The organism is Variovorax sp. LG9.2, assembly GCF_035018885.1.
Taxonomy (GTDB): domain Bacteria; phylum Pseudomonadota; class Gammaproteobacteria; order Burkholderiales; family Burkholderiaceae_C; genus Variovorax.
Genome location: NZ_JASJXB010000023.1, coordinates 1 through 55,514, shown reverse-complemented (window position 1 = coordinate 55,514; position 55,514 = coordinate 1). Strand labels below are relative to the sequence as shown.

Annotated in this window: 60 protein-coding genes and 2 pseudogenes (1 of these 62 running past the window's edge); 44 read left to right on the top strand and 18 right to left on the bottom strand. The window is 63.2% G+C overall.

Annotated features, from left to right (window positions below; translation table 11 throughout):
- The 5 genes from QN413_RS20040 to QN413_RS20020 all read left to right on the top strand — a co-directional run.
- Positions 1-461, top strand: the end of a protein-coding gene (locus QN413_RS20040; RefSeq protein ID WP_323498336.1) for a CoA transferase. Its footprint begins 793 nt before the window's first position; the window shows 461 of its 1,254 coding nt (coding positions 794-1,254); its start codon lies off the left edge, out of view; it ends in the stop codon at positions 459-461.
- Between the two features lie 30 nt (positions 462-491).
- On the top strand, positions 492-1,256 hold the full coding sequence (locus QN413_RS20035; protein ID WP_323498335.1) for a glycine zipper 2TM domain-containing protein: 765 nt from the start codon (positions 492-494) through the stop codon (positions 1,254-1,256).
- Positions 1,257-1,324: 68 nt separating this feature from the next.
- Positions 1,325-1,642, top strand: a complete 318-nt coding sequence (locus QN413_RS20030; RefSeq protein WP_323498333.1) for a YnfA family protein — start codon at positions 1,325-1,327, stop codon at positions 1,640-1,642.
- 7 nt (positions 1,643-1,649) lie between these two features.
- Positions 1,650-2,744 carry a DMT family transporter gene (locus QN413_RS20025; RefSeq protein ID WP_323498332.1) on the top strand — a complete coding sequence of 365 codons (1,095 nt, stop codon included), beginning with the start codon at positions 1,650-1,652 and terminating at the stop codon, positions 2,742-2,744.
- A gap of 11 nt (positions 2,745-2,755) precedes the next feature.
- The gene (locus QN413_RS20020; RefSeq protein WP_323498331.1) at positions 2,756-3,619 is read left to right on the top strand and encodes a DMT family transporter; all 864 of its coding nucleotides are present in this window, start codon (positions 2,756-2,758) and stop codon (positions 3,617-3,619) included.
- A gap of 21 nt (positions 3,620-3,640) precedes the next feature.
- Here the strand turns inward: QN413_RS20020 and QN413_RS20015 are convergent, their stop codons facing one another.
- On the bottom strand, positions 3,641-4,117 hold the full coding sequence (locus tag QN413_RS20015) for a peptidylprolyl isomerase (RefSeq protein ID WP_323498330.1): 477 nt from the start codon (positions 4,115-4,117) through the stop codon (positions 3,641-3,643).
- Between the two features lie 37 nt (positions 4,118-4,154).
- Positions 4,155-5,996 carry a DEAD/DEAH box helicase gene (locus QN413_RS20010; RefSeq protein WP_323498328.1) on the bottom strand — a complete coding sequence of 614 codons (1,842 nt, stop codon included), beginning with the start codon at positions 5,994-5,996 and terminating at the stop codon, positions 4,155-4,157.
- A 271-nt stretch (positions 5,997-6,267) separates the two neighbouring features.
- Here QN413_RS20010 and QN413_RS20005 point away from each other — a divergent pair, with 271 nt between their 5' ends.
- From QN413_RS20005 to QN413_RS19995, 3 genes are read left to right on the top strand one after another with little or no spacing between them, the layout of a single operon-like run.
- Positions 6,268-6,870, top strand: a complete 603-nt coding sequence (locus QN413_RS20005) for a GAF domain-containing protein (protein WP_323498326.1) — start codon at positions 6,268-6,270, stop codon at positions 6,868-6,870.
- A 17-nt stretch (positions 6,871-6,887) separates the two neighbouring features.
- Entirely contained in the window at positions 6,888-7,268 is a 381-nt protein-coding gene (locus tag QN413_RS20000; RefSeq protein ID WP_323498325.1) for a hypothetical protein, read from the top strand.
- A 19-nt stretch (positions 7,269-7,287) separates the two neighbouring features.
- Entirely contained in the window at positions 7,288-7,875 is a 588-nt protein-coding gene (locus tag QN413_RS19995; RefSeq protein ID WP_323498324.1) for a DNA-3-methyladenine glycosylase, read from the top strand.
- On the opposite strand, the gene QN413_RS19990 is transcribed toward QN413_RS19995, so the two are convergent.
- Positions 7,876-9,144, bottom strand: a complete 1,269-nt coding sequence (locus tag QN413_RS19990; protein ID WP_323498322.1) for an MFS transporter — start codon at positions 9,142-9,144, stop codon at positions 7,876-7,878. It abuts the gene before it with no gap.
- Between the two features lie 156 nt (positions 9,145-9,300).
- Between QN413_RS19990 and QN413_RS19985 the strand changes: the two genes are divergently transcribed.
- The 9 genes from QN413_RS19985 (at position 9,301) to QN413_RS19945 (ending at position 17,069) form a co-directional block, all read left to right on the top strand.
- Entirely contained in the window at positions 9,301-10,071 is a 771-nt protein-coding gene (locus tag QN413_RS19985) for a class II aldolase/adducin family protein (protein ID WP_323498321.1), read from the top strand.
- A gap of 39 nt (positions 10,072-10,110) precedes the next feature.
- The gene (locus QN413_RS19980; RefSeq protein WP_323498320.1) at positions 10,111-10,248 is read left to right on the top strand and encodes a hypothetical protein; all 138 of its coding nucleotides are present in this window, start codon (positions 10,111-10,113) and stop codon (positions 10,246-10,248) included.
- 2 nt (positions 10,249-10,250) lie between these two features.
- The gene (locus tag QN413_RS19975) at positions 10,251-10,448 is read left to right on the top strand and encodes a hypothetical protein (protein WP_323498319.1); all 198 of its coding nucleotides are present in this window, start codon (positions 10,251-10,253) and stop codon (positions 10,446-10,448) included.
- The gene (locus QN413_RS19970) at positions 10,448-11,386 is read left to right on the top strand and encodes a glyoxylate/hydroxypyruvate reductase A (protein WP_323498318.1); all 939 of its coding nucleotides are present in this window, start codon (positions 10,448-10,450) and stop codon (positions 11,384-11,386) included. The genes QN413_RS19975 and QN413_RS19970 overlap by 1 nt, the downstream gene beginning before the upstream one ends.
- Positions 11,387-11,395: 9 nt before the next feature.
- Positions 11,396-12,781: an aspartate aminotransferase family protein gene (locus QN413_RS19965; protein ID WP_323498317.1), complete on the top strand. Its 1,386-nt coding sequence runs from the start codon at positions 11,396-11,398 to the stop codon at positions 12,779-12,781.
- Positions 12,778-13,836, top strand: a complete 1,059-nt coding sequence (locus tag QN413_RS19960) for a histone deacetylase family protein (protein ID WP_323498316.1) — start codon at positions 12,778-12,780, stop codon at positions 13,834-13,836. Before QN413_RS19965 ends, QN413_RS19960 begins: the two co-directional genes overlap by 4 nt.
- Positions 13,833-14,750 carry a DMT family transporter gene (locus QN413_RS19955; protein ID WP_416352212.1) on the top strand — a complete coding sequence of 306 codons (918 nt, stop codon included), beginning with the start codon at positions 13,833-13,835 and terminating at the stop codon, positions 14,748-14,750. Before QN413_RS19960 ends, QN413_RS19955 begins: the two co-directional genes overlap by 4 nt.
- A 33-nt stretch (positions 14,751-14,783) precedes the next feature.
- A complete protein-coding gene (locus QN413_RS19950; RefSeq protein WP_323498314.1) occupies positions 14,784-15,500 on the top strand; it encodes a GntR family transcriptional regulator in 717 nt (238 codons plus the stop codon).
- A gap of 156 nt (positions 15,501-15,656) precedes the next feature.
- Positions 15,657-17,069: an amidase family protein gene (locus QN413_RS19945; protein WP_323498313.1), complete on the top strand. Its 1,413-nt coding sequence runs from the start codon at positions 15,657-15,659 to the stop codon at positions 17,067-17,069.
- Positions 17,070-17,117: 48 nt separating this feature from the next.
- Here the strand turns inward: QN413_RS19945 and QN413_RS19940 are convergent, their stop codons facing one another.
- From QN413_RS19940 to QN413_RS19925, 4 genes are all read right to left on the bottom strand, one after another.
- Complete coding sequence (locus QN413_RS19940; RefSeq protein ID WP_323498312.1) at positions 17,118-17,414, bottom strand: cupin domain-containing protein; 297 nt, start codon at positions 17,412-17,414, stop codon at positions 17,118-17,120.
- Between the two features lie 48 nt (positions 17,415-17,462).
- Positions 17,463-18,077, bottom strand: a complete 615-nt coding sequence (locus QN413_RS19935; protein WP_323498311.1) for a Dps family protein — start codon at positions 18,075-18,077, stop codon at positions 17,463-17,465.
- Between the two features lie 166 nt (positions 18,078-18,243).
- Positions 18,244-19,107: a transglutaminase family protein gene (locus tag QN413_RS19930; protein ID WP_323498310.1), complete on the bottom strand. Its 864-nt coding sequence runs from the start codon at positions 19,105-19,107 to the stop codon at positions 18,244-18,246.
- Positions 19,108-19,185: 78 nt separating this feature from the next.
- On the bottom strand, positions 19,186-19,503 hold the full coding sequence (locus QN413_RS19925) for a hypothetical protein (protein ID WP_323498309.1): 318 nt from the start codon (positions 19,501-19,503) through the stop codon (positions 19,186-19,188).
- A 117-nt stretch (positions 19,504-19,620) separates the two neighbouring features.
- Between QN413_RS19925 and QN413_RS19920 the strand changes: the two genes are divergently transcribed.
- Positions 19,621-19,872, top strand: a complete 252-nt coding sequence (locus QN413_RS19920) for a hypothetical protein (RefSeq protein WP_187053661.1) — start codon at positions 19,621-19,623, stop codon at positions 19,870-19,872.
- Between the two features lie 58 nt (positions 19,873-19,930).
- Here QN413_RS19920 and QN413_RS19915 read toward each other — a convergent pair whose 3' ends face one another.
- The 4 genes from QN413_RS19915 to QN413_RS19900 form a co-directional block, all read right to left on the bottom strand.
- Positions 19,931-20,101: a hypothetical protein gene (locus QN413_RS19915; RefSeq protein WP_187053660.1), complete on the bottom strand. Its 171-nt coding sequence runs from the start codon at positions 20,099-20,101 to the stop codon at positions 19,931-19,933.
- Positions 20,102-20,175: 74 nt separating this feature from the next.
- Positions 20,176-21,576, bottom strand: coding sequence for an ATP-dependent RNA helicase DbpA (dbpA, locus tag QN413_RS19910; protein ID WP_187053659.1), 1,401 nt, complete (start codon positions 21,574-21,576; stop codon positions 20,176-20,178).
- A 5-nt stretch (positions 21,577-21,581) separates the two neighbouring features.
- A complete protein-coding gene (gene infA, locus QN413_RS19905; protein ID WP_187053658.1) occupies positions 21,582-21,845 on the bottom strand; it encodes a translation initiation factor IF-1 in 264 nt (87 codons plus the stop codon).
- 63 nt (positions 21,846-21,908) lie between these two features.
- Positions 21,909-22,178, bottom strand: a complete 270-nt coding sequence (locus QN413_RS19900; RefSeq protein WP_187054809.1) for a hypothetical protein — start codon at positions 22,176-22,178, stop codon at positions 21,909-21,911.
- 454 nt (positions 22,179-22,632) lie between these two features.
- Here QN413_RS19900 and QN413_RS19895 point away from each other — a divergent pair, with 454 nt between their 5' ends.
- The gene (locus QN413_RS19895; protein WP_323498308.1) at positions 22,633-23,757 is read left to right on the top strand and encodes a catalase family protein; all 1,125 of its coding nucleotides are present in this window, start codon (positions 22,633-22,635) and stop codon (positions 23,755-23,757) included.
- Between the two features lie 16 nt (positions 23,758-23,773).
- Here QN413_RS19895 and xylB read toward each other — a convergent pair whose 3' ends face one another.
- Entirely contained in the window at positions 23,774-25,273 is a 1,500-nt protein-coding gene (gene xylB / locus QN413_RS19890) for a xylulokinase (RefSeq protein WP_323498307.1), read from the bottom strand.
- A gap of 115 nt (positions 25,274-25,388) precedes the next feature.
- Here xylB and QN413_RS19885 point away from each other — a divergent pair, with 115 nt between their 5' ends.
- The gene (locus tag QN413_RS19885) at positions 25,389-26,276 is read left to right on the top strand and encodes a type 1 glutamine amidotransferase (RefSeq protein WP_323498306.1); all 888 of its coding nucleotides are present in this window, start codon (positions 25,389-25,391) and stop codon (positions 26,274-26,276) included.
- Positions 26,277-26,296: 20 nt separating this feature from the next.
- Here QN413_RS19885 and QN413_RS19880 read toward each other — a convergent pair whose 3' ends face one another.
- The gene (locus QN413_RS19880; RefSeq protein WP_323498305.1) at positions 26,297-26,485 is read right to left on the bottom strand and encodes a hypothetical protein; all 189 of its coding nucleotides are present in this window, start codon (positions 26,483-26,485) and stop codon (positions 26,297-26,299) included.
- Positions 26,486-26,511: 26 nt separating this feature from the next.
- Positions 26,512-29,481 (bottom strand): DNA topoisomerase III, encoded by a 2,970-nt coding sequence (locus tag QN413_RS19875; protein WP_323498304.1) that lies wholly within the window; start codon positions 29,479-29,481, stop codon positions 26,512-26,514.
- A gap of 82 nt (positions 29,482-29,563) precedes the next feature.
- On the opposite strand from QN413_RS19875, the gene QN413_RS19870 reads away from it, so the two are divergent.
- The 3 genes from QN413_RS19870 to QN413_RS19860 are packed head-to-tail and all read left to right on the top strand — an operon-like array spanning position 29,564 to position 31,186.
- Positions 29,564-30,157 carry an SET domain-containing protein gene (locus tag QN413_RS19870; RefSeq protein WP_187053652.1) on the top strand — a complete coding sequence of 198 codons (594 nt, stop codon included), beginning with the start codon at positions 29,564-29,566 and terminating at the stop codon, positions 30,155-30,157.
- Positions 30,158-30,161: 4 nt separating this feature from the next.
- Entirely contained in the window at positions 30,162-30,974 is an 813-nt protein-coding gene (locus QN413_RS19865; protein WP_323498303.1) for a biotin--[acetyl-CoA-carboxylase] ligase, read from the top strand.
- 5 nt (positions 30,975-30,979) lie between these two features.
- Complete coding sequence (locus QN413_RS19860; RefSeq protein ID WP_323498302.1) at positions 30,980-31,186, top strand: sporulation protein; 207 nt, start codon at positions 30,980-30,982, stop codon at positions 31,184-31,186.
- Positions 31,187-31,191: 5 nt separating this feature from the next.
- Here the strand turns inward: QN413_RS19860 and QN413_RS19855 are convergent, their stop codons facing one another.
- From QN413_RS19855 to QN413_RS19845, 3 genes are read right to left on the bottom strand one after another with little or no spacing between them, the layout of a single operon-like run.
- Complete coding sequence (locus QN413_RS19855) at positions 31,192-32,631, bottom strand: sensor histidine kinase (protein WP_187053649.1); 1,440 nt, start codon at positions 32,629-32,631, stop codon at positions 31,192-31,194.
- Positions 32,628-33,302 (bottom strand): response regulator transcription factor, encoded by a 675-nt coding sequence (locus tag QN413_RS19850; protein WP_187053648.1) that lies wholly within the window; start codon positions 33,300-33,302, stop codon positions 32,628-32,630. Before QN413_RS19850 ends, QN413_RS19855 begins: the two co-directional genes overlap by 4 nt.
- Positions 33,303-33,329: 27 nt before the next feature.
- Positions 33,330-33,803: a MarR family winged helix-turn-helix transcriptional regulator gene (locus QN413_RS19845; protein ID WP_323498301.1), complete on the bottom strand. Its 474-nt coding sequence runs from the start codon at positions 33,801-33,803 to the stop codon at positions 33,330-33,332.
- 145 nt (positions 33,804-33,948) lie between these two features.
- Here QN413_RS19845 and recA point away from each other — a divergent pair, with 145 nt between their 5' ends.
- The 3 genes from recA to QN413_RS19830 are packed head-to-tail and all read left to right on the top strand — an operon-like array spanning position 33,949 to position 36,306.
- The gene (gene recA, locus QN413_RS19840; RefSeq protein ID WP_323498300.1) at positions 33,949-35,058 is read left to right on the top strand and encodes a recombinase RecA; all 1,110 of its coding nucleotides are present in this window, start codon (positions 33,949-33,951) and stop codon (positions 35,056-35,058) included.
- A gap of 29 nt (positions 35,059-35,087) precedes the next feature.
- A complete protein-coding gene (recX, locus tag QN413_RS19835; protein ID WP_323498299.1) occupies positions 35,088-35,537 on the top strand; it encodes a recombination regulator RecX in 450 nt (149 codons plus the stop codon).
- Between the two features lie 46 nt (positions 35,538-35,583).
- On the top strand, positions 35,584-36,306 hold the full coding sequence (locus tag QN413_RS19830) for a hypothetical protein (protein WP_323498298.1): 723 nt from the start codon (positions 35,584-35,586) through the stop codon (positions 36,304-36,306).
- 26 nt (positions 36,307-36,332) lie between these two features.
- Here the strand turns inward: QN413_RS19830 and argC are convergent, their stop codons facing one another.
- Positions 36,333-37,256, bottom strand: coding sequence for an N-acetyl-gamma-glutamyl-phosphate reductase (gene argC / locus QN413_RS19825; RefSeq protein WP_323498297.1), 924 nt, complete (start codon positions 37,254-37,256; stop codon positions 36,333-36,335).
- A 181-nt stretch (positions 37,257-37,437) separates the two neighbouring features.
- On the opposite strand from argC, the gene sucC reads away from it, so the two are divergent.
- The 18 genes and pseudogenes from sucC to QN413_RS19735 all read left to right on the top strand — a co-directional run.
- On the top strand, positions 37,438-38,604 hold the full coding sequence (gene sucC / locus QN413_RS19820) for an ADP-forming succinate--CoA ligase subunit beta (protein WP_323498296.1): 1,167 nt from the start codon (positions 37,438-37,440) through the stop codon (positions 38,602-38,604).
- A gap of 9 nt (positions 38,605-38,613) precedes the next feature.
- Positions 38,614-39,507, top strand: coding sequence for a succinate--CoA ligase subunit alpha (gene sucD / locus QN413_RS19815; protein WP_187053641.1), 894 nt, complete (start codon positions 38,614-38,616; stop codon positions 39,505-39,507).
- A 93-nt stretch (positions 39,508-39,600) separates the two neighbouring features.
- Positions 39,601-40,284 (top strand): TerC family protein, encoded by a 684-nt coding sequence (locus QN413_RS19810; protein WP_323498295.1) that lies wholly within the window; start codon positions 39,601-39,603, stop codon positions 40,282-40,284.
- Between the two features lie 22 nt (positions 40,285-40,306).
- Positions 40,307-41,116, top strand: coding sequence for a Stp1/IreP family PP2C-type Ser/Thr phosphatase (locus QN413_RS19805; protein ID WP_323498294.1), 810 nt, complete (start codon positions 40,307-40,309; stop codon positions 41,114-41,116).
- Between the two features lie 42 nt (positions 41,117-41,158).
- Positions 41,159-41,815, top strand: a complete 657-nt coding sequence (locus QN413_RS19800; protein ID WP_323498293.1) for an FHA domain-containing protein — start codon at positions 41,159-41,161, stop codon at positions 41,813-41,815.
- A gap of 18 nt (positions 41,816-41,833) precedes the next feature.
- Positions 41,834-43,006 (top strand): annotated as a pseudogene (locus QN413_RS19795) (CHASE2 domain-containing protein); the annotation flags it as partial.
- Positions 43,007-43,162: 156 nt separating this feature from the next.
- Positions 43,163-44,101, top strand: a complete 939-nt coding sequence (locus tag QN413_RS19790) for an adenylate/guanylate cyclase domain-containing protein (protein WP_323498358.1) — start codon at positions 43,163-43,165, stop codon at positions 44,099-44,101.
- Between the two features lie 27 nt (positions 44,102-44,128).
- The gene (locus QN413_RS19785; RefSeq protein ID WP_323498292.1) at positions 44,129-44,935 is read left to right on the top strand and encodes a 3',5'-cyclic-nucleotide phosphodiesterase; all 807 of its coding nucleotides are present in this window, start codon (positions 44,129-44,131) and stop codon (positions 44,933-44,935) included.
- 207 nt (positions 44,936-45,142) lie between these two features.
- Complete coding sequence (locus QN413_RS19780) at positions 45,143-45,595, top strand: pilin (RefSeq protein WP_323498291.1); 453 nt, start codon at positions 45,143-45,145, stop codon at positions 45,593-45,595.
- A gap of 68 nt (positions 45,596-45,663) precedes the next feature.
- A complete protein-coding gene (locus QN413_RS19775; RefSeq protein ID WP_323498290.1) occupies positions 45,664-47,730 on the top strand; it encodes a hypothetical protein in 2,067 nt (688 codons plus the stop codon).
- The gene (locus QN413_RS19770) at positions 47,708-48,955 is read left to right on the top strand and encodes a glycosyltransferase family 2 protein (protein ID WP_323498289.1); all 1,248 of its coding nucleotides are present in this window, start codon (positions 47,708-47,710) and stop codon (positions 48,953-48,955) included. The genes QN413_RS19775 and QN413_RS19770 overlap by 23 nt, the downstream gene beginning before the upstream one ends.
- Positions 48,945-49,961 (top strand): glycosyltransferase, encoded by a 1,017-nt coding sequence (locus QN413_RS19765; RefSeq protein ID WP_323498288.1) that lies wholly within the window; start codon positions 48,945-48,947, stop codon positions 49,959-49,961. Before QN413_RS19770 ends, QN413_RS19765 begins: the two co-directional genes overlap by 11 nt.
- Positions 49,962-50,004: 43 nt before the next feature.
- The gene (locus tag QN413_RS19760) at positions 50,005-50,748 is read left to right on the top strand and encodes an FkbM family methyltransferase (protein WP_323498287.1); all 744 of its coding nucleotides are present in this window, start codon (positions 50,005-50,007) and stop codon (positions 50,746-50,748) included.
- Positions 50,745-51,461 (top strand): glycosyltransferase, encoded by a 717-nt coding sequence (locus tag QN413_RS19755; RefSeq protein ID WP_323498286.1) that lies wholly within the window; start codon positions 50,745-50,747, stop codon positions 51,459-51,461. Before QN413_RS19760 ends, QN413_RS19755 begins: the two co-directional genes overlap by 4 nt.
- Positions 51,462-51,464: 3 nt before the next feature.
- Positions 51,465-52,865 carry a hypothetical protein gene (locus tag QN413_RS19750; protein WP_323498285.1) on the top strand — a complete coding sequence of 467 codons (1,401 nt, stop codon included), beginning with the start codon at positions 51,465-51,467 and terminating at the stop codon, positions 52,863-52,865.
- A complete protein-coding gene (locus tag QN413_RS19745; protein WP_323498284.1) occupies positions 52,862-53,761 on the top strand; it encodes an FkbM family methyltransferase in 900 nt (299 codons plus the stop codon). Before QN413_RS19750 ends, QN413_RS19745 begins: the two co-directional genes overlap by 4 nt.
- A complete protein-coding gene (locus QN413_RS19740; RefSeq protein WP_323498283.1) occupies positions 53,758-54,864 on the top strand; it encodes a glycosyltransferase family 1 protein in 1,107 nt (368 codons plus the stop codon). Before QN413_RS19745 ends, QN413_RS19740 begins: the two co-directional genes overlap by 4 nt.
- 133 nt (positions 54,865-54,997) lie before the next feature.
- Positions 54,998-55,318: pseudogene (locus QN413_RS19735) on the top strand (transposase); the annotation flags it as partial.
- Positions 55,319-55,514 lie beyond the last annotated feature (196 nt).

Here is a 55,514-nt window from a genome sequence, read left to right as displayed (position 1 = left end):
AGCTCGTCGCGGTGATCGGGCTCGAAGCGTTGTGCAGCGACGACCGGGCGTTGGACCTCGCATCGTTCAACGCGCCGGGCGGCGGCTTCGTGATCGCGCGTGACTTACCCTACGTTCAGCAGTGCTTTCAAGATGCCTTTGCCACCCGCTCGGCCGCCGACATGGAAGTACAGCTCAACGCGGTCGGAGTGCCGGCGGCGCGGGTGCGCAAGCTCGGCGAGTTCCTGGACGAAGTGCAGGCCGGCAACGGCATCGCCCTCCGCACTACGAGCTACCGGCAGCAAGGAGGCGCCAAGGTGCGCACGCCGGGGCTGGGCTTTTCGTACCGATTCGACGGCGCGCCAAGTACCACGGGTGCGCCGTCGCTCGGCCAGGACAATCCGGCGCTGCTGGCGGAACTCGGCTTCGGGCCTGATGCGATTCGATCGATGCGCGGGGAGATCGGCGCCGCCGCCTATTGACGCGGCTTTTCCGGGCACTAGATTGGAGGCATGAACTCCGAGACAAATGCCACGCCGTTCGACCCGACGATGTCGGGTTCGTCGACATCGCCGTTGACACCGGTGACGCGCCGTGGCCCGCGCGCACTGTGGGCGGCCATCGCGGTGCTGGCGGTCGCCGTGATCGCCATGGGCGGCGTCTTGCTGAAGCAGCAGAGCCCGGGCAGCGTTGCGAGCGTTGCGACGCCTGCAGCCTCGGCCGTATCGAATCTTGCGAGCCCGCTGCCGGCGCCGAACGACGGCGTTCCGCCTCCATTGCCGACCACGCCTCTGTCGGCGGTGACAGCACCTGCCCAGTCCGGGCCTTTGCAGTCGAACTCGCCCGCTCCGACGGTCGCGGGCGCTGCACCGCAATCCGCACCGTCGGCGCCGGCATCGCAAGCCATGGCACCGGCAGCAGCGCCGCCCGCTTCACTCTGCACTGTTTGCGGCCACGTCGAATCGGTCCGTACGGTTGAGCGTGAGCAGCCGACCAGTGGCGTTGGCGCGGTGGCAGGTGGCGTCGTCGGCGGTGTGGTCGGCAACCAGATCGGCCATGGCAACGGGCGCACTGCCGCCACCGTGCTGGGCGCGGTCGGCGGCGGCTTTCTGGGCAATCACATAGAGCGCCGCACGCACACCCTCACGCGCTACGAAGTGACGGTGCGGATGGACGATGGCTCGAGGCGCACGGTCGAGACGCGTACTCCGCCGCCCGTTGGCAAAGACGTCACGCTGGAGGGGCAGGTGCTGCGGCCTGCCAATCGGCACCTCTGACTTCCACGGTGTCGGTATCGGTGTCGGCGGCGAGACGCTGAAGCCTCGGCCCCGGGTTTAATGCGCTGATGCGCACTCTTCTGCTCTTCGTCGCGACGGCCTTGGCGGAAATCGTCGGTTGCTACCTGCCGTGGCTCTGGTTGAAGCACGATAGATCGGTGTGGCTGCTGGCGCCCGCCGCGCTGTCGTTGGCGCTTTTTGTCTGGCTTCTCACGCTGCATGGCGCCGCAGCTGGCCGCGTGTATGCGGCGTACGGCGGCGTATACATCGGCGTCGCGGTCATGTGGCTGTGGGCGGTCGATGGCGTCCGGCCGACGCCTTGGGACTGGGTTGGCAGCGCGGTCGCGCTGACCGGCATGGCGATCATCAGTTTTCAACCGAAGTAGGTGTCCCGTGAGCCACGATCCGCACGACACTCACCCAGACCATGCGCACCCGGAATGGGCGCGACCGGCGCTCGAAGGCGGCTTGCTGGCGTTGCTTGCCGCCGTGCTGTTCGGCATCAGCACGCCGCTGGTCCAGCGTGCCGGCGAGCACGCTGGTGCTTTCACGACCGCGGCGCTGTTGTATGGCGGCGCGGCGCTGATGGGTGCCTGGTTGCGCCGGCCGCCTGCACAAGAAGCCGCTCTGCGCCGCGCCGACTTCCAGCGGCTGGTCTGGATGGCGATCTTTGGTGCGGTCATCGGCCCCGTCGCGCTGGCTTGGGGGCTGCAGCACACGAGTGGCACCAGCGCATCGCTGATGCTCGCGCTCGAAGCGCTGTTCACCGCGGTGCTGGCACGCGCTCTGTACCGGGAGACGATGGACCGCCGCGTTGCGAGTGCCATGGGCTTGCTGCTGCTCGGTGGCATCGTGCTGGTGCTCGACCGCGGCTTGAATGGCGGCACGCAGTTGCTGGGGCTGCTCGCCGTGCTGGCTGCGACGGCGGCTTGGGGCATCGACAACACCTTGTCGCGCGCACTGGCCGAGCGCGATCCAGGCCAGGTGGTACTGGGCAAATCGCTGCTCGGTGTCGGGGCCACCGCGCTGATCGCGGTGGTGGCTGGCGAGTCATTGCCGGGCTGGAAGTCCGCGGCAGCGCTGATGGTGATCGGTGCTGGCGGGTATGGCCTGAGTCTCCGGTTGTATCTTCTGGCGCAGCGGGCTTTCGGCGCAGCACGCACCGGCTCGGTGTTCGCCTTCGCGCCCTTTATCGGCGCGTTGCTGGCGATGACACTGGGTGATCGGTCGCTGAGTTGGGGCATGGCTGCAGGCGGCGGGCTGATGCTCGCAGGTGTCGCGCTGCACCTGACCGAATCGCATGCGCATCCGCACGACCATGCGTTGCTCGATCACGAGCACGCGCACAGCCATGACGACGGGCATCACGATCATGCGCACGACGATGCGTCGATGCTGTACGGTGCACACAGCCATCCGCACCGGCATGCGCCGATGCGCCATGTGCATCCGCATGTGCCCGATGCGCATCACGCGCATCCGCACTGAGTCGATCGCCGATGCCCGCGCTAAAGACCATCGCACTCACCGCGATCGCGATGATCGCTTTCGCGGCCAACTCGCTGCTGTGCCGGCTCGCGCTGCAAAAGGGCAGCGTCGACCCGGCGAGCTTTGCCAGCATTCGGCTGGTGTCGGGCGCCATCGTGCTGGTCGCCATCGTGCGACTTCGCTCGGTGCCGTCGACGACGTTGCAAAGGGTGTCGACGCGTGCCGACTGGCTCGCCGTGACGATGCTGTTCGTCTATGTCGCGTTCTTTTCCTTCGCCTATGTGAGCCTGCCGGCCGGCACCGGCGCGCTGATCCTGTTCGGCGCGGTGCAGCTCACGATGCTCGGCGCGGGCTTGCGCTCGGGCGAGCGCTTCGCGCTCGTTGCCTGGGTCGGGCTGTTGCTGGCGGGTGCCGGGCTCGTGGTGTTGGTGTTGCCCGGCGTCGCCGCACCGCCGCCGCTGGGCGCCGCACTGATGGCCATTGCCGGCGTGGCGTGGGGCGTCTACTCGCTGCGTGGGCGCACGGCGGCGGCCGATCCATTGGCGGCGACGGCCAGAAACTTCGTGCGCGCCGCGCCGCTTGCGCTGGTGCTCAACCTTCTCTTCATCACGGGCGCGCACGCCGACGCGGCCGGTCTGGCGCTTGCCATGGCCTCGGGCGCGCTCACCTCCGGCGTCGGCTATGTGGTCTGGTATGCCGCGCTGCGCCATCTCACCGCCATGCGTGCGGCGACCGTGCAACTGTCGGTGCCGTTGATCGCGGCATTCGGCGGCGTGGCATGGCTGGCAGAGGCGATCACCCCGCGTTTGATGATGGCGTCGATTGCAATTCTTGGCGGCATCGCGCTGGTGTTGGCAGCGCGAACGCCGCGCTGAAAAGGCGGCGCGACCAGGCCATCAGTGATGGTGTCCGTGCGCCCCGTGCACATGCCTGTGCTCGATTTCCACCGGCAACGCCGCGCGCACTTCCATCACCTTCAGGTTGAACCGCACTTCCATGCCCGCCAATGGATGGTTGCCGTCGAGCAGCACCTTGTCGCCCTTCACCTTCATGACTGTGAAGACGTGCTCGGTGCCATCTTCGGTGCGGCCCGACAGCTTGCCGCCGACTTTCACGCCCGGCGGAAATTCGCTCTTGGGGATGGCTTGTGTCAGCGTCTCATCGCGCATACCGAAGGCGTCTTCGGGTTGCAGCTGCAGCACGACCTGGTAGCCGGGCTCCTTGCCATCGAGCGCTGCTTCGATCTTGGGCAGCGTGTTGTCGTAGCCGCCATGCAGATAGACCATCGGGTCTTTGCTTTCTTCGATGAGCTTGCCCTTGGCGTCGAAGACTTTGTAGAGGAGGGTGACGACGGTGTCTTTTTGGATTTGCATGACGCCATTTTCTCCATTACTGAAGTCGGCGTCCGCGTCAGGCGGCAACCGGTTGCGAGGCCATCGAGTTGCTCGCGGTGATCAGCAGCTTGCTCCTCGCCCGCGTCGCAGCTACATAAAAAAGTCGCGCCTCGTCTGGATCGGCGACCGCATTGCCGACGATTTCTCCCACGCCCATCAACGCCACGACGCCAAATTCCAGCCCCTTGCTCGCGTGCATCGACATCACCTTGATCGTGTCTGCCTCCGGGTCGAAGGTGCCGAGTCCTTTGCGCACCTGGTGCGGCAGCATCCGCTCTTCCAGCACCTTGGCGCATTCGTCCATCACCGTGTGATGGCGGCAGATCACGGCCATGTCGCCCCAGGCGTGGCCTTCGAAGTGGGCGGCACTCAACAGCTCGGCAATCTTCAAGGCCTCGGCCTGCAGGTTGGGCGTGCGGACGACGGTCGGCTCGTCGCCGACGCGGCCACTGCTCACCGGATGCAGCAACGGGATGCCGTCGTCTTCGTCACCGCTGCCGTTGTCTGATTTGTCTGCCATCAATAACGTGCCGGCGATGCGGCTCGCGGTGTCGAGAATCTGCTTCGTGTTGCGGTAGTTGACTTTGAGCATCGATGTGCGCCCTTGCGCATGGATGCCGACGCTCCTGAAGCTGAACTTGCGAGTGCGGTGCCGCTCGTAGATGCTCTGCGCGTCGTCGTACAGCAGCAGCAAACTGTTGGTGTCGGGGTCGACCATTTGCACCACCAGCTTCAACCACTCGTGCTTGAAGTCATGGCCTTCGTCGATGAGCACCGCCATGTACTGCCCCGACGGCACCTGCTTCTTGTCGACCGCGCGAATGAGTCGCTGCACGAAGGCTTCCATCAGCTTGGCGGTGCTCAGCTTTTCGGTTTCCGTCGACACCGGTAGCGCTTGCCCGTAGCTGACGAGCTGCTCCCGGCACCACTTGTGGAAGTGGCGCACATGCACCTTGCCGGCGAGGCCCTTGCCCGCGATGACCGATGCGAGCTGTACGGCCAGCGGCTCGTTGTAGCAAAGCACGAGCACCGGCTTGGTGGTGACGCGCTTGGCCAGTTGCACGGCGCGGCGCGCGAGGATCAGCGTTTTGCCGGAGCCCGCCACGCCATGGATCACACGGTGGCCGTCGCCGAGGCAACGGGACAGCCGCTCCTGCTGGATGTCGAGCACTGTCATCGTGTCGGGCAGGTCGAGCGGGATGTCCAGGCTGACCTGCATGTCGGCATCGGCGTCCACACGCACTTCAGGAAAAAGAATCCAGCGCACGCGATCGATGTTGGGGATCGACAGCATGCCGTGCATCAGCGCCGGGAACATGTTCCACAACCGGCTCTTGAGTGTTTGCGGGTCGACGTTCTCGGTCATTTCGTCGCTGCAGATGACGCGCTGCGAATCGATCACGCAGTCGAGCTCTGCCGTGACGAACTGGCGCCGCGTGATGTGCGTCAGCACCAGACCATAGCTCCACGGAAACCTCAGCATGCCCTGCCATTTGCCTTCGTCCTGAACCAGTTGCGGGTCTTGCGTGAGCGCCGCCACCATCTGGTGCGCGTACTGGCGCGCCTGCTCCAGCGGATTGATGACGCTGCGCGGCACGCCTTCGGGCGCCACCTCGAAGCTCAGCTTGCCGGCCTGGCGGATGTCGTCGAGCTTCCAGTCTTTGACCTCCAGCACCAGCAGGCCGCGGCGCGGATGCAGCACGATGAAGTCGGGGTGCAGCCGCTTGGGGCCGACCGGCACGTCGTACCAGACGAGGTAGTTGCTGCCGAGCTTTTGCTCGAGCCTTTCAGCAAGACGCCGCTCGCCCGTCGTCATGCGCGACACGCAGGTGTTCAGGGCAGGAATCAGAGTGGACATGAGAGGAGGTCTGCTGGTGGCGTCGGGGAAAAATGACATTTGTTTGCAAAGCATCATGCCCAGCGCCGCGGCGCTTGAACATGCCTCTGGCCCCGCGTTCGGGGCTGCTGTGACTTACTTGACAAGGCATGTCGGCATTTGTGCAAGCGGTGAATAAAAAAGGCTTACAGCGTGATGGTCGAATCGGGCGAATCTGTGAAATCGACATGCGATTCAGCCTCACATCGAGGGATTGCATGCGTTCAGGTTTGGCACCATCGAGCGCAAGCCTATGTACGCACTCCATCCATCCGACTACGCGCCCGATGCCTTCGAGGTGAGGGTTTCCGAATTGCTCGTTGCTACCTCCGAAGGTGGCGATCCGCTGGTGAGCAGCGCCGTGTCGGAGGTGCTCAAGTTGCTGCGAGAGAAGCTCGACATGGACGTCGTGTTCGTCTCGGAGTTCGTCGATGGCCGGCGTGTGTTCCGCCGCATCGAGGCCGATGCCGACAAGCGCATGTTCGAAGAAGGTCAGTCGCATCCGCTGGAGTCGACCTTCTGCCAGCGCGTGGTCGACGGCCGTATGCCCAACATGATCAAGGACTTTCCCAACTACGCCGGCGCAAAAGACTTGCCGAAGGTGCCGTTTCAGCTGGGAAGTTTTATGAGCGTGCCGGTGGTGCTGAGCGACGGACGCATTTACGGCACGCTGTGCTGCTTCAGCTTTGCGGTGAACGAAGAGTTGACGCAGCGCGACCTGAAAAAGCTCGAGATGTCGGCGCAGCTCACTGCGCGTCGAATCGACGAAGTGCGAGCGCGTGAGGCCGACATGGCGATGGCGAACTGGTCGCTGGAGCCCACCGACAACTTGGTGTTGTCGCGCCGAGCGCACTGAACGCCAGGGCCATGGTCATGGATCACCGCACGTTCGCCGGCTTCAGCAATGCATCGCTTCACGATGACGGGCTGAAGTTCAACCTCACCATCGACACGCTCGAAGGCCCCGTGCCGATCGAAGCGTCGGTCGCCGACATCGGCAAGATGATTCACCTGCTATCGAAGGTCTCTTGGGCCGCAGGTCACATCCAGCGATTGCCGCAGCACTTCGAGAGCGACGGCACGCTGAGCTTGCGACCGGTAGACGCCACCGCGTTGGCAGTGGCTGCCGGCGAACCCGGCAAGACGCTGGTGATGATGCTGGTCGGTGCCACGACGCTGGCCTACGCGTTGGACACGCCGAAGCTCAAAGGTTTTTCGCAGCAGCTGCAGGCGACGGTCGAAGGGCTGGTGTAGCCTGAGTCGAGCACCCACCATGTCATCCCGATCACCGTCCGTCATCGATTTCGACGCATCCCCCGAAGAGGTCGCGCAGCACCTCATCGGGGTCACTTTGCTGGTCGACGGCGTGGGCGGGCGAATCGTCGAAACCGAGGCCTACGGCCGGGACGACCCGGCCTCGCACAGCTTCAGCGGACCGACCTCGCGCAATGCCTCGATGTTCGGTTCGCCGGGTCGGGCCTACGTGTATCGCTCGTACGGCATTCACTGGTGCCTCAACATCGTGTGCCGCGAAAAAGGGCATGGCGCCGCTGTGCTGATTCGTGCGATCGAGCCGACGATAGGACTCGACCGAATGCGCGAGCGACGCGGGCTCGACGAGGCGCGACTGCTGTGTGCCGGGCCGGGGCGCGTTGCGCAGGCACTGGGCATCGACGTGGGCTTCAACGGCAAGCCGGTGGACCAGCCGCCGTTTCTGCTGATCGCGCCGGCTGATGGCGAGCCCGAAGTGGTCATCGACGTCGGGCCGCGCATCGGCATCTCGAAGGCGAAAGACGTGCCGTGGCGCTTCGGGGAAAAAGGCTCGCGCTTCTTGAGCAAGCCGTTCCGCCGCGCCCCCTGATCAGCGCGGCGCTGGGCCTGTCGCGTTTGGAGTGGGCGGTTGCGGCAGCCACTTAAACGCCGCCGCCCCGAGCAGCAGCATCATCGAGATGGTCATTAGCACCGCCAGAAAAGTGTCGATGCCGCGCGCGGCCGCCGCCGATGCGACGAGGCCCGTCAACCACTGCATCACCGCCACACCGAGGAACATCGCCATCGTGAAGACGGCCATCGCGCGGCCCGTCATGCTGGCCGGGTAGGCGGCCTTCACGTCCGGGTACTCCAGCACGATGTAGCCCGACACCACGCCGACCAGCACCGATGCACACACGTCGAACGTGACGCCGAGGTTGAAGGCCATGGCCGCGAAGATCGCCGCGGTCAGCAAGGTGAAGCCGATGATCCAGCGCCGCCGCTTGGCCGGGCCGGGGTCGATGCGGCCGAACAGCGGCGCGCCGAACATGCCGACCACCGACAGTGCCAGGGCGACGTTGCCGCTTTGCACCAGCGACAGCCCGTGGCGTTCGATCAGCAAAGGCCCGAGCCACAGCCCGCGCAACGAAAGGAAGGAGGCATACGTGACGCTCGCCAGTGCCACGATGCCGATCGTGTGCGGCAGCCTGAACAATTCACCGTAGCTCCTCAAGGCGGCCAGCACTGACAGCCGCGGCAGGGGCGGTGCGCCATCGGGCGATGTGGGGGCCTTGGGTTCATGCACGAGAAAGAAGATGGCGAGCCAGGCCAGTGCCGACATCGCACCCAATGCCAGAAAGCCGGCGCGCCACGACTGCTGCTCGATGAGCCAGGCCAGCGGCGTGCCGGTGAGCAGCAGGCCTGCCGAACCGATGCCGAGCGCCGTGCCCGATACCGACGCGAAGCGCTCGCCCGCAAACTGGCGCGCGATGAACACCGTGCACACCAGAAACGCCGGCGCGCAGCCGATGCCGATGAGTACCTGGCCCAGCACCAGCGGCAAAAAGCTGTGCGACATGGCCGCGACGAGCGCGCCGACCATCGCCAGCGGAAAGGCGGTGAGCACCGTACGCCGCACGCCGTACAGGTCGATGCCGATACCCATGAAGAGTTGCAGCGCTCCGAAGGCGAAATGAAACGAGCCGGCGAACAGGCCGAGCGCCTGCGCCGACAGCCCGAACTCCTTTTGCAGCGGCGGCGCCATGATCGCCGCGATCGTCCGAAACGACTGGCTCAGGCCAAAGGCCGTGGTCAGCGCCATCAGCATGATCCAGGGCGACGTTGTCTTGTTGTGCGAAAGCGCCGCAGAGGAGGTCATGCAGACGGTTTTAGACGAAAACACGCACCGTATTGGTCCGATATGCGACCGGCACGTTGGCCCATATTTTGCTAAAACGTGTTCAACGTTGACTGTCGACAGTTTGCACCAGCGACTTGGCAGCGATGCAACATCGACCCCGAAGGAGCAAAAGTCATGTCATCGAAAGATGTCTCCCACGCCGAACGCCAAGTCCGCGAAGACCTCGCCGCCGCCTACCGCCTGGTCGCGTACTACGGCATGGACGACAGCATCTACACCCACATCTCGGCGCGGGTGCCGGGCACCGAAGACCAGTTTCTGATCAACCCGTTCGGCATGCTTTTCAGGGACATCACGGCGTCGTCGCTCGTCAAGATCGACCTCGAAGGCCGCATCCTCGACGACTCGCCTTTCGATGTGAACCCGGCCGGCTTCACCATCCACAGCGCCGTGCATTCGGCGCGGCACGACGCGGCGTGCGTGCTGCATACGCACACCGTGGCGGGCGTGGCGGTGTCGTCGCTGGCGTGTGGGTTGCAGCCTTGCAACCAGTGGGCGCTGCAGTTCCACGAGCGCGTGGTCTATCACGACTTCGAGGGCATCGCGCTCGATGCGGACGAGTGCAGCCGGCTGGTCGCCGACCTGGGCCCGACCGCGCGCGCGCTCATATTGCGCAACCACGGGCTGGTCACGCTGGGACGCAACGTGCCCGAAGCGTTCATCCTGATGCTGAACCTGGAGCGGGCCTGCCGCGTGCAGGTTGCGATCCAGTCGACCGGCTTGCCGACCCATCCGGTGTCGCCCGAGGTCTGCGAGAAGACCGCGCGGCAATACGAAAGCGGCGACAGCGTGCGCGAGGCCGGCCAGCCCGACCCCAACGGCCGCGAATGGCGCGCGATGCTGCAGCGCATCGAGCCGGCAGCGCCGTCGTCGTTCCGCGATTGATGCACACGCCTTCGCTCTTTCCCTTGTGCCGGCGACGTGGTGTTCTCGGCCGACGTGCTTTTGCGCAAGACCCATGCGCGGCTGCGGGCCAACCTGGCATCGGTCGAAAGCATCAGGGCGATCGATCCACGCCGCGCTTCATTGTCGGGAATGGCGGCGATCAATTTCAGCGTGTAGGCATGCATCACGACAACGTGGTCCGTAATCTCCAACACCTCGCCGAAGTCGTGTGTGATGAAAAGCACTGCCACATCGCGGTGCTGCAACGCGACGTGGTGGTCGAGTACGGCGAAACGCATAAGGTGCTGCGCGAGCCGCAGCACGACTACACCCGCAAGCCGATCGATGCGGTGGTCAGTGCAATGGAGGCGATCTGATGACCTGCGTCGCGTTGTTGAGCGAAGTGCTCGACATGGAATACCTCGCTACGGCGTTTCGCGAAGTCAGCCCCGGCATCGACGTGCGGCAGGGTGCCGACCTCGGTGCGCTCGACGAGATCGACATCGCGGTCTGCTGGTTTCCGCCGCACGGACAGCTGGCGCAACTACCCAGGCTGCGGCTCGCGCAGTCGCTTGCCGCTGGCGTCGACCACATGCTGGCCGACGCGCAACTGCCGCGCGACGTGCCGCTGTGCCGCATCGTCGATTCGGGCATGGCCGCGGGTATGAATGCGTATGTCAGTTGGGCCGTCGTGCAGCAGCATCGCGGCATGCGCGCATACGTCGCCAGTTCGGCAAATGGGCTTTGGCAGGAGCAGCCGGTGGTGTCACCGCGCAAGCACCACGTCGGCATCGCGGGCATGGGCACGCTCGGCATGGCCTGCGCCGGGGCGCTCGCGACCATCGGCTACGCCGTGCGCGGCTGGAGTCGCAGTGCCAAGGCCAACTTGCCCGAGGGCGTGACCGGCTACCACGGCGCCGGTCAGCTCGACGCGTTCCTGTCGGGTTGTGACACGCTGGTCTGCCTGCTGCCGCTGACCCCGGAGACGCATGGCTTTCTCAGCGCAGACCTGTTCTCGAAGTTGCCGCACGGCGCACACTTGATCAATGTCGGGCGCGGTGATCACCTGGTCGAAGCCGACCTGTTGCGAGCCTTGGAGCGGGGACAGCTCTCTGCGGCGACGCTCGATGCGTTCTCGCAGGAACCGTTGCCCGCGTCGCACCCGTTCTGGAAAGACCCGCGCATTCTCGTCACGCCGCACATCGCGACACGCACCGACCGCCTGGTCATCGCGCAACAGACGCTGGCCAATCTGGCGGCGCTTGAACAAGGGATTCGTCCCGTCAATCAGGTCGATATCGACCGCGGCTACTGAGCACACACCATGAATGCATTCACATTGAACACCGCAACGCATGCTGAAAACGCAGCGCACGACATCGCCTCGGTGCTGCACCCCTTTACCAATCTGGCGACGCATCCGCAGGTCGGGCCTTTCATGATCGCGCGCGGCGATGGCGTGTATGTCGAGGACGACCAGGGTCACCGTTATCTCGAAGCCATGTCGGCGCTGTGGTGCGCCTCGCTCGGCTTCAGCAACGAGCGCCTGGCCAAGGCCGGCAGCGACGCGCTGCGCACCTTGCCGTACTACCACACGTTCAACGGCCGCTCGAATGCGGCCGCCATCGCGCTCGCCGAAAAGCTGCTGGCCATGGCCCCCGTGCCGATGTCGAAAGTGTTCTTCGCCAACTCCGGTTCGGAAGCCAACGACACTGCCGTCAAGCTGGTCTGGTACTACCACAATGCCATCGGAAAGCCGGCAAAGAAAAAGATCATCGCGCGCAAGAACGCGTACCACGGCGTCACGGTTGCGGCCGCCAGCCTGAGCGGCTTGATTTCCAACCATCGCGACTTCGACCTGCCGATCGATCGCATCCTGCACGTCGATTGCCCGCACCACTGGCGCTATGCCGAAGCCGGAGAAAGCGAAGAAGACTTCGCGACACGGCTGGCCGATTCGCTCGAAAAACGCATCCTCGAAGAAGGCCCTGAAACGGTCGGCGCCTTCATTGCCGAACCGGTGATGGGCGCGGGCGGCGTCATCGTGCCGCCAGCGACGTACTTCGAGAAAATCCAGAAGGTACTGGCGAAGTACGACGTGCTGCTGATCGCCGACGAAGTGATCTGCGGGTTTTGCCGCACCGGTGAAATGTTCGGCTCGACCACCTACGGCATGAAGCCGGACATACTCACTTCGGCCAAAGCGCTGTCGTCGGGCTACGTACCGATCTCGGCAGTGCTGGTCAATGACAGGGTGCATGCCGCGGTGGCGGCCAACAGCGGAAAGATCGGCACCTTCGGCCACGGGTTCACTTACTCGGGACATCCGGTCGCGTGCGCCATCGCACTCGAAACGCTGAAGGTCTACGAAGACGAAAAGATCCTCGCGCACGTGCAGTCGCTGGTGCCGCAGTTCCAGCAAGGCTTGCGGCGTTTTGCAGCACGGCCTTTCGTCGGCGAAGTGCGAGGCGTGGGGTTCATCGGCGCCATCGAACTGGTGCTCGATCCGGCAAAGCGCACGGCATTCGATCCCGCGAAGAAGGCGGGCGCCCGCCTGGCCCAGCTGGCGCTGGAGCAAGGACTCATCGTGCGCGCGCTGGCCGACGCGGTGGCGTTCTGCCCGCCGCTCATCATGACGCCGGTGCAGGTTGACGAGATGTTCGAGCGCTTCGATCGCGCGATGACACGCTTCGAAGCCGAGCAGGCATGAAGGCCTTCTTCACCGAAGACCAGCTGCTGCACGATCCGCAGCAGTTCATGCGGCTCGGCCGCATCATGAAGCCGACCGATCTGCCGAGCCGTGCGCATGCCTTGCGCGATGCCTTGCAGGCGCGCGGCGTCACTGTCGAAGAACCAGCCGACTACGGCCGAGCGCCGCTCGAAGGCGTGCACAGCGTCGACTATCTGGACTACCTGGAAAGCGCCTACGGCCTGTGGCGCGCGTTGAAGATGCCGGGCGTGGAGCCGGGCATCGAGGTGCTGCCGAATCTGTCGCCGTTCTACAGCGGCGTACCCGGCGTGGCGCGGCCGCCGTGCCCGTCGCCGTCGATCGTGGCGCGCACCGGTTATTACATCAGCGACCTGTCGTGCCCCATCGGCCCTGACACCTGGCGCTCGATCCTGCGCTCGGCGCACACCGCCGTCGCCGCCGCAGATTCGGTACGCACCACCGGCGATGCGGCCTACGCGCTGTGTCGGCCCTCGGGACATCACGCGCATCGCGACCGCGCCGGTGGCTTCTGCTATGTCAACAACAGCGCGACCGCAGCGCACCGGTTGTGGGAGCGCCATGGCCGGGTCGCAGTGCTCGATGTCGATGCGCACCACGGCGACGGTACGCAGAACATCTTCTATGCACGCAACGACGTACTGACCGTGTCGACCCACGCCGACCCGGCCGGCTACTACCCGTTCTATACCGGCTATGCGCACGAGCGCGGTGCCGGCGCGGGCGAAGGCTTCAACCTGAACCTGCCGCTGCCCCACGGCACTGGCAACGACGTGTTCATGCAGGCGGTGAGCGAAGGCGTGAAAGCGGTGAGTGACTTCGCGCCCGAAGCGCTGGTGCTCGCGCTCGGCTTCGACAGCTACAAGGACGATCCGATCAGCGTGCTCAGGCTCGACCTCGAAGGCTATCGCCTCATCGGCGAGAAAGTCGGCGCGCTGCGTCTGCCGACAGTGATCGTGCAGGAAGGCGGCTACCTGGTCGAAGCCATCGGGCCGGCGCTCGAGATGTTCCTCCGCGGTTTCGAGTCGGCGCGATGACGGCTTCGGTGCTGCCTTCTCGAGGTCGTGCCCCAGTAACAGGCGGCAGCAGGGCCGCGGGCATCGGCCTGTTCCTCTGCGCGCTGGTCGCCTTCGCCTCCTACGACGCGTTCTGCAAGTTCATGCTGCAGTTCTATTCGGCGCCGTTCGTCAACGTCATGCGCTATGTGTCCGTGTCGAGCATCGCGCTGGTTATGCTGCTGCGGCACGGCGACCTGCGACTGTGGCGCGCGCCACGCAAAGGCTTGCTGCTGTTGCGCGGCGCCATGCTCGCAACGGTCGCGACCTGCTTCATGACGGCGCTGATCTGGATGCCGCTGGCCGAGGCGACCGCCATCTATTTCACCGCGCCTCTGCTCATGGTCGCGCTGTCGCCCTGGCTGCTCGGCGAGCAGGTGCACCGCGCCAAGTGGATCGCAGTGATCGTCGGCTTTGGCGGCATGCTGCTCATCGTGCGGCCGGGCGGCGACTTGCCGGTGCTCGGCACCGTGCTGATGGCAGTGTCTGCCGTTTGCTACGCCATCTTCCAGTTGCTGACGCGGCGGCTTGCGGGCCTGGTGCCGAGCCCGGTGCAATACGCCTACACCGCGCTGGTCTGCTTCGTCGTGACGCTGATCCCCGCCCCGTTCTTTCTGCCGGCACAGTGGCCACCGCTTGGCGACGTGCTGTTGCTGCTGGCCGGCGGTGCCTGCAGCGGCGCGGCGCAATGGCTGCTGCTCGCGGCCTTCGAGCGCGTCGAAGCCTCGACACTCGCTCCGCTCAACTACTTCCAACTGCTGCTGGCGGTGGCGTTCAGCACCTTCTGGTTTCACCGCCCGCCGGACGGTCTGGCCTCCGTGGGCATCGCGCTGATCATGGCGGCGGGCATCTACATCGCGCGCACGCGGGCCGTCGCGGTCGCTCCTGCGGCGTAGCCGAGACGAAGCACCTACAACAAGAGACAAGACATGGCCCTCTCCACCTCCCCCGACACCGCGTTCTTCGAGTCGGTCGAAGCCACCGACCTGGTCGGCCTGGTCGAAGCGCAACTGACGCGTGCCATCGTCGAAGGAAAGCTTGCCCCGGGCAGCCGCATCGTCGAAGCCGAGATCGCGCGCCGCATGGGGGTGAGCCGCGCGCCGGTGCGCGAGGCGGCGCGCCGGCTCGAACGGCAAGGCGTGCTGGTCGCGCGACCACGCCACGGCTTCGCGGTTCGCAGCATCAGCGCGCAGGAAATCGACAACCTTTACGAAGTGCGGCTGAGCCTGGAACTCACCGCGATCGAGCTGGCCTGCCGCAAGGCCGACGATGCCGGGCTGGCCCGCGTCAAGGCGTTGGTCGACGCGATGGTGCGGCACGCGCCGACGCAGCCGCAGCACGAGCGCATCGCCAGCGACTTCGAGCTGCACACGCTCATCTGCGAGCTGTCCGGCAATGCGCACCTGCACCGCATCTTCCTGAACACGCAGACCGAGATGCGCATGGTGATGGCGCTGATCGATGCGGTCTACGACGATCCGGCCACCATCGCGGCCACGCACAACCCCATCGTCGATGCGCTGCTGCGTCGCGATGCCGATGCAGCCAAGGCCGCGATGCGCGTTCACCTCGAAGACGCGTGGACGCACGTGCGCGCGCTGTTCGTGCGAAAGCACGGCGACGTTCCGGCGCCCGCCATCGCCTGACAACGAAAGAGGCTCCGATGAAAGTCGTCTACACCGACACGCACAAGGATCACGATCCGCGGGTGTTCTCGGAGGCCAACGTCGACCTGTTGGTCGAGACGCTGGACGACGTGTTGAAGACGTTGTAAACACAAACCCACGTTAAGAGACAACCCCATGTCCAACACCGACTCATCCGAAATCTGGCGCCTCTCCGCGTCGCGCGTTGCCACGCTCGTGCGGCAACGCAAGCTCTCTGCCCTCGAAGCCGCGCAGTCGGCACTGGCCCGGCTCGATGCCGTCAATCCCAAGCTCAACGCGGTGGTCGACCATCGGCCCGACGAAGTGCTGGCCCATGCGCGCGCCGTCGATGCCGCGCTGGCGCGTGGTGAAGATCCCGGTCCTCTCGCGGGCGTGCCGGTCACCGTCAAGATCAACATCGACCAGCAGGGCTTCGCGACCAGCAACGGCGTGAACCTGCAGAAAGAGTGGATCGCCGCCAGCAACAGCCCGGTCGTCGACAACCTGCTGAAGGCCGGCGCCGTCATCGTCGGGCGCACCAACGCGCCGGCGTTCAGCTACCGCTGGTTTACCGACAACCGCTTGCACGGGCGTACCGTCAACCCGCGCGACGCAGCGTTGACGCCGGGTGGGTCGTCCGGCGGCGCTGCATCTTCGATCGCGGCCGGCATCGGTCACATCGCCCACGGCACCGACATCGCCGGCTCGATCCGCTATCCGGCGTATGCGTGCGGCATCCACGGCTTGCGGCCGTCGCTCGGTCGCGTCGCGGCCTACAACGCGGTGACGCCGGAGCGGGTCATCAGCGGACAGATCACGGCGGTGTCGGGGCCGCTGGCACGGACTGTCGACGACCTGCGGCTCGCGCTTGCCGCCATGTCGGCACCCGACCCGCGCGATCCGTGGTGGGTGCCCGCACCGCTTGTCGGGCCGGCCGCTCCGCGTTGCGTCGCGTTGTGCGTAGCGCCCGACGGCATGACGACGCAGCCCGAGGTGGTGGCCGCGTTGCGCGATGCAGCCGAGCGTTTGCGCGACGCCGGCTGGACCGTGGACGAGGTCGATGCGCTGCCGCCGATCCGCGATGCGGTGCAGGTGCAGATCGCCTTGTGGATGGGGGATGGCTACGCGGGCATGGTCGCTGCGGCGGAGCGCGAAGGCGATGCGGGCGCCATCGCTGCGCTCGCTGGGCAAGCGACCCTCGCGCAATCGATGACGCTCGAGAAGTTCTCCACCGCGCTGGTGCGCCGGGCCGCCATCACGCGGCAGTGGCAAGTATTCCTGGAGCGCTATCCGGTCGTGCTGCTGCCTGCCTGTGCAGAGTTGCCGTTCACCGACGATCTGGATTTGCAGGGGCCGGACGCATATGCCCGCGTGTGGGATGCCCAGATGACCATGGTCGGCCTGCCGCTGACCGGACTTCCGTCGCTGGTGGTGTCGACCGGCATGGTCGGGCGTACGCCGGTCGGCGTGCAACTCGTGGCCGGACGCTATCGCGAAGACCTGTGCCTGGCGGCTGGCGAAGCGATCGAGGCACGCGGTGTGCCGCCGATGCCGATCGACCCGCAATGAGCTGAGCCGAGCCGAGTTCGCCGAGCAACGTTCGGCCCGACCCGGCAGCTACTTCAATTCGATCTCGACGAAGACGAACTCATGCTCGTTCGGGTTGACCACGTTGTGCTCGACGCCGGTGAGCCGCGTGTAAGAAACGCCGGCCGTCAGCGGGCTGCGTAATTCTCCTTGCGGCGTCTCGAGCAGCAGCGACGCGGTGGTCATCGGCACCACCACGTAGTCCATGCCGTGGCGGTGCCAACCGGTTTCAGCGCCGGGCGCGAAGCGCCATTCGGTGACCTTGACGCGGTCGTTCTCGAGTTGAACCGTGGGGACCGCCTGAGGTCGTGAAGAGGTTGAAGTCATGTCGTCGATCGGCTGCAAGCTTCATGCCTCCCAGGCGAAGCTCACCCGTTACGCGGTGACGGGCGAAGCCGCGACCAGGTGCTCTGTCAGGAACCAGACCTGCAACTCATTGGTACGCAGCACGTTCGACACGAACACGTCGTTGCTGCCGTCATCGCCCGCATCGTCGACCTTCTTGGCCGCGTCACGTGCGCCGATGATGATCATCTCGTGCGCTTCGGCCAGACGGCGAATCTGCACTGCAGCCGGCTCGCGACCGCGTGGTGGACGCGCAATCTTCGTGCTCTCGGCGACGTCGGCGGCCATGGCCAGCGCAATGCCGCCGAGCAGCTGGATGCGCTCGGCCAGGATGTCGACCAGCAGCACCTGTGCTTCGAAATGCTGGTCGTACATCAGGTGCAGCTGGTTGAAGGTCGGGCCGACAACTTGCCAGTGATGTTTCTTGTACATGTCACGCAAGGTGATGGTGTCCGCCAGGCACTGGTTCAGAAGCGCAACACTTTCCTTGCAAACCTTTTCGCTCAAGCCGTTAGGCAGCTTGACGATCTCTCCATACTTTTGCGTCTCGTGCGATTGCTGATGCAGATTGGGTTGCACGGCGGTAGCGCGCGCGGTAACGGGTGCGGGAGGCAGGGATTTGGAAGTTGGACTTTTGCTGGCCATGAAAATCTCCGAAGGGCGGTTTGGAACGACTTCAGTTTTTAGACGGCCGCCTCGATGGCTGGCGTAGGCGGGCGGGCCGACCACGCGCACGATGAAACGCAAGCCTCGCGTCGTCAGCCCTTCACGCATGCCACGGCCGCCACTGCCACCGTGTCGTGGCCGCCCTTCAGGACGTTTGCTGATCTTGCAGTTGCAGTTGCAGTTGCGGTTGCTGGTGCTGGTGCTGGTGCTGCGTTCCGTCGCCCAGGTCGACCTGCTCGACAGTGACCACCATCTCACCCATCTCGAGCGGCCCGTAGTTGGAGATGAATGCCACGTCGGCCGCATCGCGTCCGTAGGCCACCACGATGCGGCCGCCGCGCGGTGCGTCCTGCGTTGCGTCGAAGGTGTACCAGCGGCCGCCGACGAACGCCTCGAACCAGGCGTGCATGTCCATGGGATCGAGGCGGTAAAGATAGCCGACCACCAGCCGTGCCGGGATGCGCAGGCTGCGCGTCAGGCCGATCCCGACGTGCGAGAAATCGCGGCACACGCCGGCGCCGTCGTTGAGCGTGTCGAGCGCATCGGTTGCGCCGTTGCTCACGCCGTAGCGATACTGGAGGTTGGTGTGAATCCACGAGCGAATCGCCTCGACCTGCGCATAGCCGGGCTCGGCGTTACCGACGATCTGGCGTGCACGATCTTCCATCTTGTCGGACGGGCAATAGCGGCTTTGCAGCAGGTACTGCAGCGAGTCGAAGGGAAGGTCCTCGATGGGCGTGACCATCGCGTCGGGCGCCACCGCGATGTGGTCCTCGGCCTCCATCACCATCTCGACTTCGATGCGCATGTCGCCCTGCGGTATCTTCATGCGCTGGCAGAGGTTTCCGTAGTTGTCGACGTACTCGGTGGTCGGCACCCACGGGTGCAGGTCGTAGCGCTCGCTGACCATCCATTGCGCATCACCGCTGCGGGGCCGCAGCATGGCGACCACCGGGCAGTCGCCTTCGGTGGCAGTCACGGTCATCTTGCAGATGGCTTGGAGCCTCATCGGTCGCTTTCGTTGGACGCTGGGATTGGGGAGGCGATGACTATCGTCGGGCTGCGCCCGCGCCTGCGTAGTAGGCGGTCAACCGGCGCCGTAGGCTTCCGGCGCGCGCCAGCCGAGCAGCTCGGCCAGGCGATGCACGATCCAGCCGGCCTCTGGCGCCGACACACCCGATTCAGGCGTGGCCAGCCCCGCCTGAATGCGTCGCAGGATGTCGGCCTCGTCGGGGACTTCGGTGTGGTGCTGGATCTGCGCATGCCCGACGAGATGGTTCGCCAGGTCCTCGCAGATGTCGTAGCGCTGCCTCAATACGCCGATCGGCTCGCGCAGGCGCTGCCTCGCGTCCGTGTAAATCCCGAAGAAGGAGGCAGGAATATCGATCTGGTAGTCGTCTGACATCAGAGGGTTATAGCCTCGTTCTGGCGCCGTACTCGGGCGTTCCGTGAACTAGGTCCTATCGCGGCGAGCCGGTCAGGAATACAAATACAACCTTCCTTATCGAAATGTAAAAAGAACATGGTCGACGCCAACGGCATTGCACTCGTCGTGAATGAGCCCGCCCCCGGACGGTTCTATTGGGTCCTGCAAAAGCAGGACATCGACGACGGCTCGGCCGTCGACACCGCCTCGGCGCCGCTGCCCAGCTATGGCCTGGCCATGATGGCCGGCATGTTCGCCCTGCAGCGCCGGCGTGGCTTCTTCAGCCGCCGCCCGGCCCGAGAGTCCTACGAATCGCGAACCGACTTCGGGCCGACGACGATCCAATGACGAAACGCGCCCGTGGGCGCGTTTCGAAGGGTTTGCAGCAAGACTGCAAAAGGTCGGTTTAGCCGCCCTTTTTGGCCCGCTTGCCCGGGTTCTTTTTGCTGCGCGTGGCCTTGCCGCGCTCGAGGCTGACCTTTTGGCCGCCACCGGTTTTAGGCAAGGTCGAGCCGGCCACCGGGGTCGGCTTGGGAGTGGCGACGCGGTCGGCTTCGGTGCGAATGATCTTGGGCATGAAAAGCTCAGGTAAAAAGTGTTCGAGGCGTGATTAGGCCACACTGGGGGAATGCACCCTGTGACCGGGTGGGCTCAGCCTTCCAGCAGCCGCACTCTGACGCTCTTGCCCTTGACGCGGCCACCCGACAGCTTCTGCGCCGCCTCGTGAGCGATGCCGCGCTCGACCGCGACGTAAGTCGAGAATTCGTTGACGTTGATCTTGCCGATCTGCTCCTTGGCATAGCCGCAGTCTCCCGTCAGCGCACCGAGCACGTCGCCGGCGCGGATCTTCTCCTTGCGGCCGCCGACGATCTGCAGCGTGGCCATGGGCGGCCGCAGCGCTGCACCGACGCCGGGCGTGAGTTCCGACAGTGGATGCCATTCGGACTCGCGTCCCTGCAGTTGCTCGATCTTTCCGACGCTGCCCATCTCGTTCATGCTGGCGAGATTGAGCGCCAAGCCCTCGGCGCCGGCGCGGCCAGTGCGGCCGACGCGATGGATATGGATCTCTGAATCGGGCGTCACGTCGACGTTGATCACCGCTTCGAGCTGCGCGATGTCGAGGCCGCGCGCGGCCACATCGGTCGCGACCAGTATCGAGGCGCTGCGGTTCGAAAACTGCACCAGTACCTGGTCGCGCTCGCGTTGCTCCAACTCGCCGAACAGGGCCAGCGCGCTGAAGCCTTGCGCTTGCAGCACCTGAACCAGATCGCGGCATTGCTGCTTGGTGTTGCAGAAAGCGAGCGTGCTTTGCGGCCGGAAATGGTCGAGCAGCAAGCTCACCGCATGCAGCCGGTCGCTGTCCTTGACTTCGTACCAGCGCTGGCGGATTTGCGTGCCTTCATGCTGTGCCTGCACCGTGATCTGCAGCGGCGCCTTCATGAACTGGGCGCTGAGCTTGGCGATGCCTTCAGGGTAGGTCGCTGAAAAGAGCAGCGTCTGGCGCTCTTTCGGGCACTGCCGCACGACCTTGGCGATGTCTTCGAAAAAGCCCATGTCGAGCATGCGATCGGCCTCATCGAGCACCAGCGTGTTCAGCGCGTCGAGACTCAGGTTGCCACGGTCCAGATGGTCCATGATCCGGCCCGGCGTGCCGACCACGATGTGCGCGCCGTGCTCCAGACTGGCGATCTGCCCGCGCAATGCAACACCGCCGCAGAGTGTGACCACCTTGATGTTCTCTTCGGCGCGCGCCAACCGGCGGATTTCGGTCGTGACCTGGTCTGCGAGTTCGCGCGTCGGGCACAGCACCATCGCCTGGATGGCGAAGCGTCGCGGATTGAGATTGGCGAGGAGTGCGAGGGCAAAGGCGGCTGTCTTGCCGCTGCCGGTCTTGGCCTGAGCGATCAGGTCTTTGCCGAGGAGCGCCGGAGGCAGGCTGGCAGCCTGGATCGGCGTCATTTCCTTGTAGCCGAGCTGGTCGAGATTCGCCAGCATCTGCGGCGTGAGCGGCAGGGTGGCGAACCCGGTGGACGGATTCGTCACTTGGGTCACGGGAGTTAGCGGCGCTGCGCGCCGTTGTTGACGGGCGGTGGACCGCGACGTTCCAGGTGGCGGAACGTGATCCGGCCCTTGGTGAGATCGTACGGCGACAGCTCGAGCGACACCTTGTCGCCCGCCAGAATGCGGATGTGGTGCTTGCGCATCTTGCCGCCGCTGTAGGCGATCAATTGATGACCGTTGTCCAGCGTTACGCGATAGCGCGAGTCGGGCAGCACTTCGGTCACTGCGCCGTTCATTTCGATGAGTTCTTCTTTGGCCATTGATTTACCTCAAAAAACGGTGTCTGTTGGAGATGGAAAACGGTTGTCGGGCGATGGTCGGGCTCAGCTTGCGAAGTGACCCGGCGCAGGCTGATGAATTGGCCGTGCCGGATGGCGCTCGCTGACCCAGCCGAGGCCCTGGTCGACGGCATAGCGCACGGCGGCGGCATGGCTGGCAAATCGTGGCGTGAAGCGCATGACGCGGTCATGCATACCGCTTCCGCGGCCCGAACGAATAGAAACCGACGCGGCGAAACGCCCGTCGTCTTGAGAGTGAATCAGCGGTGAAACGAGGTACTTGCCCACTGCAATATTATGTTGAACGATGTCCATGAAGCCTTGACGACACGCAACATCGCGTGCGCCGAAAAAATTGAAAAACGAGGCGTAGGCCGGCCGGAAATGACGCGGCGGACGCGCAATTCGCTTCAACAAGAACGAAGGCAGTGGTGGCAATCATGGGCGCCGGGTCTGGCGCTCCAACACACTGTAGAGCCGGCTTGAGATGAGGGCCTTGGCGAGTCCGGAGATCAATTCCATGAACTCCGGGAACGCGCGGGGCCAGCCAGCAAGATGACGAAAGTGCTTCGTCGTGGTATCGAAACGAACTCACCATTATAGGCGAATGGCCAACATTGCTGCTTGACTTGCTACGGAACTTGGGGTTTGGGGCGGGTTCCATGACGGATGGCACGCATTGGTGTGGCGCTCCTACATCGCATCGCATACCGCGTCGGTCGAATAGGCCGCGTATAGCTGCTTAGCGACACCCAACGAAAAGCCATCGATGAACGATTTCTCCACCTTGTCTATCAAGCCGGTTCTTTTTTCACCGGCCGTCGAGGTGCCGAAGTCAGACGAGCCGCAAACGCAGGCCGACCTGGTCGACACCTTGCTGGGCATGTCGAAAACCATGGCAGACAGCACGGGCCATGCGATGCGCGCCGTGCACGCCAAGAGCCACGGGCTGCTCCGCGGTGAACTGCGTGTTGTCGAAGGCCTGCCTCCCGAGTTGGCTCAGGGCATCTTTTCAGCGCCGCGCAGCTACCCGGTGGTGCTCAGAATTTCGACGCCCCCCGCTGAAGTGCTCGACGACCGCGTGTCCCTGCCGCGCGGCATGGCGATCAAGGTGATCGGCGTCGAGGGCGAGCGCGTCGCGGGGTCTGAAGGTGACAGCACCCAGGACTTTCTGTTCGTCGACGGCCCGGTGTTTGCCGCGCCGGACGCCAAAGGCTTCCTTAAAAACCTCAAGCTGCTTGCTGGCACCGCCGACAAGGCGCCGACGGCCAAGCGAGTTTTGTCGAGCGTATTGCAGGGTGTCGAGAAAGCGATCGAAGCGGTCGGCGGCCAGAGCAGCACGCTCATTTCGATGGGCGGCCATGCCGAAACGCACCCGCTCGGCGCGACGTTCTTTACGCAGGTGCCGATCCGCTATGGTGCCTACATCGCCAAGCTGCAATTGGCGCCCGTGTCGCCGGACCTGCGCGCGCTCGAAAACGCACGGATGGACCTTGACGGCAAGCCGGATGGCACACGTGAAGCGGTCGCCGATTTCTTGCGGGCTCATACGGGCGAACCGGCCGAATGGGAGTTGCGCGTGCAGCTGTGTACCGATCTCGAGAAGATGCCGATCGAAGATGCGTCAATCGAATGGCCGCAGGACTTGAGCCCTTTCATTGCCGTTGCACGACTGACGCTCGATGCGCAAGAGGGATGGAGCGCCGCGCTGTCCCGCGAGATCGACGATGGCATGGCGTTCAACCCGTGGCACGCACTCGCTGCGCACCAGCCGCTCGGGGGCGTGATGCGGGCACGCAAGGTGGCTTATGCCGCCTCGTCGCAATTTCGTGGCGAGCGCACCGGATGCCCGATGCATGAGCCGCGTATTTCGGATTCCACTAGCGCTTCCTGAGCGACCGGGCCTCCGGTCAGTCTCCTTCAGACTTCTGCTGCCCTGCGGTCGACAGGCGCTGCATCTCGGGCTTGAGGGTCCGATAGAGCCGCTGATATTGCGCATGGCGCTCGGCCAGTTCGGCGGTGCGCGCCGGGTTCGGCGCGAAGCTGTCTTGCAAGGCCGGTGCGACACAGATCTCGGCGACCGCCTCCCCCGTTCTCGCCAGGCGTGCGAGTCGTGCCGCACCCAACGCGGCACCCACTTCACCGCCGCTGCGTCGATCCAGCGTGCGGCCGAGCACATCGGCGAGCAGTTGTGCCCACGCGGCGCTGCGCGAGCCGCCCCCGACCAGCGTCACGCTGTCGATCTGCGCGCCGCCGGCCATCAGCGCCTGTTGCCCATCGAGAAACGAGAAGGCCACGCCCTCCAGCACGGCATAGGCGAGGTGGCCGCGGGTGTGATCGTGCGTCAGACCGAAGAAAACACCCGACGCGTACGGATCGTTGTGCGGCGTGCGCTCGCCAGACAGGTATGGCAAGAACAGCGGCGTGGCGGCGCCACCCGGAAGCGCCTCGGCTTCGCTGACAAGCTGCGCTTCGTCGATCGCGTGCGTGAGGCGCCGTAGCCAGCCGAGGCAACTCGCCGCCGACAGCATCACGCTCATCTGATGCCAGGTGCCCGGAAACGCGTGGCAGAAGGCGTGCACCGCACTTTCGGGGTTGGGGGAGTAAGCCGCGTTCGCCACGAAGTAGACCCCCGAGGTGCCCAGAGACAGGAACGCAGTGCCAGGTGCCGTCACGCCCAGGCCGGCCGCGCTTGCCGCGTTGTCGCCCGCGCCGCCCGCCACCACCACATCGGCCTGCAGACCGAGCTGAGAGGCGACGGTGGGCAGCAACGTACCACTGGCCTCGCTGCCTTCGACGAGGCGCGGCATCTGCGATCGATCGAGGTGCGTGGCGGACAGCATGGTGTCGGACCAGTCGCGTGCCGCCACGTCGAGCCACAGCGTGCCTGCCGAATCCGACATGTCGGACACCGCTTGGCCAGTGAGCTTCAGTCGAACGAAGTCTTTCGGCAGCAGCACCCGGGCTACCTGCGCAAATATCTCCGGCTCGTTCTGTTCGACCCAAATGAGCTTCGGTGCGGTGAAGCCCGGCATCGCGATGTTGCCGGTGATGCGACGGCTCTCGGGCGCGCGGCGTTCGAGTTCGGCGCATTGCGCGTGGCTGCGGCCGTCGTTCCACAAGATGGCCGGACGCAGCACGCGGTCTTGCGCGTCGAGCAGCGTGGCGCCATGCATGTGACCCGACAACCCGATTCCGCGCGTGGCCGCGTACTCCTTCGGGTGGTGCTCCCTGAGCTTGCCCAGCGCCGCTTGCGTGGCGTTCCACCAGTCTTCGGGCGCCTGCTCCGACCACAGCGGATGCGGTCGAGAAATAGCCACGGCCGCGCTAGCCTGACCGATCACGCGCTGCGCGTCGTCGACCAGGACGACCTTGACCTCCGACGTGCCGATGTCGATGCCGATATCCATGCTTTGCCTCCGTGATTCGAAACGTTGTCCGCGCTGATGAACGATCGCGCGTTGAAAGGATACTTGGCGTGTCGTCCGACCCCGGGCGAGAGGCCGCATCAGCAGAATATTTCCGATGGCCCAACCTGTTTCCGCCCGACTCAAGATCGGTCTGTCAGCCTGCTTTTCGCACGCCGATCCGGCGCGCGCCATGTTCAGCAACAAGACCCTGCAATATGTCGAGCAGTCGATCGCGCACTGGCTCATGTCGGCCGGCGCGATGGTCGTGATGGTGCCTTGCCCAACGGGCGAAACTGCGCGCGGCGACACCAAGCTATCGCACTACGCCGAGTGGCTCGATGGCGTCGTCATGCATGGCGGCGCCGACATGTGGCCCGGCAGCTATGGCGAGGTGCCGCTGAAAGACGCCTGGCTCGGTGACCGCGTACGTGACCTGTACGACCTCGCGCTGGTCGAGGCTTTCGAGCAGGCCGGCAAGCCGATCTTCGGTGTGTGCCGGGGGCTGCAGCTCATCAACGTGGCGTTCGGCGGCACGCTGTACCAGGACATCGAAGAGCAGCATGGCCATCCCGAGACGCTTCGCCATCGCGACCCGGTGGCCTACGACCAGAACTTTCACGCGCTCGAGATCGTGCCCGGCACACGGCTCGCCAAGCTCTATCCGGGCGTCGACACGGCGCGCGTCAACAGCATCCACCATCAGGGTGTGAAGGCGCTGGCGCCGGGCTTCGACATCGAGGCATGGAGCCTGCCCGACCGCGTGCCCGAAGCGATCCGCCGAAGGTCTGACCGCGGTCGCAGCTACATCGCGGCGACGCAATGGCACCCGGAGTTCCACAAGTTCGGCAGCAAGGAAACGCTGGACGACAGCGCCATCCTCCACGACTTTCTGTGGGCTTGCGCCACCACCAAGGTAACGGCCAAATCGACCTTGCGTGCAGCCCCCGGCAAGATAAGGAACCGCGCCGCGCGGCTGTTGCGGCAGGCGCTGCTCAGGCGCTAACCGTCGAGCCTATGCGGTTCTTAGCGGCTTGGGATCGACTTGGTCGCGGTGTGGGAGACGCTGGCGTCGATCACGCCGAACACCTGGATGCCGCTGCCGCCGCTGGCACTTGTCGCGGCGCTGCTTCCCTGCGATGTGTTGCCTGACGCGCAGCCCGCGGCAGCGCACAGGGCGACGATGGAGACGAATGCGGAAAAGATGTATTTCATGAGACGGTTACTGAAGGTTCGTTTCATTACGGCGCCAAGGCGCTCAGGTGCTTGCCTACGATACCCGCCAGTTCGAACATCGTCACCTGGTCTTTGCCGAATACTGGCTTGAGCTTGGCGTCGGCATTGATGGCGCGCTTGTTGGTTGCATCCTGCAGGCCGTTGGCCTTGATGTAATCCCACAGCTTCTTGATGACTTCGGTGCGCGCGACCGGCTCGGCGCCGATAACGGCAGCCAGCGCATCGCTCGGCTTCAGGCCGGCGCCCGGCTTGCGTGGTGCCTTGGGCGCCGCCTTCTTGGCGGCAGCGGTCGTGCCTGCAGCCTTCTTCGCTGGTGCCTTTGCTGCCTTGGCCGCAGCGCCTGTGGCTTTCTTCGCGGCCGGCGCCGCCTTGGCAAAAGTCTTGCGCGGCGGGAACTTCGACGTGCGGGGCTCGAACTCGAAGCTCACTTTGCCCTCTTCCTTGTTCCACGACAGGAAAGCCTTGAAGGCGCGGCGCGTGCGCATGCTGACAAACTTGTCGAGCAAGTCGGTCTTGCCGGTGGCGAGCAGCTTCTCGATCTGCGCGCGTTCCACCGGTTGCTGCAGGATGATCTTGCCGCTCTTGAAAGTGCAGCTCGGTGTCGGCTGTTCGACGGTCGGTACCGACTTTTCGCAGACGTAGTTGGTGCCGTACTCGAACACTCGCGATGCACAGATCGGGCACGGCCCGAGCGACTCCTGGCCGCTGAAGTCGACGATCTCGCCGGTCTCCGCATTCTTGTCGTCGCCGAAGTCGAATTCCAGCTTCCAGTTCTTCGTTTCTTCTTCGTCGAACTTGAGGACGATCTCCGCGGTGAACGGCCAGCCGGCTTTCGACCGGAAGCCTTCCAGCGGGCCAATATGCTTGTCGCAGAGCAGTGCTTCGGCCTCGACCACTTCGAAGGTGCGCCCTGCCGGCGATTTGCCGAAAGAGAAGCCGCAAGGCTCTTTGCCGGGGAGCCCCGTGCAGGTGTAGCGCCGGTAGTTCTCCTTGACCACGCCGCCACAGTTAGGGCAGGGCGTCGCGAGTGTCGCGTAGTCGCCTGGGACGGTGTCGCGGTCGTACTCCTTGGCCTTCTTGACGATGTGCTGCGTCATCTCGGCGATCTCGAGCATGAACGCGGCACGCGTCAGCGCGCCCTTTTCCATCTGGGCCAGCTTGTATTCCCACTCGCCGGTCAGCGCCGCCTTCGAAAGCTCCTCGACACCGAGGCCGCGCAGCAACGTCATCAGCTGGAACGCCTTGGCGGTCGGGATCAGCTCACGGCCTTCGCGCAGCATGTACTTCTCGGCGATCAGCCCTTCGATGGTGGCAGCCCGCGTGGCCGGCGTGCCGAGCCCTTTCTCCTGCATCGCCTCGCGCAGTTCCTCGTCGTCGATGGTCTTGCCGGCGCCTTCCATGGCGCCCAGCAAGGTGGCTTCCGAGTAGCGCGCGGGTGGCCGCGTCTTGAGCGCCTTGGCGTCGCACGATTCGGTTCGCACGACTTCGCCTGGCTTCACGATCACCAGGTTCTTGCCGTCTTTTTCGTCTGTGTCTTGAGCGGCTTCCTTGCCGTAGATGGCGAGCCAGCCGGGCTTCACCAGCACCTTGCCGTCGGAACGGAATGCATGGTTTTTGCCGGCCTCGTTCACGGTGCTGATGCGCGTCGTGATCTGGTACTCAGCGCTCGGGAAGAACACCGACAGAAAGCGCCGCACCACGAAGTCGTACAGCTTTTGTTCGGCGTCCGACAGGCCGCTCGGTGCCTGCAGCGTCGGGATGATCGCGAAGTGATCCGACACCTTGGCGTTGTCGAAGATGCGCTTGCTCGGCTTGACATAGTTGCCGTCGATCGCCTGCTTGGCGAATGGCGCGAGGTGCTTCATGCCGCTGTTGGCCAGCATCGCCATCGTGTCCTTCACGACGGGCAGATAGTCCTCGGGCAAGGCGCGCGAGTCGGTCCGCGGATAGGTGAGTGCCTTGTGGCGCTCGTACAGCGACTGCGCCAGCGACAACGTGGTCTTCGCGCTGAAGCCGAAGCGGCTGTTGGCTTCCCGCTGCAACGAGGTCAGGTCGAACAACATGCCGCTGGCGGTCGTGCTCGGCTTGCTTTCCTCGGTGACCGTGGCGGGCTTGCCGCGCGCGGCCTCTGCGATGGCCAGCGCGTCGCGCTCGTTCCACACACGATCGGCGCGCTGCTCTGCATCCGGCTCGCCGCTGGGCAGGAGCGGCGCGTTCGCCTTCTTCCACGCCGGATCGAAGTACTTGCCGGGGTAGTCGCCGGCCTCGGCCGCAAAGCTCGCGTGCACTTCCCAGTAGTCGCGCGAGACGAACTTGCGGATCTGTTCTTCGCGCTCGACCACCACCGACAGCGTGGGCGTCTGCACGCGGCCCACGGTTGTCAGAAAGAACCCGCCGTCGCGCGAGTTGAACGCTGTCATCGCCCGCGTGCCGTTGATGCCGACGAGCCAGTCGGCCTCGGAGCGCGAACGTGCGGCGTCGGCCAGGCCCTGCATCTGCTTTTCGGTGCGCAGGTGGTCGAAGCCATCGCGAATGGCTTGCGGCGTCATGGACTGCAGCCACAGCCGGCGCACCGGCTTGTTCAAAGGCGTCTTGCCGCCGGCGTACTGCTCGATCAACCGGAAGATCAGTTCGCCCTCGCGGCCCGCGTCGCAGGCGTTGATGAGCTGCGTCACGTCTTTGCGCTTGGCCTGCTTCACGACCGCGTTCAGGCGCGTCTTGGTCTTGTCGACCGGCTTCAGGTCGAAGTGCGGCGGAATCACCGGCAGGTTGGCAAAGCTCCACTTGCCGCGCTTCACGTCGAACTCCTCCGGCGCCTGGATCTCGACCAGATGGCCGACCGCGCTGGTCACCACGTAGGTGTCGTTCTCGAAGTGTTCGTCGTGCTTGTCGAACTTGCCGGCCACGGGCGTGAGCGCGCGGACGATGTCCTGAGCCACCGAAGGCTTTTCTGCAATAACCAGTGTCTTTGTCATATGAGTGCTCTCTATACTCGGCGCCTCGCGTGCGTACGCACGCATGCGCATGTGTGCCTATTCAAACTATCAGACTTCGGCGATGCCCACCAAATCCCCCGTTTCAACCTCTGGCCGCCGCATACAAACGCGCCGCTCGGGCATTCATGGCAACGGCGTGTTCGCCGTGCAGGACATCGCGGAGGGCGAGACGCTGATCGAATACAAGGGCGAAGTCATCAGCTGGAAAGAAGCGCTCCGGCGCCACCCTCACGACCCCAGCCAGCCGCAGCACACGTTCTACTTTCATATCGATGACGGCCATGTGATCGACGGCAAGATCAACGGCAACGCATCCAAGTGGATCAACCACTCGTGTGCGCCGAACTGCGAGGCCGATGAAACCGATGGCCGAGTTTTCATCAAGGCGTTGCAAAACATCGCGGCGGGCGAAGAGCTCAACTACGACTACGGGCTGATGATCGACGAGCCGTACACGGCCGAGTTGCTGGCGGAATTCCCGTGCTGGTGTGGTGCCGAGGCGTGCCGTGGCACCTTGCTCGCGCCAAAGGAAGACGAGAAAAAGAAGAAGAAAAAGAAGGCGAAGAAGAAGGCCAAAGCTGACAAGGTCAAGGCAGAAAAAAAGGTCAGGAAGGCGAAGGGCTCCGGCAAAAAGGACAAGTCCACCAAGGACTGATGACATGGCGCTGAGCCACGCGTGGAACCCGGATCAGCTGGCGGCCGCCACGGCGCCGTTGCGGCCCGACATGGCCATCGAGGTGGTCGAACAGATCGATTCGAGCAACACCGAGTTGATGCGCCGTGGCCGCGCCGGACAACTGGCGCCCGTGTTGCTTGTCGCCGAACGCCAGACCGCCGGCCGCGGCCGCCTCGGACGCCCTTGGCAAAGCGCGCAGATGGCTGAAGAACCCGCGTCGCTGACCTTCTCGATCGGCTTGCCGCTGGCACCGCGCGACTGGTCGGGCCTGTCGTTGGCGATCGGGGTCAGCGTGGCGGAAAGCCTCGATCCGCAGCGCGCTGCACGGCTCGCCCTCAAGTGGCCCAACGACCTCTGGATCGATGACCGCAAGCTCGGTGGCATCCTGATCGAGACCGCGTTGCCGCAGGCCACGATCGGTGATGCAGCCTCGCGCTGGCTGGTGATCGGCATCGGCCTGAACGTCGGCCCCAGAGACGCGACCGGCCTCAGCACAGCGCCGGCCTGGGTGCAGCAATGGCTGCCCGACGCCACACCACCGACCATATTGCAAATGCTGGTCGCGCCGTTGTTGCGCGACGTGCTGGCTTTTGAGGCGCAGGGTTTTGCGCTCTTCGCCAAACGCTTCGCGGCGCGCGATGCGTTGCAGGGGCGCGAAGTGCAACTCAGCGATGGCACCGTCGGCCGCTGCGAAGGCGTCGGCTGGGGTGGCGAACTGCGCGTGCATACTGAGAACGGCATGCAATCCATCTCCAGTTCCGAAGTCAGCGTGCGCCCGCGTGGGCCGGCGGTCTGAAGTCCATGTTGCGCTGGGTCTTCTTCGCGTTGGTCGCCATCAACCTCGGCTATTTCATATGGTCTGGCGACGGTGGGCCGTCTGCCGGAACCGAACGCGAACCGCAGCGGCTCAGCCAGCAAGTGCGGCCCGAAATGCTGCAGATTCGCAAGGGTGATACGGCGGCGCCATCGACCCCTGCGTCGACGACTGACAGCAACGTCGCGCGCTGAGCCCGTCAGGGCTTGGCGGTGTCGAAGCGAACGCTGAAGAGTGCACCCGGCGACTGCACGCCCGGATGCGCGTCCTCCAGCGTGACAGTGGCCAGATGCTGCCGCGCGATTTCCCGCACGATCGGCAAGCCCAGCCCCGAGCCGTCGGCCTCGTTGCCCAGCACGCGATAAAAGGGCTCGAACACCAGCTCGCGCGCCGACTCGGCAATACCCGGTCCCGAGTCCTCCACCTGCAGCAGCACGATGTGCCCGAACGGATCGGCCAGCACCCGCGCGGTGATCACGCCGGGCCTGTCGGGCGACGACGGCGTGTACGCGATCGCGTTGTCGACCAGGTTGCGCACCAGCTCTTTCAACAGCGTCGCATTGCCTTCGAGCATGACACCTGGCGCACCCGGCTCGACGCCGTCGTACCCGAGGTCGATGCGCTTTTCGATCGCGCGCGGGACTGCCTCGCGCACGACCTCGACGGTGAGTCGCGCCAGGTCGCACGGTTGCCACGCCAGCGCACCGGCGCCGCCTTCGGCGCGGGCCAACGCGAGCAGCTGGTTCACCGTGTGCGTCGCGCGAATGCTCGATCGGCCGATCTGCTTGAGCGACTGTTTCAGTTCGTCGGCATTGGCGCCTTCGCGTTGCGCCAGATCGGCCTGCATGCGCAGCCCGGCGAGCGGCGTCTTGAGCTGGTGCGCGGCGTCGGCCAGAAAGCGCTTTTGCGTAGCGATCGATTCCTTGAGCTTCGTCAGCAGTCCGTTCACCGAAGCGACCAAAGGCGCGACTTCGTAAGGCACCAGCCGATCGTCTAGCGGGCTCAGGTCATCGGGCTTGCGCTCGCGGATTCGCTCTTCCAGTTCCGAAAGCGGCTTGATGGCGCGCACGAGTGCGAGCCAGATCAAGAGGATGGCGAGCGGCAGGATGGCGAACTGCGGCAGCAGCACGCCCTTGATGATTTCAGTCGCCAGCACCTGCTGTTTTTCGCGGGTCTCTGCCACCTGCACGAGCACCAGCGGTGCCGTTTCGAGCGGCGGCTGGACCCAGGTGTAGGCCACGCGCACCGTCGCGCCCCGCATCTCGGCATCTCGCATGTGCACCGAGCCGATGGTGGCGGATTCGTCTTCGGGTGGGGGTGGTATGTCGTGGTCGCCACCGAGCGATTCGCCGCTCGACGTCAGCACCTGGTAGTAGACGTGGTCGGTGTCGTCGGCTCGCAGGATCTCGCGTGCCGGCTGCGGCAGGTTGAACAGCACGTGGTCGCCCTGCACCGTGACCAGCTTGGCCAGCGTCTGCACGTTGTATTCCAACGCGCGATCGAAGGGCGCGTTGGCGATGCCCTGCGCCACCAGCCATGTGAGGCCGATGCTGACCGGCACCAGCAGCAGCAGCGGGGTCAGCATCCAGTCGAGGATTTCCCCGAACAGGGAGCGCTGGCCGCGCTGGAAGAGCTTCACGCCGGAATCTTCTCCAGGCAATAACCGAGGCCGCGAACGGTCGCGATGCGCACCGGACCTTTCTCGATCTTCTTGCGCAGGCGATGGATGTAAACCTCGATGGCGTTGAGGCTCACTTCTTCGCCCCATTCGCACAGCCGTTCGACCAGTTGGTCTTTGCTCACCAGCCGCCCCGCCCGCTGCAGCAGCACTTCGAGCAGGCCAAGCTCGCGCGCCGAGAGTTCGACCATCTTGCCGTCGATGGTCGCCACGCGACCTGCCTGGTCGTACACCAGCGGGCCGTGCTTGATGGCGTTGCTGGTGGCGCCCATTCCGCGCCGCGTGAGGGCGCGCACGCGGGCTTCGAGCTCCTGCAACGAGAACGGCTTGGCCATGTAATCGTCGGCCCCGTAGTCGAGGCCCTTGACGCGCTCTTCGACGCTGTCGGCCGCGGTGAGCACCAGCACCGGGAGCTGTGAGCCACGGGCGCGCAGGCGCTTGAGGATTTCAAGTCCGTGCATGTTGGGCAGACCTAGGTCGAGGATCAACAGGTCGAATTCGCTGTTGGTCATCAACGCCGCATCGGCTTGCGAGCCGGTGGCAACGTGGTCGACTGCCGCACCCGAGGTGCGCAGGCTGCGCAGCAAGGCATCGGCCAGCACCTGGTCATCTTCTGCAATCAGAATCCGCATCGCCACCTCCGGCTTGTTGCGCAAATTCTAGGCTGCGGCGTAGGCTTCGAGGCCGATGGTTACCACGGTGGCGATGTCGTTTCCGACGCTGGCACGAAACTCGTCCTCCGCTTGCGCGACGGCTTTGCGAAAAGCTTCGAGCCAGGCTAGCCCGTCGGCGGTGAACTGCACGCGGCGTGCACGCGCGTCGAGCGGATCGGGGCCGCGGGTGACCAGGCCCCAGGCTTCGCATTGATCGACCAGCGTGCCCATGGCCTGCTTCGTCATGCCGGCGCTCGCGGCCAGCGCCGTGAGCCGCGCGCCATCGCGTGCCAAGTGACGCGTGATGTGGATGTGCGCCGCGCTGATCTGCGAGCGCGCAGCCAGATTCGAGAGCGCCAGCGGCACGTCGACGTCGTGCGCCATGAGTGCCAGCACGCGTTCGTCGAAGCGGCGCATCGCATGGCCGAGCAGTCGGCCCAAATGGGTTTGGCGCCATGCGTTTTCGGGGTCGAGAGTCATGGCTTTAATGGTAAATCAAACTGACTAAAAAACGGGTTTACTTAAACCAATGAGCCTCTACACTACTGTTCAAGCATCCAGCCTGTAGTTAAAAGCAGATGGATCGAAGTCATTCCAACCCGTTGATATTCAAGGAGATTCTCAAATGGACGCACTCGTCAAAGGCACCAGCATTTCAGTCGCAGGCAGCGAAAAGGCCAAGGCACTGCAGGCTGCACTCGCTCAAATCGAGAAGCAGTTCGGCAAGGGAACGATCATGCGGCTCGGTGAAGGCGAGGCGCTGGAAGACGTGCAGGTTGTGTCGACCGGCTCGCTCGGCCTTGACATCGCGTTGGGCGTCGGCGGCCTGCCGCGCGGCCGGGTCATCGAAATCTACGGCCCTGAATCCTCGGGCAAGACCACGCTCACGCTGCAGGTCATCGCTGAAATGCAAAAGCAGTCAGGCACCTGCGCCTTCGTCGACGCCGAACACGCGCTCGACGTGCAGTACGCGCAAAAGCTGGGCGTGAACCTGTCCGACCTGCTGATCAGCCAGCCGGACACCGGCGAGCAAGCACTCGAAATCGTCGATTCACTGGTGCGTTCAGGTGCCGTCGATTTGATCGTGATCGACTCGGTCGCCGCGCTCACCCCGCGTGCCGAAATCGAAGGCGACATGGGCGACTCGTTGCCCGGTCTCCAGGCCCGCCTGATGAGCCAGGCGCTGCGCAAGCTGACCGCCAGCATCAAGAAGACCAACTGCATGGTCATCTTCATCAACCAGATCCGCATGAAGATCGGCGTGATGTTCGGCTCGCCCGAAACCACCACCGGCGGCAACGCGCTCAAGTTCTACGCGTCGGTCCGGCTCGACATTCGTCGCATCGGCACCATCAAGAAGGGCGAAGAAGCGATCGGCAACGAGACCAAGGTCAAGGTCGTCAAGAACAAGGTCAGCCCGCCTTTCAAGACGGCGGAGTTCGACATCCTGTTCGGCGAGGGCATCAGCCGCGAAGGCGAAATCATCGACATGGGCGTGACCGCCAAGATCGTCGACAAGTCGGGCGCCTGGTACGCCTACAACGGCGAAAAAATCGGTCAGGGCCGAGACAACGCACGCGAGTTCCTGCGTGAGAACCCGACGCTGTCGCGCGAGATCGAGAACAAGGTGCGCGAATCGCTGGGCATCCCTGTCCTGGCCGAGCTGGTAGAGGCCAAGCCGGTGAAGGCGCCCAAGGCTGAAAAGGCCGAAAAAGCCGAGCAAGCCGACAAGTAAGAAGCAGAGCGACGCGACGCAGGCTCCGCATGGCCTTTGCTGCCCCATCTCTCAAGGGTCGCGCCCTGCGTTTGCTGAGTCAGCGCGAACACTCGCGGCCGGAACTTGAACGCAAGCTGAAGAAGTACGAAGAAGAGCCCGGCCTGCTGGCGACGGCGCTCGACGAGCTTCAGGCCAAAGACTTCATCAGCGAGCCGCGCGTGGTTCAGTCGGTCTTGAACCAGCGGGCGCCGCGCATGGGCGCGATGCGCTTGCGCCAGGAGCTGCAGAAAAAGGGCATCGCTTCAGAAGCAATCACGCAGGCCGTCGCTGGGCTGCAAGACACCGAGCTGGCCCGCGCCCGCGACGTTTGGGGGCGCCGCTTCGATGCCGTACCGCTCGACGCCAAAGAGCGCGGCAAGCAGATGCGATTTTTGATGGCGCGGGGCTTTGCCGGCGGCGTCGTGGCCAAGGTCCTGAAGGGGACCGTCGATGAGTGAGTTCCTCCGGGCATGATCCGCGTCGTCACACATCGGAATGCAGCTCATGTCGAAAACAAAAACACCCTTCTCCCAATCCATCGCCCGAACGGGCTTTAAAGCAGGTGCGGCATTTGCGGGGTCCGTTGCCATCGGCGTGGCGCTGGCATTGCTGCTGGGCGGCGGTTTGTTCTTTGTGTATGTCGGCCGGCTCAACGGGCCCGGCATGGCGGGGGCTCGGGCTGGCGGCGCCGGTGCCCTGCTCGCGTTGCTCACCTCTCCGGCCTTGCTGGTGGCGGTGCTGCTCGTCGCTTTTGTGCCGCTGTACGTGATGCTCGGCGTGGCGCAGGGGCGCCGCAGGGCGCTCAGGCATGTCGTCGCGGCGCATGGCGACAGCTTGAGCGAGCGGCTGTCGGCAGCCATCGCTGGCCGCATCGAGGCCATGCCTCGCGCCCATGGTGCACTTGAGCGCGCGGGCGAGGCGCTGTCAGCCAACGCGTTGGCTGACCAGCTCGCACCGGCGCTCGGCACCAGTCGCGCGGTGCGCCGCATCATCGCCTTCGTGGTCAAGCGCCTACCGCTGTCTGACTTGCTGCGGCAGTGGCGGGCGCAGCGGGAAACGAGCGCACCCGCAGAAGCCGGCAAAGAAGATCCGGCTTTGCGCGCGATGCTGCATCAGCAGGTCGGCGATGCGTTGCGCGACATGGCCATGCCATCGCACACACTGCTGTGGATTGCGCTCGGCGCGCACGCGATGCTGTTCGGCGTCGGGCTCTGGCTCACCCGCTAATTGCTCGGCACAGCCGAGCGCCCGGCTCAAAGCCCCAACATCAACTTCAGGTTTTGCACCGCCGCACCGCTGGCACCCTTGCCAAGGTTGTCGAGCCGCGCAATGACCACCGCATGCCGATGGTCCTCGTTCGGAAACACCCGAATCTCGAGCGCGTTGGTGTCGTTCAGCGCGGTCGGCTCCAGCTTGCCGTCGGCGGTCGGCTGCAGCACCTTCACGAACTTCTCGGGCGTGTTGCTCGCCGCGTAGTGCGTGGCGAGCGCGTCGTGTAGATCACCCGCTTTCGGTTTGCCCGGCAGGTCGTCCAGATGCAACGGCAGCTGCACCAGCATGCCCTGCTTGAAGTTGCCTACCGACGGAATGAACACCGGCCGACGCGTGAGCCCCGTGTACTTCATGATTTCCGGGATGTGCTTGTGCTTCAGGCCCAGCGCGTAGATCTCGTAGGGCGGCGCGTCGCCTGTTTCATACGCTTCGATCATGGTCCGGCCACCACCCGAGTAGCCGCTCACCGATGGCAGCGCGATTGCGAAGTCAGCCGGCAAGATGCCCGCATCGACCAGCGGACGCACGATCGAAATGGCGCCGGTCGCATAGCAGCCCGGGTTGGCCACGCGGTCTGCCTTGACCACGACCTGCCAATGCCCCGCCACCAATTCCGGGAAGCCGAATGCCCACGCCGGATTCGTCCGGTGCGCGGTCGAGGCATCGATGATCTTCGGCTTCTTGCCCGGCAACTGGTCGATCAGCGCGACAGATTCGATGGCCGCGTCGTCGTGCAGGCACAGCACCACCAGATCGACGCCGCCCATCAGGTCACGCTTGGCGTTCACGTCTTTTCGGAGCTCCGGCGCGATGCTCACGACCTCGATTTGCGGCATCTTCTGGAGCCGCTCGCGAATCTGCAAACCGGTGGTACCGGCTTCACCGTCGATAAAGACTTTGGCCATAGCTTTTGTCAGGAGAAAGTACGTATTGACCGCAGCGCAAAGTGCGCGTTGGTGCGGCGCACCATGATACAGTCCGCGGTTGTTCGCCGCCCCCAACCGTCAGGTTGCCGTCGCCTGCGGACAACAGCCGATTCAGTCTCCAGATCTCCCCGTTCGCAACCTCCTTCCGAGAAACACCCTCATGAAGATTCACGAGTACCAGGGCAAGGAAATTCTTGCCAAGTTCGGCGTGCCGGTCCCCCGCGGCATTCCGGCCTACACGGTCCAGGAAGCGGTGGAAGCCGCTCAAAAATTGGGCGGCCCGGTTTGGGTCGTCAAGGCACAGATTCACGCCGGCGGCCGCGGCAAGGGTGGCGGCGTCAAGCTGGCTCGCTCGATCGATGAAGTGAAAAAGCTCGCCAGCGAAATCCTCGGCATGCAGCTCATCACGCATCAGACCGGCCCTGAAGGCCAGAAGGTCCGCCGCCTCCTCATCGAAGACGGCGCCGACATCAAGAAAGAGTATTACGTCTCGGCCGTGACCGACCGCTCCACGCAGCGGGTCGCTTTCATCGTGTCGAGCGAAGGCGGCATGGACATCGAAGGCGTCGCACACGACACGCCTGAAAAAATCCACACCGACTTCGTCGATCCGGCCCTCGGCCTGACCGTCGAGCAAGGCACCAAGCTGGCTGCCAGCATCGGCGTGCCGGAAGCATCGCAGGCGCAAGCGGTCGACGTGATGCAGAAGCTCTACAAGATCTACATGGAGACCGACGCATCGCTCGTCGAGATCAACCCGTTGATCCTCGAAGGCAACGGCAACATCAAGGCGCTCGACGCCAAGTTCAACTTCGACCCGAACGCGCTGTTCCGTCACCCTGAACTGGTCGCCCTGCGCGACCTCGACGAAGAAGACCCGGCCGAAGTCGAAGCCAGCAAGTTCGACCTGGCCTACATCAGCCTCGACGGCAACATCGGCTGCCTGGTCAACGGTGCCGGTCTGGCGATGGCCACCATGGACACCATCAAGCTGTTCGGCGGCGAGCCGGCCAACTTCCTGGACGTGGGCGGCGGTGCCACCCCCGAGAAGGTGACCGAAGCCTTCAAGATCATGTTGAAGAACAAGAACGTCAAAGGCATCTTGGTCAACATCTTCGGCGGCATCATGAAGTGCGACACCATCGCCACCGGCGTGATCGCAGCCTGCAAGGCAGTGAACTTGAGCGTTCCGCTCGTCGTGCGCATGAAGGGCACCAACGAAGTCGAAGGCAAGAAACTGCTGGCCGACTCGGGCCTGCCCATCATCAGCGCCGACACCATGGCGGACGCGGCCCAAAAGGTCGTGGCAGCAGTCAAGAAAGTCTAAGGAAACGTCATGTCGATCTACATCAACAAAGACACCAAAGTCATCACCCAAGGCATTACCGGCAAAACCGGTCAGTTCCACACTGAAAAGTGCCAGGAATATGCCAACGGCAAGAACTGCTTCGTGGCCGGCGTGAACCCGAAGAAGGCCGGCGAGTCGATTTTCGGCATCCCGATTTTCGGCTCGGTGAAGGAAGCCGCATCGCAGACCGGCGCGACCGTGTCGGTGATCTACGTGCCGCCACCGGGCGCCGCCGCCGCCATCTGGGAAGCTGTCGAAGCCGACCTCGACATGGCAATCTGCATCACCGAAGGCATTCCTGTCCGCGACATGCTCGAAGTGCGCAACAAGATGCGCGCCAAGGAAGCCGCCGGCGGCAAGAAGACGCTGCTGCTTGGCCCCAACTGCCCCGGCCTCATCACGCCGGACGAAATCAAGATCGGCATCATGCCGGGTCACATCCACCGCAAGGGACGCATCGGCGTGGTATCACGTTCGGGCACGCTGACCTATGAAGCCGTGGCGCAACTGACCGAAATCGGCTTGGGCCAATCGTCGGCAGTCGGCATCGGCGGCGACCCGATCAACGGCCTGAAGCACATCGATGTGATGAAAGCCTTCAACGACGATCCCGACACCGACGCGGTCATCATGATCGGCGAAATCGGCGGTCCGGACGAGGCTGACGCGGCCCGCTGGTGCAAGGACAACATGAAGAAGCCGATCGTCGGTTTCATCGCCGGTGTCACCGCGCCTCCCGGCAAGCGCATGGGCCACGCCGGCGCGCTGATCTCCGGCGGTGCCGACACGGCAGACGCCAAGCTCGCCATCATGGAAGAGTGCGGTTTTACCGTGACGCGCAATTTCTCCGAACTGGCCAAGCTTCTGAAGGCTCGCCTGTAAAAAGCCTCTGCTTTTTGCAGCGACCCGACGAACTAAGCGCTCGCAATTCAGGTTGCGAGCGCTTTTTTCGATCTATAGAAGACGAGACAACACATGGAATTGCTTCAAAGCGCTGATTTCTGGATCGGCTTGCTCAAGATTGTGTGGATCAACATCATCTTGTCGGGCGACAACGCCGTGGTCATCGCCATGGCTGCCCGCTCGTTGCCGCCGGCGCAGCAAAAGAAGGCCGTGTTGTTCGGCTCGGGCGCCGCAGTGGTGTTGCGCATCGCACTCACCGTCGTCGCTGCAAAGCTGCTCGCATTGCCGTATCTGCAGATCGTCGGCGGGCTGCTGCTGCTCTATATTGGCGTTCAATTGTTAAGCGAAGGTGACGAAGAAGAGGGCGAAGGTAAGGAATACGGCACGATGCTGGCTGCTGTTCGCACCATCCTCATCGCCGATCTGGTCATGAGCTTGGACAATGTGATCGCGGTGGCCGCTGCTGCACAGGGCGACACCACGCTGCTGATCTTGGGCCTGGCCATCAGCATTCCTCTCGTCATATTCGGCAGTACGCTCATGATCAAACTGATGGAACGCTTCCCGATCATCGTCATGCTCGGCGCCGCCCTCATCGGCTGGGTCGGCGGCGAAACCATCGTCAGTGACGTCACGTTGCGCGACACGCTGACCGCGGTACCCTGGTTGCACTACGTCGGCGCCGCTTTGGGGGCGGCTTTCGTGGTCCTTGCCGGACGATTTTTGCAAAAGCGGACGCACGTCGCCGCCCACTGATTTCGGAGCCTGAATCCTGTTTATGGTGACCATTGCTGCCACTTCTTCCACCGCCGCCAGCACGCTGACCTGGGACTACGCCTCGCTGACCGATTCCGGCCGTGTGCGCGCCAACAACGAAGACGCGATCGCATTCGACGCGGCCCTGGGCCTCACCATCCTGGCGGACGGCATGGGCGGCTACAACGGCGGCGAAGTCGCCAGCGGCATGTCGATCGCGCTGCTGCAAGCCAGCTTCGGGCGCTGGTTGGCGCATTCCGGCCCCTCAGCGCATCCGCGCGCTATGCGCCGGGCGATGCAGGCCGGCGTCGACGAGGCAAACCAGGCCATTCTGGAGGCAGGTGTTGCTAATGTGCAACTGCAGGGGATGGGCACGACATTGGTCGTTTCGGTGTTCGGAGACAACCGCGCTATCGTTGGCCACATCGGCGATTCACGCTGTTATCGGCTCCGCGAAGGGCAACTCCATCTGCTCACACGCGACCACTCTTTGATGCAGGAACAACTCGACGCCGGAGCCATCACGCCAGAGCAGGCGGCGCAGTCGCCGCACCGCAATCTGGTGACCCGCGCGCTCGGCATCGAGCGGCACGTGGAACTAGAAATGCATGAGCACGACGCCCTTCCCGGCGACCTGTTCCTGCTGTGTTCCGATGGTCTCAGCGAGATGGTTTCCGACGCGCAGATTTTCACGCTTCTGTCACGAGATATCGGACTGTCGGAGAAAGCAACACTTTTGGTTGCAACTGCAAACGACAATGGCGGACGGGATAACATTTCAGTTGTTCTGGCCCGTGCAAATGGCGCTGCGGCGCCAGAAGCTGCGGATTGACGGTTCCCCAAGAGTTCAGCGTCCTTCATTCAGGAGTCGGCCATGCCGAAAGTGATCGTTTCGATCGATGGTGTCGTAATCAAGGAAGTGACGCTCGCCAAAGACCGCACTACCTTGGGACGGCGACCGTACAACGACATCGTCATCGACAATCTGGCGATCAGCGGTGAGCACGCCGTGCTCCACATGATTGGCGCCGATGTGTATCTTGAAGACCTCAACAGCACCAACGGAACCTACGTCAACGCGCGTGCCATCAAAAAGCAGGCGCTGGAGCACAACGACGTCGTCGAAGTCGGCAAGTACAAGATCCGCTACCTTTCGGCTGCCGGCGCCGCTGAAGCCGTTGCGCCGACCAAGCCAGCGTCCATTGCTCACCCTTCTGCCCCGATTCCGCTCAGCTCCGCGCCGACGGTTTCAGCGCCCCTCGGTGGCGGTGCGGTCAACTCTGCAGTCATCCGCGTGCTGTCTGGCACCGGCGCGGGCCGCGAACTTTCGCTGGCAAAGGTCGTCACCACCATCGGCAAACCTGGCGTTGCTGTCGCCGCTGTCACGCGCCGCATTCAGGGCTACGTGGTGGCTCCGATCGATGGCGGCACCACGCTCAATGGCGAGCCCCTCGGCACCGAAGCCGTCGCATTGCAAGACGGCGACGTGCTCGAGCTCGGCGGCACCAAGATGCAGTTCGTCAACGCCTGACCTTCATCAGGCCTCGCGGTGACCGCCAAAAGCGCGGTCGCAGCGGTAGGGCAGCACTGGCCACGCGTCGCCATCACGCTGTTGCCTGTTTTGTTGGCGCTGATTCACGCCACCGGCGTCTACAAGTTTTCTTTTGTCGAGCGGCTGGATCTGTCGATCTATGACGTTCGGCTCCTCGCGACGCTGCCGCGTACGCTCGACCCGCGCGTCGTCATCGTCGACATCGACGACCCCAGCTTGCAGGAATACGGCCAGTGGCCCTGGAGCCGCGACAAGCTCGCCGCGCTGACGACAGAACTGATCGATCGTCAGCAAGCTTCTGTTCTCGGGTTCGACGTCATGTTCGCCGAGCCCGACGGCAGCTCCGGACTGGCTGCATTGCGGCAGATCGCAGCCGGTCCCTTGCGCGACGTTCCGGGGTTGAAAGAGCAAGTCGATCAACTCGCGCCCGAGCTGGACCACGACGCGATTTTTGCCAACGTCCTCAAAGGCAGGCCCGTCGCGCTCGGTTACTACTTCACGCAGACCACCAAGCCACGCGGCATGGGCTGGTTGCCCACTCCGGTCTTTGCGCTCGATGCCTTCCCCCCCGGCGCGCAGCGCGCGACATCCTGGAACGGCTTTGGCGGCAGCATCGCGCTGCTCGCAGACGCGACGGCTCACGCCGGCTTTCTCAACGTGCTGATCGAAACCGATGCGGACGGCATCGTGCGCGCCGCCCCGGTTCTTGCGCAGTACCAAGGCACCGCCGCCAAAGCGGGCTAATACGAATCGCTGGGGCTTGCCGTGTATCGCCGGGCTAGCGGCATGCCCGCGCTCGTGGTCAAGGATGGCGCGCTGGTCCTTGCGAATGCTTCGAAAGGGCCGAATGGCAAGTCGGTCTTGCGCCTTCCGGTCGATTCCAGGGGCAGCTTGCAGGTGCCCTACCGCGGACCGGGCGGCGCGCACGGCGGATCGTTCAGATACGTACCGGCAGCCGACGTGCTCAGCGGCAAACTCGCCACCGGCGAACTCAAGGGAAAGATCGTGCTGATCGGTGCCACCGCGCCCGGCCTGCAAGACCTCCGCTCGACACCGGTAGGCGCTGCCTTCCCTGGCGTGGAAGTGCATGCCAACATCATCTCCGGATTGCTCGATCGCCGATTGCCGGAAAAGCCGGACTACGCCACCGGCTACGACGTGCTGTTGATCGCAATCACCGGTCTCATCCTCGCGCTGGGGTTGTCGATCGTATCCGCCGCGCGTGCGGTGCTCATCGCCGCCGCCACGGTGGCGGTCGTGGTCGGGCTCAACACCTGGCTTTACGTCGATGCCGGGCTCGTGCTGCCCCTCGCGGCAACGCTGGTCATGTGCGCGGTCGCTTTCGTGCTCAACCTGAGCTGGGGCTACTTCGTCGAAGCACGGGAGCGGCGCAACCTGGCGCAACTCTTCGGCACCTACGTGCCGCCGCAGCTCGTGCAGGAGATGCTGGCCTCGCCCGGCAGCTACAGCATGCGAGCCGTCAGCAAGGAACTCACGGTGTTGTTCTGCGACATGCGCGGCTTCACTGAAATGTCGGAGCGCATGGCCCCGACCGAGCTGCAGCAATTCCTGAACGGTGTCTTCAGCCGACTCACAGAAATCATCAGCGCACACCGCGGTACCGTCGACAAGTACATGGGCGATTGCGTCATGGCCTTTTGGGGGGCGCCCGTCGACACGCCCGACCATGCCGACCTGGCCGTGGCGGCCGCGCTCGAAATGGCGGCTGCCGTGCACGCCATCAACGATGCGCACCGCGCCACCGGCCAGCCGGCCATCAGCGTGGGCATCGGCATCAACACCGGCGTGATGAGCGTCGGCGACATGGGCTCGGCCGTGCGTCGCAGCTACACGGTGGTCGGCGATGCCGTCAACCTCGCTTCGCGGCTCGAGAGTCTGAGCGGCATCTACGGCGCCGAAGTCGTGGTGAGCGATGCGACGCGCAAGGCCGCCCCCGCCTACGTCTGGCAAGAGCTCGACCGCGTGCGCGTCAAGGGCAAGGCCCAGAGCGTGGCCATCTTCGAGCCCCTGGGCCGGGCCACTGCGGCAGCCAAAACGAGCCGTGCCGGGCTCGACGTCTGGCAGCAGGTATTGACGGCCTACCGCGCGCAAGACTGGGCCACGGGCCGCTCGCTTTTGACGCCACTGCTGGCGCCCGGCGTCAAAAAAGTCCTTTACCAGCTGTACGCCGAGCGTTTAGCCTCGATGGCGTTGCGCCCCAAAGATCCAGACTGGGACGGCGCAACCCGGTTCGAATCCAAATGACGGCAAAAATCTAGAGGGTCTCAAAAAATGCAGGTGCGCGTGTTGGGCTGCTCGGGCGCTATCGCCAAAGGCTGCCGCACGACCTCGTTTTTGATCGACGACGACCTGCTCGTCGATGCCGGCACTGGCGTAGGCGACCTCACCCTCGAAGAAATGGCAGCCATCGACGACGTCGTGCTGACCCATTCGCACCTCGACCACGTCGCTGCACTCCCGTTGATGATCGATGCCGTTGCCAGCCGCAGAAGCCAGCCCCTGCGCGTGCATGCGCTGCGCGCCACCATCGAGGCCCTGCGCGCCCACATGTTCAACAACGTGATCTGGCCCGACTTTGCGAACATACCGAGCACCGAGTCGCCCTTCGTCACCTTCCACGATCTCAATGTCGGTCAGACTTTGGCGCTGGGCACGCGGCGACCTAAACACATCGAAGTCTTGCCGGCCGTGCACACCGTACCGGCCTGCGGCTACGCCATTCGCTCCGTCGAAGGCAGCAAGCACTGGGTATTCAGCGGCGACACAGAACGAAACGCCCAGTTCTGGCTGCGCGTGAACGAACTCGACGTTGCCATGCTAATCATTGAAACCGCCTTCAGCAACCGCGAGCAAGCCTTGGCCCAACGCAGCCTGCACTTGTCGCCCGCCACGCTGGCCGACGAACTGGCACAGATCGCCAGAGGCAAGAGCTACCCGATCTACATCACCCACACCAAGCCCGCCGAAACCGAAGAAATCATGAGCCAGATCGGCGCCTTTGCCGAGGGCTGGGAAATGCATGGGTTGGAGCAGCGGGATATTCGGTGGCTCGAGGCTGCGGCGCTCCTGACGCTTTGAGGCCGACAGATCTGGTCACGGTGACAAAATTTGTCATGCGACCGTAAGACAAAAGCAACAAGTTCTGTCACACGTTGTAACCCGGGCGTGAACAAGTACTCAGATTTTGGCTGTGAGACGACGCTGACAGGGTGGCACAGATGCTGCGGGTAGATAAGCGCACCGGGGAGATTCCCGGGCCTTATCAACCAACCTGGAGTTTCTCAAATGAACCGTCGCAATATCGTGCGTAGCGCACAAAAGGGCTTCACCCTTATCGAATTGATGATCGTCGTGGCGATTATCGGTATTTTGGCTGCTGTGGCTCTGCCGGCTTATCAGGACTACACGACCCGTTCGAAGATGACTGAAGTGCTCATCATGGGTGCCCCTGCGAAGCTGGCAGTTTCGGAAACGACTTCGTCCCTGGGTTCGCTTGCCTCAGTCACGGCGGCAAACAGTGGCTACAGCTTCCCGGGCGCTACAAAGTACGTTTCCGGTGTAGCCATCACAGATACAACCGGAGTGGTAACAATTACTTCAACTGTCCCGAACGCCAGCGGAACTGTGACATTGACCCCATCAGCTGTGGGAACCAACACCGGACAACTGACATGGCTGTGCCGTACCGGTGCCACGGCAATCGCCCCCAAGTATCTGCCTTCGGAATGCCGCGGCTAAGCTAAAGAGCTTTGTAAAAGCCGCCTCCGGGCGGTTTTTTGCTGGCTGGACAACGCGTTGGGCGAAACATGCTCGGACTGCTCCCTTCCCACCACATTGCCGTTAAACACCCACTGCGGACGGAGCGCGCCGTTGCGTACGGCTTGTGCACCCTTCTAGCAGTGGCTTGGACGTTGTTTGCTGGAAAGGATGTACCTTGGGACGCGTTGCACTATCACCTAAACGCTGGCTATAGCGTGCTGCACCATCGCCTTGCACTGGACTACTTTCCGGCCAGCCCTCAAACTTATTTCGTCCCCTATTCCTACCTACCCCTGTCTCTGATGGTCGAGGCCAGCTGGCCCTCGCTGGCCATTGGCATGGCGTTCGCCGTTGTGCACGGGTCGGCCTTGTGGTTAACTTGGGAACTGGCGCGCGCCGTAAGCGAGGATCCATGCGGCCGCAGCCCAGCGTTGGTGACTTGGGGCGCAGTTGTCTTGGCACTGGCCAACCCAGTTCTTCTGCAAGCCATAGGTTCGTCGTTCAGTGACATCACGACCGGCGCGCTGGCATTAGGGGGCTATGTAGCACTGGTAAATGCCTTTCACCGGTTCCGTTTTCATCTAGTCGCCATCGCGGGAGTTTTACTGGGTGCCGCTGCGGCGCTAAAAATGTCGAACGCCACGTTTGCGTTGGCGCCTGCCCTGCCGCTGTTGCTGGGCTGCGCGCCGAGCTGGCGCACCCGCTGGCAAGGTTCGCTGCTGTTCTGCTGCTGCGCGGGCGGTGCGCTCCTACTCATCAGCGGAACATGGGCGTGGGCACTGTGGCAGGCCTTCGGCAATCCGTTGTTCCCAATATTGGATAACCTGATTAATCCGGCTGCAGCCGCTATCGGCACTGTCGCCCCCTTAACGCCAGTATCGCCGCTGCCTAATTTGTTGGGCACCTTGGATGCCTTCCGCGATCACCGCTTCCTTCCATCGTCTTTGGCCGAAGCGCTGATGCGTCCATTTGACCTGCTGGCCGCACGTCGCAGAATCCACACCGAAACTCTTTCGGCCGACATTCGCTATGCGGCGCTGTTGTGTCTGCCAGTGTTTTGGCTGGGCGTGGCCGTTTGGCGTCGGAGGGCCGGATCGACCACCGTCGTTGATTACCGGCCCAGCCAGAATGCGTGGGCGTGCCTGACAGCTTCATTTGTGATCGCCTGGGTGCTGTGGCTCCTACTCAGCGGAAACAGTCGATATTTCCTTCCGATGGCCTGCATCGCCGCGGTGATCCTGGTCGCGGGCGTTCGCCGCGCTCTGAGCGGAATGCGTCGCGCCCAAGGATGGACTGTGGTGGTGGTGGTTTGCGCGCAGGCACTCATGCTTTCAGAGGCCGCGGAATTTCGATGGAGCGCGCAGCCTTGGGATGGCGCTTGGACTCAGGCCACGATTCCCGCCGAACTACAAACACGGCCCTTTCTATACCTTTCGATGGATTCCCAGTCCAACTCCTTCTTGTTGCCATATTTGGCGCCGGGCTCAGCATTGGTCGGCATGGGCTCTGATATCGACCCGGAGAGCCGCAGCGGCCAGCGCGTGCGCGCTCTCATCGATGGTCACTCGCCGCAAGTGCGGATGCTTACCCTTGTGAATGCGATTGAGTCAGATGGCAAGCCGGTCGCACCGGCTGCTGCCACTTTTGACTACCCGTTGCGACGTTTGGGCCTTAGCGTCGATATCGGTGACTGTGAATATATCCGCTACCGGGGAAGCTCTAATGCCCTTGAACAGGCTGGAGCCAAATCTGGCGCACGTGATCAGGTCTACGTCTACACCTGCCGTGTAGTACCCGGTAGGGGACTAACTGAGTCCGAACTGGTTGGAAAGCGTCTGGCTGACCAAGTGCTCGACCGTGTCGAGGGGGGCTGTTCGAACCTGTTTGGCACAAGGCACTCGACCAGCGTACGCAGTGGGTCGATTTGGCGCCGCAATTACCCTGATTTCGCTATTTGGGTAAATGACGATGGATTTGTGCGGTTTGCAGACCTTTTTCGCGGCGGTGGCGATATTTCGGGTTTGGGCACCGTGAATCAATGGATCGAATCGCCGCGTCCGCTGAAGTGTTGGCGTGAAAGTGGGCTGCTTCATGTGGAACGAAGTGATTTCTGAAAACAAGGTTCAGGTCGAGGCTTCGAGAAAGACAGGCCCGGACATCGAACTGACCATCCTGATGCCCTGCCTCAACGAGGCACGTACTCTGCCGGCTTGCATCGCCAAGGCCCATGGTTTCCTCAACAGCAGCGGCATTCGAGGTGAAGTCGTTGTAGCGGACAACGGCTCGAGCGACGGCTCGCAAACGCTGGCCGCGGCGTGCGGAGCGCGCGTGGTATCTGTGCCGGTGCGCGGCTACGGCGCGGCGTTAATCGTCGGCATCGCGGCAGCCAAGGGGCGCTACGTCGTAATGGGCGATGCCGACGAGAGCTACGATTTCGGTGCCCTGAAATCCTTTGTGGCTGAACTGCGGCTTGGCAGCCAATTGGTGATGGGCAACCGCTTTCGCGGCGCAATCCTGCCTGGTGCCATGCCTCCGCTTCATCGCTACTTGGGCAACCCTGTGCTGAGCTTTGTGGGCCGACTTTTCTTCAAGTCGCCGATCGGTGACTTTCACTGCGGCTTGCGCGGCTTCGAGCGTCAGGCCATCCTGCAACTGGGGCTGTGTTGCGAAGGCATGGAGTTCGCCAGTGAGATGATCGTCAAGGCATCTTTAAGCCACCTTCGAATTGCCGAGGTTCCGACCACTTTGTCTCCCGACGGGCGTGACAGGCCGCCGCACCTGCGTACATGGCGAGATGGTTGGCGCCATCTGCGTTTTTTGCTGCTGTTCACGCCTCGATGGCTGTTTCTCTATCCGGGCGCCGCGCTCGCTTTATTGGGCTTAGCCCAGTTGGTGCTCGCGCATTTTCACGCCGATGGTTGGGGTCGGTGGCCGGTCGGCATCCACACGCAGTTGCTGGCCTCGGCCGGAATGGTGCTGGGCTACCAGACGATGCTCTTCGCCATGGGCGCAGTACTTGCACGTCACTGCGCTCACCTGAACACCATTCACCCTCGCGATCGATGGGCACTTTACGTGGCTAGCGGGTCGTTGCTGCCTGTCGGCGGCGGGAGCGCAACCTTGGCAGGTTTGACGCTGTGTGCAAGCCTGACCTGGCAATGGGGAAGCAGCGGATTTGGCGCATTGGACCCAGAAGCGGCAATGCGTCAGATCATTCCCGGCGTGGCGTTGCTGCTGATGGGAACGCAATCGGTGCTCGCATCGATTTTCTTCGCCGCGCTACGCAGTGCATTCGACTCGCGCCGACCGGCGGCAACAGGACAAACAAGTGGAAGCTGACGTGGGTGCGGGTCAGGATCTACCCGACGCGACGCCAGCAACGAAAAGCCTGGGAACCGCTGCAAACGCGCCGTATGTGGTCGTGATCATGTCGACCTACCAAGGCGAGCGCTATGTGCGGGAGCAAATGCAGTCCGTGTTGTCGCAGCTCCCCGCGCGAGGCACCGTGCTCGTACGAGACGATGGATCTACCGACAGAACGGTGGACGAGATCGTGGCGCTGGCCGATCCGCGGATCACCATCACCACCGGCCGAAATTTGGGTTTTGGGCCGAGCTTTCTCACTTTGCTGACACTTGTACCAAAAGACGTAGACATGGTCATGCTTGCCGACCAGGATGACGTCTGGCTTCCTGACAAGCTTCAGCGCGCTTGGGAGCAACTCAGCCCGCTTGACAGCAAGCCTGGCCTGTACGGAAGTGCTCAGACCTTCGTGGACCAGGATCTGCGTTCGCTAGGTCGGACGCCGCTTCTGCCACGCGGCCCCTCGTTTGCGAACGCATTGACCGAGAACATCATCGTTGGCTGCACTGCGGCGCTCAATCGTGCTGCGCTGCAGCTGTTGCAGCGAGCCGGCGTACCGAGCGCCGTTCGCTTTCACGATTGGTGGATCTATCTGGTCGTGAGCGCTTTTGGTGTCGTTGTGTATGACGAAGAGCCCGCGCTTTTGTATCGCCAACACGGAGCTAATGTTATTGGGAGACACCCCGGGCGAGTAAAACGTCTGCAACGAGCTTGGAAAGTGATCGTGCGCGACGATTGGGTCGGCAGTCTGCTAAGCCAGATTCATGCGTTCTTCGGCCATTACGGGGAGCTGCTTTCCTCCCATGACAGAAGTTTGATCACGCAGCATTTCGCTAACTATAAAAATGCGGCCGTGCCTCGCTGGGCTGGGGTTTTCAGCCTTCATCGGCGGCATCAGTCTTTGATTGACGATGTGGTCGTGAGATGCTTGCTCGCGCTACGAAAAATGCGGCCTCACCATCCATCATGGAGCGTGCTGTGACTTTGAAAGATCGGCCAGCATGCAGAGTGCAAAGGGATCATCGATGCTGATGGAAATTCTGAGATCGGCTCAGCTATTTGCCCGTCGCTTTGGCGTTGATGTCATTCCCTACAAGCCGGGATCGCATCCTATCGCCCGCCGGCGGCGCCTGATCGAACACCATCGAATAGACACAGTGCTGGATGTCGGAGCGAATATCGGACAGTTCGGATTGGAGCTACGTCGACAATTCGGATATCGAGGCCGCATCGTGTCGTTTGAGCCGCTCAGTGCCGCATACGCCAAGTTGCAGCGGGCAGCACTTGGAGACGTCGACTGGCAGGTATTTCAAATGGCATTGGGCGATGCTCAGGGCACTCAAACGATTCACGTGGCGGGCAACTCCGAAAGTAGTTCGATTCTGGAGATGCTGCAGCTGCATGAAGAGGCCGCGCCGCATTCTCGCTACACCGGCGAGGAAACTATTCGGGTCGAAACGCTTGATGCCATGTTCGATAAGACCTGTGACAATGCGCGCAATATTTACCTCAAGGTTGATACGCAAGGCTACGAGGCCCAGGTCCTTCGAGGTGCGGTTCGCAGCCTGGAGCGAATCGATACGATACAAGTGGAGATGTCGTTGGCGCCGCTGTATGCGGGTCAGGTGCTGTTCGATGACCTGTACGCCGACCTTCGTTGCAAGGGGTACATGCTGGTCGGAGTCGAGAATAATTTTGGCAATGCCGAGACGGGGCAGCTGCTGCAGATCGACGGCATTTTCCGCCGTGAGTCAGCAGTGCAGTCGTGATTCCGCTGTTGAGCATCATCATCCCGACACTCGATGTAGACGTCGAATTGCGTCGCTGCGTGGACTCGGTGTGTCTGGCGATTCCCGACTCAGAAATGCGCGAGATCGTGCTCGTGCTGCCCAGCAGCAAAGCGGCCGACGCGGCCGAGCGGTTTCCAGATGCTCGCGTTGTCGCCGAGTCGCGGCCGAGCGTGTACTCGGCCATGAACGACGGAGTAGCTGCCAGTACGGGACGCTACCTCTACTTTCTGGGCAAGGACGACATCCTTTTGCCCGCGGTGCATCGAGTTTTAAGTTTGTTGGCGGCCGAGTCACCTTCGGCCGTGTTCTCCGATGTTTATTGGGGTTCGAAGGGGCGCCATCGGGCTCGACCCAGCCGCTTCCAAATCCTGGTCTTCAACGTCTGCCATCAGGGAATTGTTTATTCGCGTGAGGCAATCACCACGCACGGACCCTTCATGCGTCGCTTTCGCACACATGCCGACCATCTACTGAACATTCGCCTGTTGTGGGATCCGAATCTGCGACGGCGTGTTCGATACCTAGCGGTTCCAATTGCCTGGTACGCCGCCACGGGGTTGTCATCCCGTACCTTCGACGTTAATTTTGTCCGGGCGCAGCCAGCCATCATTGGGCGGTACCTGGGGCCGATCGCAGCAGCACTTTGGCAACCATTCAAATGGTTCCGACTTCGATGGCACAGGAGCGATTAATCCGTGAATCTTGTCGTCCTCGCGCGCCATCTGCGCATACAGCCTTTCCCTGCCGATACTGAGGAAGGCCGAGCGGCTGAGCGCTATCGGCGAGTCTCGTGGACCATGTTGGCGCACGCAGCGAGCAGTGCCACCAGCATGCTCGTCATGGTGCTATCCGTTAGTTGGACAGTCCCCTATCTCGGCGCAGAGCGTTTTGGCGCATGGATGACCATTGCCAGCTTGGCCGCAGTGTTGAGCTTCCTCGACCTGGGGGTCGGTAATGGCCTGACCAACCGCATCGCGCGTGCTGCGTCCGAGCCTAGTGCCAATAAACTTTCGCAGGCCGTCAGCGGCGGACTCGGAGTGCTGGCTATCCTCTCCTTCGCGCTGCTGCTGCTGCTGAGCTTCGCTGCATGGCTGCTGCCGTGGCAGGTGTTGATCAAGACTACCTCGGACGCACTGGTCGATGAAATCCGCATCAGTGTGTTGATGTTTGCAGGTTTGTTTGCTGCATCCATCTTCACCAATGGCGTGCTGCGGGTCTACCATGGTCTGCAGCGAGGCTTTGAGGTCTTCGCCACCTGCGTGCCCTGCACCTTTGTCGGGCTGCTGCTGCTGTACATCGCGACGCGCTATCACGCTGGCATGCCAGTGCTGCTCCTATGCAGCATGGTGGGGGGCATGTTGCCGGGAATCTGGCTGTGGATTCAACTGGGCCGCAAAGGATTGTTTCGCATTGCCGGCTGGATGCATTCAACCAAAATTGAGAAACCGAAGCTGTTGCGCGTCAGTCTGCTTTTCTTCGTCCTGCAGATCGGCACTGCGTTTGGGTGGGGAATGGACAGCTTGATCATATCCAGCACGCTGGGTGCGTCCGCCGTTGCCGCCTTCACGCTGGTTCAGCACATGTACCTGTTCGCTACCCAGCCAATACTCATCTTGAATAGCCCACTGTGGCCCGCATACGCAGATGCCAATGCACGAAATGACCGGGCGTTTATCCGCAAGACGCTTGGGTCGGCAGCCCAGTTGACGCTCGCATATTCCGCCACGTCGGTGGGAGTCTTGGCCTTCGTGAGCGCTCCCTTGCTGCGGTATTGGACGGACGGTCAGGTTGTCCCGTCGGCCAACCTAGTTTATGCCCTTGGTACGTGGACCATTGCGGCGGCGATGGCTAGTTGCCTGGCGATGTTTATGAATGGCATGGGCATACTCCGGCCACAGGCCGTTGCAGTTCTAATCATCGTTGCTGTCGGCGTTCCCTTGAAATTTCTTGTGGTTCGAACGGCGGGCATCGAAGCCATGGTCTATGTCTTCACTGCATTCTTTGTCGTCACACTTGGCACACTGTATGGCGTCTTGTATCGTTCTCAGATCGAGAGGCAGTTAGGACTCACCTTCTCGAAAAGCGATCGCCAATGAACATCTGGATTCTTCTGAAATTCGCCAAGCGCTGGCTCGCAAAGCGGCAACATCGCCACTATCTCGTTGGGACGCACCGTATCACGCTGCCACCTGGGCACAGGCTGGACGAATACCAGCAGGCATTTCTCAACTACGATCGAAAATTGCCCGTCATTGCCAGACTGGTCGACAGCAAGTATTCAGGCATGGTGACATTGGACATCGGCGCCAACATTGGCGATTCAGCCGTCGCAATCCGATCGACCGTAAGCGGCCCCATCCTGTGCGTGGAAGGCAATTCGGCGTTCTTGCCATATCTGCATGCCAACCTTTTACCGTTGCCCGGCATTAACCGAGTGATTCCAACTTTTATCCGTCCGTCGGGGGCCGACGACGTGGATTTCGAAGTACTAACCACTGGAGGTACGGCGCATCTGATGCCGAGGCGGACGGCTATGCGTGAACATCGCACCAGTCGCATGACCACGGTGCAGGAAATATTGGAAAAGAATGCCGATCTTGGGCCCGTCAAGCTCCTCAAGACAGACACGGACGGTTTCGACTTTGCCATCTTGCTCGGGGCGCTGGACAGCTTGGCCTTGGACATGCCGATCCTATTCTTCGAATTTGACCCGCTCATCGGGAATTCGAACCCCTCGGACGCCGTCGCAGCAGTCGAAGGCTTGGGTGGTATAGGTTATCGCTCGGTCGTCGTGTATGACAACTATGGCAACTATCTGATGGGTAGCGACCTCACTCGCGCCCTGGCGCAAGACTTGGTCGCCAATGTGATGCAACGCCACCGCGCAGGCGGCGGAGCCGTCTACTTCGACTTCTGCTGCTTCTCGATCGCAGATGCGGACATTTTCCAGGCTCTGGTCCAGTATGAACGTGAGGGGATCAGGGCGTCATGAAGATCGCATTTGATCATCAGATCTTCAGTATTCAGTCGTTCGGAGGCGTTTCCCGGTATGCCGTTCGTCTGGCGGAGTATCTTGGACGACACGGCCACGACGCGAGGATTTTTGCCCCATTGCACATCAACCAGTTTCTGGATGATTTTTCTGCCCAGCGCGGCAGCATCCGCGTACCGTTTTTCCCGCCTGAGGCAGCCCCGTTGCTGCTTGCGACCAATCGGACAATACTCAAACTGCGAAACCGCCAAACTTGGCGACCCGACTTCGTGCACGAAACCTACTACACAGATCGCCCCGTGAACTTGGGCGGCACCAAGGTGGTGGTCACCGTGCACGACATGATCCACGAACGAATGCCCGAGTGCTTCCGTCTGCAGGACGGGACCACACGACGTAAGAAAAGTTCGACCCGCAGGGCCGATCACCTGATCGCGGTTTCGAAGTCAGCGAAAAATGATCTATGCGACCTGTTCGACGTGTCGCCGGACAAGGTGAGCGTCGTTCACCATGGCTTCGACCCACTCCCGTACCCGAATCGCACCGTCGCGACGGAGACGGGCCGGCCGTTCCTGTTGTATGTGGGGCAGCGCCATGGCTACAAGAATTTTGGAGCCCTACTGCGCGCTGTCGGCTCTCGTCCAGCACTGCGGTCAGCGTATGACATCCTGGCCTTCGGCGGCCGACCTCTCGGTCGAGAGGAAAGGAGTGCAGCCGTCAACGCGGGCGTGCGCGTGGATGGTCTGCACCATCTGGGCGGCGACGACACGGTGCTGGCAGCTTGCTACCGTTCTGCGGCAGCCTTCGTGTATCCCTCACTTTACGAAGGTTTCGGTCTTCCCCCCTTGGAGGCGATGTCATGCGAGTGCCCTGTCGTCTCCAGCAACACTGGTTCACTACCCGAAGTCATCGGTGATGCTGCTGAATTCTTCGATCCGAACGACACGGACTCGATTGCGCACGCGGTTGACACCGTCTTGTCAGACCAGGATCGGCGACGCCAACTTGTCCAATTTGGACTGCGGCGGCTGCAGTTTTTCTCCTGGGACAAGTGCGCACGGGAAACGTCAGCTGCTTACGATTTCGCGCTGGCCCTTCGGTAATCATCTCGACCAGTAAGCGCTTCCGATGCTGCGCGCGCGATGCGCGACACCTTCATTTCCGTGATCATCGTGTCCCGCGACGCGGGCGTTGTATTGGAACGCACGCTGCGCAGCGCTTTCCGGTCGAAGTCAGCCGATCGGCGTGCCCCGGATGCTGCGCATGTACTGCTTGCAGCAGTGGTACGGCCTGACCGACGAGGCACTGGAAGATGCCCTGTACGACAGCCTGTCACTGCGCGACTTCGTGGGGATCGACCTGTTGCGCGAATCGGTGCCGGACGCCACCACGCTGCTCAAGTTCAAACGCCTGCTGCTGGACAACGACCTCACCAAGGCGCTGTTCGCGGAGATCAACGCACATCTGGCCGGACAGGGACTTCTGATGCGCGCGGGCACCATCGTGGACGCCACCATCATTGCGGCACCGAGCTCGACCAATGTTGGCGCCGGCCGAAAATTGACCCAGCTGTGAGGGTTGTGCCGCTTCAAATTTGACCCGGGTGTTCAGCCTACCCTGCTGCTTTTTTGAGCGGTGGGGGTATGAGGAGTGATCACTATGGCCATGATTGGCAAGGTCCTGCGGATGCACCACCGCGAGAAGAAGTCGGTGCGAGAGATCGTGAGGGCGACGAGCCTGTCGCGCAACACGG

Coding starts and splice junctions, on each gene's coding strand:
- QN413_RS19760 (WP_323498287.1), top strand. CDS start 50,005: ATGCTGATGGAAATTCTGAGATCGGCTCAGCTATTTGCCCGTCGCTTT.
- QN413_RS19865 (WP_323498303.1), top strand. CDS start 30,162: ATGGCGCTGAGCCACGCGTGGAACCCGGATCAGCTGGCGGCCGCCACG.
- QN413_RS20005 (WP_323498326.1), top strand. CDS start 6,268: ATGTACGCACTCCATCCATCCGACTACGCGCCCGATGCCTTCGAGGTG.
- QN413_RS19895 (WP_323498308.1), top strand. CDS start 22,633: ATGAACGATTTCTCCACCTTGTCTATCAAGCCGGTTCTTTTTTCACCG.
- QN413_RS19745 (WP_323498284.1), top strand. CDS start 52,862: ATGAACATCTGGATTCTTCTGAAATTCGCCAAGCGCTGGCTCGCAAAG.
- QN413_RS19770 (WP_323498289.1), top strand. CDS start 47,708: ATGTGGAACGAAGTGATTTCTGAAAACAAGGTTCAGGTCGAGGCTTCG.
- QN413_RS20010 (WP_323498328.1), bottom strand. CDS start 5,996: ATGTCCACTCTGATTCCTGCCCTGAACACCTGCGTGTCGCGCATGACG.
- QN413_RS19990 (WP_323498322.1), bottom strand. CDS start 9,144: ATGACCTCCTCTGCGGCGCTTTCGCACAACAAGACAACGTCGCCCTGG.
- QN413_RS19885 (WP_323498306.1), top strand. CDS start 25,389: ATGGCCCAACCTGTTTCCGCCCGACTCAAGATCGGTCTGTCAGCCTGC.
- QN413_RS19985 (WP_323498321.1), top strand. CDS start 9,301: ATGTCATCGAAAGATGTCTCCCACGCCGAACGCCAAGTCCGCGAAGAC.
- QN413_RS19915 (WP_187053660.1), bottom strand. CDS start 20,101: ATGCCCAAGATCATTCGCACCGAAGCCGACCGCGTCGCCACTCCCAAG.
- infA (WP_187053658.1), bottom strand. CDS start 21,845: ATGGCCAAAGAAGAACTCATCGAAATGAACGGCGCAGTGACCGAAGTG.
- QN413_RS19935 (WP_323498311.1), bottom strand. CDS start 18,077: ATGGCCAGCAAAAGTCCAACTTCCAAATCCCTGCCTCCCGCACCCGTT.
- QN413_RS19955 (WP_416352212.1), top strand. CDS start 13,833: ATGACGGCTTCGGTGCTGCCTTCTCGAGGTCGTGCCCCAGTAACAGGC.
- argC (WP_323498297.1), bottom strand. CDS start 37,256: ATGGCCAAAGTCTTTATCGACGGTGAAGCCGGTACCACCGGTTTGCAG.
- QN413_RS19920 (WP_187053661.1), top strand. CDS start 19,621: ATGGTCGACGCCAACGGCATTGCACTCGTCGTGAATGAGCCCGCCCCC.
- QN413_RS19845 (WP_323498301.1), bottom strand. CDS start 33,803: ATGACTCTCGACCCCGAAAACGCATGGCGCCAAACCCATTTGGGCCGA.
- QN413_RS20000 (WP_323498325.1), top strand. CDS start 6,888: ATGGATCACCGCACGTTCGCCGGCTTCAGCAATGCATCGCTTCACGAT.
- sucC (WP_323498296.1), top strand. CDS start 37,438: ATGAAGATTCACGAGTACCAGGGCAAGGAAATTCTTGCCAAGTTCGGC.
- QN413_RS19780 (WP_323498291.1), top strand. CDS start 45,143: ATGAACCGTCGCAATATCGTGCGTAGCGCACAAAAGGGCTTCACCCTT.
- QN413_RS19965 (WP_323498317.1), top strand. CDS start 11,396: ATGAATGCATTCACATTGAACACCGCAACGCATGCTGAAAACGCAGCG.
- QN413_RS19850 (WP_187053648.1), bottom strand. CDS start 33,302: ATGCGGATTCTGATTGCAGAAGATGACCAGGTGCTGGCCGATGCCTTG.
- QN413_RS19875 (WP_323498304.1), bottom strand. CDS start 29,481: ATGACAAAGACACTGGTTATTGCAGAAAAGCCTTCGGTGGCTCAGGAC.
- recA (WP_323498300.1), top strand. CDS start 33,949: ATGGACGCACTCGTCAAAGGCACCAGCATTTCAGTCGCAGGCAGCGAA.
- QN413_RS20035 (WP_323498335.1), top strand. CDS start 492: ATGAACTCCGAGACAAATGCCACGCCGTTCGACCCGACGATGTCGGGT.
- xylB (WP_323498307.1), bottom strand. CDS start 25,273: ATGGATATCGGCATCGACATCGGCACGTCGGAGGTCAAGGTCGTCCTG.
- QN413_RS19930 (WP_323498310.1), bottom strand. CDS start 19,107: ATGAGGCTCCAAGCCATCTGCAAGATGACCGTGACTGCCACCGAAGGC.
- sucD (WP_187053641.1), top strand. CDS start 38,614: ATGTCGATCTACATCAACAAAGACACCAAAGTCATCACCCAAGGCATT.
- QN413_RS19800 (WP_323498293.1), top strand. CDS start 41,159: ATGCCGAAAGTGATCGTTTCGATCGATGGTGTCGTAATCAAGGAAGTG.
- QN413_RS19870 (WP_187053652.1), top strand. CDS start 29,564: ATGCCCACCAAATCCCCCGTTTCAACCTCTGGCCGCCGCATACAAACG.
- QN413_RS19940 (WP_323498312.1), bottom strand. CDS start 17,414: ATGACTTCAACCTCTTCACGACCTCAGGCGGTCCCCACGGTTCAACTC.
- QN413_RS19785 (WP_323498292.1), top strand. CDS start 44,129: ATGCAGGTGCGCGTGTTGGGCTGCTCGGGCGCTATCGCCAAAGGCTGC.
- QN413_RS19970 (WP_323498318.1), top strand. CDS start 10,448: ATGACCTGCGTCGCGTTGTTGAGCGAAGTGCTCGACATGGAATACCTC.
- QN413_RS19810 (WP_323498295.1), top strand. CDS start 39,601: ATGGAATTGCTTCAAAGCGCTGATTTCTGGATCGGCTTGCTCAAGATT.
- QN413_RS19805 (WP_323498294.1), top strand. CDS start 40,307: ATGGTGACCATTGCTGCCACTTCTTCCACCGCCGCCAGCACGCTGACC.
- QN413_RS20030 (WP_323498333.1), top strand. CDS start 1,325: ATGCGCACTCTTCTGCTCTTCGTCGCGACGGCCTTGGCGGAAATCGTC.
- QN413_RS19900 (WP_187054809.1), bottom strand. CDS start 22,178: ATGGACATCGTTCAACATAATATTGCAGTGGGCAAGTACCTCGTTTCA.
- QN413_RS19995 (WP_323498324.1), top strand. CDS start 7,288: ATGTCATCCCGATCACCGTCCGTCATCGATTTCGACGCATCCCCCGAA.
- QN413_RS20020 (WP_323498331.1), top strand. CDS start 2,756: ATGCCCGCGCTAAAGACCATCGCACTCACCGCGATCGCGATGATCGCT.
- QN413_RS19950 (WP_323498314.1), top strand. CDS start 14,784: ATGGCCCTCTCCACCTCCCCCGACACCGCGTTCTTCGAGTCGGTCGAA.
- QN413_RS19830 (WP_323498298.1), top strand. CDS start 35,584: ATGTCGAAAACAAAAACACCCTTCTCCCAATCCATCGCCCGAACGGGC.
- QN413_RS19880 (WP_323498305.1), bottom strand. CDS start 26,485: ATGAAATACATCTTTTCCGCATTCGTCTCCATCGTCGCCCTGTGCGCT.
- QN413_RS19775 (WP_323498290.1), top strand. CDS start 45,664: ATGCTCGGACTGCTCCCTTCCCACCACATTGCCGTTAAACACCCACTG.
- QN413_RS19740 (WP_323498283.1), top strand. CDS start 53,758: ATGAAGATCGCATTTGATCATCAGATCTTCAGTATTCAGTCGTTCGGA.
- QN413_RS19975 (WP_323498319.1), top strand. CDS start 10,251: ATGCATCACGACAACGTGGTCCGTAATCTCCAACACCTCGCCGAAGTC.
- QN413_RS19945 (WP_323498313.1), top strand. CDS start 15,657: ATGTCCAACACCGACTCATCCGAAATCTGGCGCCTCTCCGCGTCGCGC.
- QN413_RS19960 (WP_323498316.1), top strand. CDS start 12,778: ATGAAGGCCTTCTTCACCGAAGACCAGCTGCTGCACGATCCGCAGCAG.
- QN413_RS19860 (WP_323498302.1), top strand. CDS start 30,980: ATGTTGCGCTGGGTCTTCTTCGCGTTGGTCGCCATCAACCTCGGCTAT.
- QN413_RS19790 (WP_323498358.1), top strand. CDS start 43,163: ATGTGCGCGGTCGCTTTCGTGCTCAACCTGAGCTGGGGCTACTTCGTC.
- QN413_RS20015 (WP_323498330.1), bottom strand. CDS start 4,117: ATGCAAATCCAAAAAGACACCGTCGTCACCCTCCTCTACAAAGTCTTC.
- recX (WP_323498299.1), top strand. CDS start 35,088: ATGGCCTTTGCTGCCCCATCTCTCAAGGGTCGCGCCCTGCGTTTGCTG.
- QN413_RS19925 (WP_323498309.1), bottom strand. CDS start 19,503: ATGTCAGACGACTACCAGATCGATATTCCTGCCTCCTTCTTCGGGATT.